Source organism: Bradyrhizobium sp. SZCCHNRI1009, assembly GCF_032487575.1.
Lineage (GTDB): Bacteria > Pseudomonadota > Alphaproteobacteria > Rhizobiales > Xanthobacteraceae > Bradyrhizobium.
The window spans coordinates 1-57,671 of record NZ_JAUEUL010000020.1 but is presented as its reverse complement, the minus strand read 5'-3'; the positions used below and the strand labels follow the sequence as shown (position 1 = coordinate 57,671).

The window sequence follows — 57,671 nt, the reverse complement described above, 5'->3', positions numbered from 1 at the left end:
CGGCGCAAGCGCTTCGAGGACCTGCCGGTCGAGGTGCTCGATTTCATCGACGGCTATGTCTTCCTCTCCGAGGAGACGCCCGCCTTCATCGCCAAGAACCTGATCAGCCGGCTGAAGCAATATGCCGAGACGCTGAAGACGCCGTTCTTCGGCACGCTGGTCGACTATGCCGAGGAAGGCAACCAGCTCTGGACCTGTCCCGGACACAATGGCGGCGTGTTCTACAGCCGCAGCCCGATCGGCCGGATCTTCGTCGAGCATCTCGGCGAAGCCGTATTCCGCGACGACCTTGACAATTCCGTGCTCGATCTCGGTGATCTCCTGACCCATGAGGGACCGGCGCTGCGCGCGCAGAAGGAAGCGGCGCAAATCTTTGGCGCCGAGAAGACCTATTTCGTCCTCAACGGCACCTCGACCTCCAACAAGGTCGTGTTGGGGGCCTTGGTCACCGATGGCGACCTCGTGCTCTTCGATCGCAACAACCACAAGGCCGCCCATCATGGCGCGCTGCTGATTTCGGGCGGCGTCCCGATCTACGTCCCGACAGTCCGCAACCCCTGGGGTCTGATCGGCCCGATGCGCTGGGACCTGCTCGACGAGGAGCACCTGCGGCAACAGATCCGGGACAACCCGCTGGTCAAGGATCCCGACGCCTGGCGCAAGCCGCGCCCGTTCCGTGTCGCAGTGGTCGAGCAGTGCACCTATGACGGGACGATCCACAGCGCCGAGATGATCCTCAAGCGGATCGGGGATCTCTGCGAGTACATCATGTTCGACGAGGCCTGGGCAGGCTTCATGAAGTTCCACCCGCTCTATGCCGGCCGCTTCGCGATGGGCCTGTCCGAACTCGGGCCGGACGCGCCGGGCATCATTGCCACGCAATCGACCCACAAGCAGCTCGCGAGCTTCTCCCAGGCCTCGCAGATCCACGTCAAGGACCGCCACATCAAGGGGCAGCGGCGGCGGATCGAGCATCGGCGCTTCAACGAGAGCTTCATGCAGCACGCCTCGACATCGCCGTTCTATCCGCTGTTCGCCTCGCTGGACGTCGGCGCGCAGATGATGAAGGGCCGCTCCGGCGAGGTGCTGTGGGACGACACGATCCGGCTCGGCATCGAATTGCGCAAGAAGATCCGGGCGATGCGCAGGGAATTCGAGGAGAAGGAGAAGGATCCGGCACGGCGCTGGTTCTTCGAGCCGTTCGTTCCGGATCGCGTCTCGATTCCCGATGCGGCCAATCCCGGAGCCAGCCACGATGTGGCCTGGGAGGCGATCTCGACCGACCAGCTCGCAACCGACGCGTCCCTCTGGCAGCTCGCGCCCGGGGCGGCATGGCACGGCTTTCCGGATCTCGCCGCCGGCTTCACGATGACCGATCCGAACAAGCTGACCCTGCTGACCCCAGGCTTCGATCGCGCCACCGGAGGCTATGCCGACCACGGCATCCCGGCGCCGATCGTCGCGCAATATCTGCGCGAGAACCGCATCGTGGCGGAGAAGAACGACCTCAACTCGCTGCTGTTCCTGCTGACGCCGGGCGTCGAGGCCAGCAAGGCCGGAACCCTGATCAGCGGCCTGGTCGCCTTCAAGCGGCTCCACGACGACAACGTGCTGCTGGAGGACGCCATTCCGGAGTTCACCCGGAAGCGCTTTGCGCGCTACGGCAAGCTGCGGCTGCGCGACCTCTGCGGCGAGATGCATCGGTTCTATCGCGAGGCCGAGGTGAGCGCGCTGCAGGCAAAGCAGTTCCAGCCGCAGCATTTGCCGGAGATCGCGATGTCGCCGCGCGAGGCAGCGCGTGCACTGATGCGCAACGAGGTCGATTACCTGCCGATCGACCAGATCGCCGGGCGCGTTGCGACGACGCCGTTCGTGGTCTATCCGCCGGGCATCGCTACCATCGTTCCGGGCGAGCGGCTCTCCGCGCGCGCCCAGCCGATGATCGATTACCTCAAGATGTTCGAGCGGGCGTTCAACGCCTATCCCGGCTTCGACGTCGAGATCCAGGGGCTGTACAAGGAGCTCGACGAGTCCGGCCGGATCCGGCTCCATACCTATGTCTGCGCAGAGTAATTCGAACCATGGACAGCACGATCACGGCTGGCGATACCGAGCCGCCGGTCCTCGTCAGGCCGTCACGCGACGAGGACGTCGAGGCCATGCTCTCGATCTACCGGCGGCATGTCCGCCGCGGGGTCGAGGACAGCGCCCCCGGTTCCGGCGCGCCGGAGCCGGACGATCTCAAGCAGCGGCGCAAGAATCTGCGCAATCATCGCCTGCCGCATCTGGTTGCGACATTCCGCGGCGAGGTCGTGGGCTATGCCTATGTCGTCCTGTTCAGGAAGCGGCCGGCCTATCGGTTCGCGGTCAAGCATTCGATCTATGTCCACCATGAGCATCTCGGCCGTGGTGTCGGCCGGCTGCTGATGCAGGCGCTGATCGATGCTTCCGCCGCGGCGGGATATCGGCAGATGATCGGCTATATCGACGCCGACAACGTCGCCTCGCTCGGCATTCACGAACGCTTCGGATTCGCCAGAGTGGGGCTGCTGCCGGGCGTCGCCTACCGCTACGGCCGCTGGTGCGACACCGTGATGGTGCAGCGCTCGCTCGGCCCCGGGGCCCGCGATGCACCGGCTGGGCTGAGCCGCTGAGCCGCAGCTCAGGAGGGAAAGTCGGCCGCCTTCACCTCGATGCGGTCGGCGTGCAGCGACCAGTCGCGCAGCTCCTGCTGTTCGCAGAACCTGGACTTTGCGATTTCTGCGGCTTCGCCTTCGCTGTCGGCCTCAACCTCCAGCGTGCTCTGGCAAATCTCGCACTGGCGGCCATTCTCGCCCAGCACGTCCTTCAGGAAATGGATGACGTAGCGCGACATGCAACCTCCTGCCTCTCACGCAGTGATCGAGGAGATGTTAGCGCGCTTCTCCATCCGCTGTTGACCGATATCAAGCGGCCGCCGCAAATATTTGACGCAGCTCGTGGAACCGGCGCTCAGGCTCCGACCGAAGGCAGGCTTGCGGCGGCAATCGCGACGAACTGCGAGACGGCGCGACGGACGCGGCCGTGGGTCGACTTCAGGATGGCGTTCAGCCGGCGCATCGGACCAGTTTCCCTTCCGCGCCGAGCGAAAAAAATGGCCTAAGCTCATGGCGCCTCTGGAAAAATGATCAGCCGCCGCCGGGCTGTCGAGACGGCGCGGAAAATAGCAATGTCCACGTCGCCGCAGCCGCCCGGGAGAGAAGATTCATTACCACCCCGCGGCTTGCGACGCATGAAATCTTCTCCCCGCAACTCCCCCTCTCCCGGCTAGCCCGGCGCCAATCCGAACGCCTCGCGGAAACGGGCGCTGTAGCGCGGCCAGGCCTCGGGATTGATCAGGCGCGGCGGCCGGCCGCCGTCGAGCGCGGCGAGCAGTTGCTCGGCCGCGATCCGGCCCATGTTCTGCCGCGCCTCCCGCGTCACGCCGGCGGTGTGCGGGCTCGCCAGCACGTTGTCGAATTGGAGCAGCGGATGATCCGGCGGCGGCGGCTCCTTGGCCCAGACGTCGAGCCCGGCGCCGGCGATGCGCTTTTCGCTCAGAGCAGCGAACAACGCCTCCTCGTCGTGGATGAAGCCGCGGGCGGTGGTGACGAAATAGGCATGCGGCTGCATCAGCGCAAACTCCCGGGCACCGATCATGCCGCGGCTGTCTCTCGTCAGCGGGCAGTTGATGGAGACGAAATCCGAGCGCCGCATCAGGTCATGGAGGTCCACCTTCTCCGCGCCGCGGGCCGCGATCTCCTCCGACGCCAGATACGGGTCATAGGCCAGCACCGTCATGCCGAGGAGGCCGCGGCACAGCTCGGCAACCCGGCGGCCGACATTGCCAAGTCCGACGATGCCGATCGTCCGCCCCTGCACCTCGTTGCCGATCAGATCGTTGCGGTTGACGTCCGCCTCCCGGCGCAGCCGGCGGTCGGACTGGATGATGCGCTTCGACAGGGTCAGCATCATGCCGAGCGTGTGCTCGGCCACCGAATGCGCGTTGCCGCCGGACTGGTTGACGACGAGGACGCCGGCCGCGGTGCAGGCCTCGACATCGACCGGGTCGTATCCCGCCCCGTTGCTCGACACGACGAGAAGGTTCGGGGCGCGGCGCAGCAGGTTTGCATCGACATGGAAGCGCGGCGCGAGCTCGTCCCGGGCCGCCCCGATCTGGTAGGCGTGGGCCGCCGCGAGGATCGGCGCCGTCTCGGCCTCGGAGCTCTCGTTCTCCAGCCGGTCGAGCCGGACGTCGGGGCGTGCGGCGAGCAGCTCGCTGAAGATCGGGTGCGCGAGATATTTGACGTAGAAGACGCGCTTGGAATTCGCGGCCATGAACAGGCGACCTCCTGGTATCTTGGTTCTTGATTTCCGACTTGAAAGGCGGATGCCTGACCGGCCGGGCCGGCATGTTGACAATCGTCCCGGTGCCGTCAAGCTCGGCACCAAACAGAGCCCCATCAGGGATGACCGGAGGAACAGCAATGGCCGCCGATGCCGACGCGGCGCGATCCGCAGCCGCTGTGCCGAATTGGCACGAGATCGTGCTGCAGACGTTCAAGCGCAACGACGTCGATCTCATCCCCTACGTCCCCGACCGCGTCCTGACGCCGCTGATCCGGAGCCTGCACGACGATCCGTTCTTCACGACGTTTGCGACCGCGCGCGAGGAGGAAGCGGTCGGCATTCTCGCCGGCGCCTGGATGGGCGGGCGGCGCGGCGCGCTCCTGATGCAGACCTCGGGCTTCGCGACCTTGCCCAACGTGCTGGCGTCGCTGGTCGTGCCCTGCCAGATCCCGCTCATCATGCTCGTGTCGGAGCGCGGCACGCTCGGCGAATTCAACTACGGCCAGTCGCTGGTGTGCCGGACCATGCGGCCGGTGCTCGATGCGCTGGCGATGGAGCATCACACCATGACGCGGCTCGACGAGCTCGACTTCATCGTCGACCGCTCGATCAAGCAGGCGGTCGCGACGCAGGCGCCGGTGGCGCTGATCCTCTCCCCGCTGCTCACCGGCGGAAAGGTGTTCGCATGACCGCGCCGATCCTCAACACCAAGATCATGAACCGCCATGACCTTACCTGCCGGCTGGTTGCGAAGCTCAAGCATGAGGAAGCCGTCATCGGCGGCATCGGCAACACCAATTTCGATCTGTGGGCGGCGGGCCCGCGGCCGCAGAACTTCTACATGCTCGGCAGCATGGGGCTGGCCTGCCCGATCGCGCTCGGCGTCGCGCTGGCGCAGCCGCAGCGCCGGGTGTTCGCGCTCGAAGGCGACGGCTCGCTGCTGATGCAGCTCGGCTGCCTCGCCACGATTGCGACGCTGGCGCCGAAAAATTTGGCCATCATCGTCATGGACAACGGCGTCTACCAGATCACCGGCAGCCAGCCGACCTCGGCCCGGCAGGCCGACGTCGCAGCCATTGCCGCAGGATGCGGCATTCGCGCCAGCCATTGGGCCGCAGATGAGGAGGATTTCGAACGCCTCGTCGATCTGGCGCTGGGAACCGCCGGCCCGGTGCTGATCGCGGCCCGCATCGACGACAAGCCCGGCGTCGGCGCCACCCGGCGCGATCCCGCGCAGATTCGCGAGCGCTTCATGCAGGGGTTGGGCGTGCGGCAGCCGATCTGAAAAGCCCGGCGACGGCGCCGCGCGGTAAGATGAGACGCCATGAACCTCGGCCCGCGCCGCGTTAACTACACTAGGGGCTCAAGCCGCTGTGAGCCCGGCCCTCAGCCCGGATCGTGCTAAGCAGAGCTCATGAAGATCGTATTCCGCCTTTCGGCCTGGCTGCTCGCCGCAGCCGTCGCCTTCGCGACGCTGGGCCCGCCGAACTACCGGCCGCATTCCCATCTCGGACAGGACGGCGAGCACGCCCTCGCCTTCGTCCTGATCGGCCTGGCCTTCGGCCTCGCCTATCGCAGCCATCGGCTGCTGACCACAGGGATCGCGGTCGTCCTGATCGGGGCGCTGGAGCTGGCGCAATTCCTGGCGCCCGGGCGTCATGCGCGGCTGGAGGATTTCATCGTCGACGCCACCACCGCCTGCATCGGCTTCGGCCTGGCCGCCGCGCTCGACTGGCTCGCGCGCCAGATCCGCACCCAGACCACCTGAACGCAGAAAGGCCCCGCCACGGTTTGCGGCGGGGCCTTCCGGCGCGATGATGTCAGATCACTCGATGATCTTGATGACGCGGCGGGTGCGCGGATCGACGATCACGCGGCGATCGTTGACGACCGCATAGCGATACTCGGTGTAGCGCGGTACCGGACGCAGTTCGACGGTGGCGGGCAGCGGCTCGCCGACCACGACGCGCTCATGCACCACGACCGAGGGCGCACGCTCGGCATCGATCGACGTGATCACCGCATTCGGGATCTCCACCGCGGCGCCAACGGCCGCACCGACCGTACCGCCGACCATGGCGCCGACCGGACCGGCGACCGCGCCGCCAGCCGCCGCGCCATTGGCGGCGCCTTCGACGGTCGTGGACTGGGCAAACGCGGCGGTCGACGCCAGCAGCGAGGTGGCGATCAGCGTAACAGCAAGACGGGTCCTCATCATTCTCTCCTCCAGTGCGTTCAAGGTGCCCGCTCAACACCGAGAGAACGCCCGCGGTTCCGGTTCCAAATGGCCGAAACTTCATCATTCCCTTGGGAACGGAAACCGAAGCTCCGCACCGGGACATGACAAAGATCGCTCGAGGTCTCTCCACGTTTCAAACAGCGGCGCAGGTTCGCGATCTCGCGGCGGATCACGCCCGAGTCCTGCGATTGATCGCCCTTCGATGAGATCGAGAGGGCGCAGGGAATGCCGGGTGAAGGCCTCACCCATGGCCCGCCTGCTGAAAAAATGCAGGCGGCAGGTACCACAGGCAAAGCCGATCAACCGGCATTCCCTGCGCGGCGGTCTTAACGCTTCCTTCGCGCTCTTGTGTGTTCGAAACCTGCCAGAATGTGCGAACGGGCGGTTCTGACCAACCGCCCGTCGCTGGATCTGAGCCCGATCGTGCTCAAAGGCCCTAGAGCCTGTCGGGGAGCGTGGGACAGGTCCGGTGTCTTCCTTCAACCCGAACAGTTGCACGGGCTTCGAGCCCGCACCTTGCAAGGAAGGGAGCTGGATGATGGCACAGAATGATCTCGTTGTCGCGGGTGTCGATGTCGCCAAGGATAAGGTCGATGCTTGTACCCGAGCGCCCGGGTCCAAGCAGATGTTTGAAAGGACGAAGGAAGGCCAGCGCGACTTCGTGGCGTGGCTGCGCCGGCACGGCGTCACCAAGGTCGTGATGGAGGCCAGCGGCGGCTACGAGCGGGAGTGGGCCAAACTGGTGCGAGCCGCCAAGATCGACGTTCGTATCGTCGATCCAAAGCGGGTGCGGAGCTTCGCTCAATCGGCCGGGCGCCTGGCCAAGAACGACAGTATCGATGCGGACACGATCGCCTGGTTCGCCGAGACCTTCAACGAAGCTGCGGTGCAAGCCTACGATGCCGCCCGAGAGAAGCTTCAGCAGATGGTCAATGTGCGCCAAGCGACGAAAGATATGCTGGTCAGACTGAAGAACCAGGGCGAGCATAAATTGCCTGTAGAAGTACAGCGTCTGCATACGCGCATCGTCAAGGCGATCAGCGCCGAGCTGGCCGAGCTCGAGGCAGAGATCTCCGCCCTGATCGAAAGCACGCCGCATTTTGCGGAGCTCGCCGAGATCATCGAAAGCGTTCCGGGCATCGGCCGCACGACGTGTGCTACGCTGATAGCAACCATGCCGGAGCTCGGCCAGACCAGCGACAAAGCCGTCGCGGCGCTGCTGGGTGTTGCGCCGTACGATGATGACAGTGGCCGGCGTCGCGGGGATCGGCACGTCAAGGGCGGACGCCGCAGAACTCGCAACACATTCTACATGGCCTGCGTGGGCGCCGCGACGCGGTGCAATCCAGTCCTGAAGGCCTTCTACGAGCGCCTGCTCGCCCAAGGTAAGTTGAAGAAGGTCGCGCTGACCGCCTGCATGCGCAAGCTGATCTGCATTCTCAACGTCATGGTCAAACGCCGCCAAAAGTGGAATCCGGCGCTCCACGTTGTGAACGGGTCGAGCGCCTCATAGCCGCTCGGGCTCCGCCCGAGCGCACGCCAAGCCAACAGACCGGCGAGCGGACGGGGTCAAGGCCGTCAGCCGCCGAAGGCGGTGGCGCGCCTTCGCGCCAGCCTTGAGGCCGGCCGATCACCGGTCTACAAAAAAGACAGTTGCTCCTCGGGGACCGGCTGATTGACCCCGTCGCTCGCGCGAGGGCAAGAGCCCTCGTCACGCGCTTGACCTCGGCACCGGGAGGCCAGGACCACACGACTTCGCGTCCGTGATGTGTCGTTCGTCCGCATGCGCAATCACATGCTGCGACATCTCACGGCCACCGCATCCCTGCCCCACGTGTCGTGACGATCGCGCGCAACGCCCCTCTCGGCGGAACAGGATGCGCGCATCATGCATGATTTCTGGAAAAAAGAAAGCGCTTTTTGTCTCTTTGGCGACGCGCGCGACATCGGATTGTTTCGACTAAAGAATTTCGACCTACATCGATGGCATGTTTCGTGCGCCGCGAGCGTCGCGTGCGATGGCGAACGCAAACGATCGTCGGTGATTTGCCCGACGAGCACGTCAACGGCCGCCACGTGGGTGGTCCAAGGCGCGTCGCCAGCGCCAGTGCCATGAAGCACAGACACCACCTGACCATGTTCGGCCCGAGGGGAGATACAAGCAGACAATGCAAAGCCGGGACGCGTGCGCATTGGCAGCTCGATCCACGGACGTTTTCACCCGAGCGGAGATCAGGGATCCTTAGGTCGGATAGCCGATCTCGGCGAGATCGTCGCGGAGCGAAGCGAGACTGCACTTTGGGTTGAGAGAAGCAACGATTCGTTTGGCCCAAAGCCGACGTCTGGGCCCGACCGACGGATCCGGTCCTGACCCTTGGCTGACCGAATACGACCACGACTGACTTGGGCCTGTGGTACGTTATTTTGCGGATGCGATTGTCCTGAGCCGCCTTCGGGCAAACCGAGCCAGAAGGAAAGACGCGCCCGTCGAAGCCAACATCAAGATCGAGATGGCGGCCACCCTTGAGCCGAGATCGGGTACCTCTCGACTAGAGAGGACAACTGCTCAAGCCAGGCTGGCCCCGATGCCACAACAGAAGCCAAACACCGCCAGAACCAACATCGTTCGGTAGCGAAGGGTCGCCGTCATCCGGCAGCTAAGAATTGCTGTCATCTCGTTCTCCAGGACCGCCTCAGCTCGCAGCGTCTTTCATATCAGGCGAGAAACGGAATGTCGGCCAATGACTCAAAGGACCTCGGGGAGCTTTAGGACCGCCCCTGCACAGCCATTCGCCTTTGTGAACTCGCCGAGGGTGGGGGAACATTGCGCGCCGAGACCTGTTCCCCCAAGTTCCCATAGCGCTTGTAACCCTGCAGGCGGTTGCTCTCAGAGGGTCTGCCGATGTCATCGCTCGATCCCGTCAAAAGTGCTCACGATGGTCGTCAACGAAGGTTGCTGATCGTGTTGGCTTTGGGATTCGTTGCGTTTGGCGCCGCCGCGGCGGCCCTCTTCTACGTGTTGCAGCCCGAGACCCTCCGGATCGCCGTTGGACCGGCCGGCAGCGACGACCACCGGGTGGTCCAAGCCATGGCCGACGCTTTCGGCGAGGAAAGCAGGACCGTCAGGCTCTCCCCGATCACGACCGGGGGAGCCGCTGAATCTCTCGCACTCCTGGCCGCCGATAAAACTGACCTCGCGGTCGGCCGCGGCGATCTCAGCATGCCGCCCGATGCGCAGACATTGGCGGTCCTGCGGAAGAACTACGTCGTCCTGTGGTCTCCCTCGGGACGGCGCGGCAGCGATTCCAAGAAGAAGGGTACCGGCACTATCAAAGAGATCGCCGGTCTGGCGGGTCATAAGGTCGGGATTATCGGGAAGACCGGGGCAAATGTCGCAGTCCTCCAGGCCATTCTGGAGGGCTCCGGCGTGCAGCCTGACAAGGTGGCCACGGCGCAATTCGGGACAGATGAGATCCAAAAGCTTGCGCAAGATCCCACCCTCGATGCGTATCTCGCAGTCGGTCCGCTCGACAGCAAGATCACCGCGGACGCAATCACCGCCACCTCCCGAGGGCGCGGAGCTCCCACGTTTCTTCCGATCGATGCATCCGAGGCTATTGCCCTGAAGCACCCGCGCTACGAGGCCGAGGAGATCCCGCCGAGCGTCTTCAGCGCGAGACCGGCCTGGCCGGAGGACAAGATCGACACTGTCAGCGTCAGTCATCTGATCCTGGCAAGAAAGGAACTCTCCGAGGCCAAGGCGGCGGCGTTCTACCGGCAGCTCTTTGCGGTCCGCGACACGATCACGCAAGGCACAGCCGGCGCTTCGCGCATCATGAAGCCCGACACGGAGAAGGAGACCGAACCTTCCGTGCATCGGGGCGCCGCGGCAGTGATCAACGGCACGGAGCGAACCTTTCTGGACAAGTACAGCGACTACTTCTGGTTTGCCTTGCTTGCGCTTTCCGGCATCGGCTCGGCCGCCGCCTGGCTGCGTCGCTATCTGAATCGGGACGAAACGAACGACAGCACCAGTTGCCGCAGCCGCGTTCTCGAGGCCATGTCGGAGGTTCGCAATGCCGGGTCCGAACAGGATCTGCTGACATGGCAACGGGAGGTCGACGCGATCATCGGCGAAACTCTCAAGGGCTATGACGATGGAGCCATCGAGCCAGAAGACTTGTCCGCATTCGGTCTCGCGGTTGAATTGTTCAACCATGCCATTGCAGAACGGCGAACGACGCTGCAGGGCGGTCCCACCGATCAACCACGGACGATGGGTAACCCTCGGCTCTCTTCGATAGGCGCGCCCGGCCAATGAGTCCTCATCGGCGCCTCGGGTTGCAGCGAGCGCTGCAAGTTCCTGCCCCATTGGGCGCCCGATATGTCCGTTCAGGGAGCGAGCGGACGTAAGCGGCCCGACAGCCGAATGGCCGTCACTGCCGTCCATCGTCCCCACTATTCAGCTTCAACATAGCGAATGATGCTCTGGTTCTGAACGTTTGCGACCAGCTCGTCGGCGCGCGACAACAGCCGGCGGAGCAAGGGCGACTGGTTTGACCGATTGTATCCCAGGGCCAAATCGACCGTCGGGGTGCCGCCCTCGAGCGCCCGCGCGACGACGTTGGGGGCGAGCATGTTCTGCGCATAGAGCGGAACGAGGCTAATGCCGCCGGTCGATGCCACCAGCGACATCGCGGAAGATATGTTCTCGCCCGCATACTTTGCCTCCAGGGTGATGCCGACCCGCGAGGCATAGTCCTGGATGACCTCCTGCAACACGGGGGAGGTCCGCGCCGAACTGACATAGATCTCGCGGGCGAGATCCTGCGGCCGGATCTTCTTGCGCGAGGCCAGACGATGATCGGCTGGCAGCACCGCGATCAACGGCTCCTTCGCCAGCACCTTGAAGACGACACCCTCGTTGTCTTTCTCGGGACGAAGGAAGGCGATGTCCAGCTTCCCCCGCATCAATGCCAGCGCGAGCTCCGGCGAGGATTGCGTGCTGAGCGTGACCTCGACGTCCGGGGCTTCCTCGCGCAGGATGCGCAACAGCTGCGGAAGCCACATGACCTCCAGCCCAACGAGGAATCCCATCGAGAGGAGAGGCTTTTGCGGGCGAGCCGTCTGCCGGGCCCCCTCGGTCGCCGCCTCGACCTGAAGCAGCGCCAATCGCGCGTGATCGAGAAACACGCGTCCGGCGGAGGTCAGCGCCACGCCGCGGGCCTGGCGCTCCAACAGCGGAACGCCGACTTCGGATTCGAGATCGCGGATCTGCCGGCTCAGGGAAGGCTGTGAAGTGTTGAGGCGCCGCTGGGCAGCGGTCAAAAAGCTACCTTCCTCCGCAACGGCAACGAAATATCGCAAATGCCGCAGTTCCATTCGCCCTCAATATGCTTCCAAGGCATAGATCGAAGCCTACAAGGTATTTGTAGCTGACGGAAGCAAGAATTACCTTCGCAACGGCAACGCGTTGGCGGACAGGTGTTGCCAACGCAAGGGCCTGCTTGGGACTCGACTCCAAGCTCGGCCAGCGAACCTGAGTAACACGTCGCTCAATGGATCAAATTGATCGGCGTCCTGTGAAAATATCTGACAGCACGGATGGAGCGGCACGATGCCCACGATGACGACTGACGATGGCGTCAACATCTACTACAAGGATTGGGGATCAGGTCAGCCGATCGTCTTCAGCCACGGATGGCCGCTGACCGCGGACGACTGGGATGCCCAGATGACGTTCTTCCTTCATCACGGGTATCGGGTGATCGCCCACGACCGTCGCGGCCACGGCCGGTCCGACCAGCCAAGCACCGGCAACGACATGGACCAGTGGGTTGCCGATCTCGCGGCGCTGACCGAACATCTCCAGCTGCGCGACGCGATCCACATCGGCCATTCCACGGGTGGCGGCGAGGTGGCTCGCTATGTCGCGCGTCACCAGGAGCGCGTTGCGAAGGCAGTGCTGGTCGCTTCACTGACGCCGAACATGTACCGGAGCGAGGACAACCCGTCAGGGCAGCCGCCGGAGTGGTTCGAAGCAATCCGAGCAGGCGTGTTGGGCAACCGGTCGGAGTTCTACCGTTTCGTTCCAGAGAATCCGTTCTACGGATACAACCGCGATGGGGCCAAGCCTTCGGAGGCAGTCATTGCGAACTGGTGGCGCCAAGGGATGGCCGGTGGTGCTCTCGCCCACTACGCGACCGTCGACTCTTGGCTTGAAGATTATACCGAGGACCTCACCAAGATCACCGTGCCGGTGCTTGTGATGCATGGCGAGGCCGATCAAGTCGTTCCGTTCGCAAGTTCAGTGCCGCGTGCGGTCAACCTGCTCAAGAACGGGGCGCTCAAAACTTATCCGGGCTACCCCCATGGCATGCTCACCACGCATGCGGACGTCCTCAACCCCGACCTGCTCTCCTTCATCAGGTCTTGACGGCATATCTCCTTGAATGTCGCCTTCCCCCGCACAAAGGAGATGCCGCTCGCAAGGCGGCCTCTTCTTCCAATTCAAGACAGCCGCTTCCTATCGTTTCGGACTCTCCCATCGTCAACCGCGATGCGTGCTCTCGGGACGAGCCGGAAGAGAGCTGTCGGACCGAGTGGCACCCACGAACCTCAGCCCGCCGGAACGACCGCGTAGTCCGCCAGCCACCCCAGCCCGTCGACGGTCCCTGCCCGCGGCTTGTACTCGCAGCCGATCCAGCCGGAATAGCCGATGGCGTCGAGGTGGCGGAACAGGAAGGGGTAGTTGATCTCGCCGGAGCCCGGCTCGTGGCGGCCGGGATTGTCGGCGAGCTGGATGTGGGCGATGCGGGCGAGATGCTTCTGCATCGTGCGGGCGAGATCACCTTCCATGATCTGCATGTGGTAGATGTCGTACTGCACGAACAGATTGTCGGACTCGACATCTGAGATCAGCTGCAGCGCCTGGGCAGTGCGGTTGAGGAAGAAGCCGGGGATGTCGGGCGTGTTGATCGGCTCGATCAGCAGCTTGATGCCCTGCGCCTTCAGCGCTATCGCGGCAAAGCGCAAATTGCGCACCAGCACCTGGTTGAGCTCGCGCGGATCGGCATCGTCGGGCGCGATGCCGACGAGGCAGTTGAGCTGGCGGCAGTCGAGCGCGCGGGCATACTCGATCGCGCGGCGCACGCCGTCGCGGAAATCGTCGACACGATCGGGCAAGATCGCGATGCCGCGCTCGCCGGCCGCCCAGTTGCCGGCGGGCAGATTGTGCAGCACCTGGGTCAGGCCGTGGCGCGCGAGCTGCTCGCGCAGCTCGGCCTTGTCGAACTCGTAGGGGAACAGATATTCGACGCCGCTGAAGCCGGCGGCCTTGGCGGCGGCGAAGCGCTCCATGAACGGCAGCTCGTTGAACAGCATCGTGAGGTTGGCGGCAAAGCGCGGCATGGCGTGATCCTCGATGATCGGAGTGCGCTGAGATCAAGCCGGCAGCAAAGTGCGCGCCGGCTCCGCCGGCGTCTCGTCGACCGGTAAGTCGAGCACCTCCTCGAACTCCACGACATTGTCGATCTCGGTACCCATCGCGATGTTGGTGACGCGCTCGAGCACGAACTCGACCACGACGGGCACCTGGTACTCCGCCATCCATTCGCGCGCGGTCGCGAACGCCGCCTGGGCGTCGCGCGGATCGGTGACGCGGATCGCCTTGCAGCCGAGGCCCTGCGCGACCGCGACGTGGTCGACACCGTAGCCGCCGACCTCCGGCGCGTTGATGTTCTCGAACGACAGCTGCACCTGGTAGTCCATCGAGAAGCCGCGCTGCGCCTGGCGGATCAGGCCGAGATAGGCGTTGTTCACGACGACGTGGATGTAGGGCAAATTGAACTGGGCGCCGACCGCGAGCTCCTCGATCAGGAACTGGAAGTCGTAGTCGCCCGACAGCGCGACGATCTCGCGCTTGGGATCGGCGGCGCGGACGCCGAGCGCGGCCGGCAGGGTCCAGCCGAGCGGGCCCGCCTGCCCGGCATTGATCCAGTGGCGCGGATGGTTGACGCTGAGGAACTGCGCGCCGCCGATCTGCGACAGGCCGATGACGCTGACATAGCAGGTGTCGCGGCCGAACGCCTTGTTCATCTCGTGATAGACGCGCTGCGGCTTGATTGGCACCTGGTCGAAATCGCTGCGCCGGAGCATGGTGCGCTTGCGATCCTGACATGCGGCCGGCCACGCTTGCCGCTCGCGCAATTTGCCGGCCTTTCGCCACTCGCGTGCGACCGTGATGAACAGCTCCAGCGCGGCCTTGGCATCGGAGACGATGCCGAGGTCGGGATTGAACACGCGGCCGATCTGGGTCGGCTCGATGTCGACATGCACGAAGCTGCGGCCTTTGGTGTAGGTTTCGAGCGAGCCGGTGTGGCGGTTGGCCCAGCGGTTGCCGATGCCGAGGACGAAATCGGACTCCAGGAAATTGGCATTGCCGTAGCGATGGCTGGTCTGCAGGCCGACCATGCCGGCCATCAGCACATGATCGTCGGGAATGGCGCCCCACCCCATCAAGGTCGGCACGACCGGCACGTTGACGGTCTCGGCGAAGGTGACGAGGAGATCGCTGGCGTCGGCGTTGATGACGCCGCCGCCGGCGACGATCAGCGGGCGCTCGGCCGCATTGAGCATCTCCAGCGCCTTCTCGATCTGCTTGCGGCTCGCCGCGGGCTTGTAGACCGGCAGCGGCGTATAGGTCTCGTCGTCGAACTCGATCTCGGCGAGCTGCACGTCGAGCGGCAGGTCGATCAGCACCGGTCCCGGCCGGCCCGAGCGCATGATGTGGAAGGCCTGGCTGAACACGCGCGGCACGAGGCCAGGCTCGCGCACCGTCACCGCCCATTTCGTCACGGGCTTGGCGATCTGCTCGATGTCGACAGCCTGGAAATCCTCCTTGTAGAGCCTGGCGCGCGGCGCCTGGCCGGTGATGCAGAGGATCGGAATCGAATCCGCGATCGCCGAATACAGCCCGGTGATCATGTCGGTGCCGGCCGGCCCCGAGGTGCCGATGCACACGCCGATATTGCCGGCCCTGGCGCGGGTGTAGCCCTCGGCCATGTGCGAGGCGCCCTCGACGTGACGGGCGAGAATGTGGCGGATCGAGCCGCGGCGTTGCAGCGCGGAATACAGCGGATTGATCGCCGCCCCGGGAACGCCGAAGGCGCAGGTGACGCCCTCCTTCTCCAAGATCCGCACCGCAGCATCGATCGCCCGCATCTTCGCCATCTCGCGCCTCCCGCTTGTTTGATGCGCGAGGATCGCTGCTGCGGGCTGCGATCTCAATTCAGTCGTCGATTTTTCCCACGATGCGGCATGCTCGGCAAAACAGCGGCGGCCTCAATTAGTTAGGACAGAACGACACTGACATGTCCTAACAGGATGAGACGCGAGTAGTTATTCGAACAGCGGCGCCAGTTCCATCTGCGGCACGAGCACGAGGCCCTTGTCGGTGATGCGAATTTCCGGAATGACCGATAGAGGAATCAAATTGAAGCCCATGTAGGGAATGGTGCAGCCGGCTTCCGCCCACTCTTTCTTCAACAGCTTTACCTCCTCGGCGACCTCGGTGACGCGCTTGTCCGACAAGAGTCCCGCGATCGGCAAGGGAACCGTCGCCCTCACCTCGCCGTCGGCGACCACGCAGACGCCGCCCTGGTGCTGGCCGATCGCGGCGACCGCGGCCTGCATGTCCGCCTCGTTGGTGCCGGCGACGATGATATTGTGGCTGTCATGGCCGACGCTGGAGGCGACGGCGCCGCGCTTCAGGCCAAAGTCCTTCAACAGGCCATGCGCGACGTTCCCCGCCGACTTGCCGTGGCGCTCGATCACGGCGACGAAGCAGAGACCATGGCGCGCGAACAGCGTCTCCCAATCGTTGGCCGGCTCGATCGCGACCTTGTCGTGGATCAACGTGATGCCCGGCAGCGCCGTCTTGATCGCGTTGACGGTGCAGGCCTTGGTGGGAAGCTGCGGCGTCAGCGTCATCTGCGCCGGCAGCTTCACGGTCGCATAGGCCGCCTTCGGATATTGATAGCGCTGCGACAGCGCCTGATCGAGCCGCGCGGTGATCTTGCCGTTGTCGACGACGAGCTCGCCGCCATACCAGGTCGATTGCGGCTTCAGGCCGTCGTTGAGCAGCACGAGGTCGGCGCGGCGGCCGCCGCCGAGGCCGCCGATCTCGCCGTCCAACGCGAAGCGCGTGGCGCCGTGCAGCGAGCCCATCGACCACGCCTGCTCGGGCGACATCCCGGCCTTGACTGCCTCGCGCACCACCCAGTCGAGGCCGAACAGCATGAGATCGTCGGCATCGCGGTCGTCGGTGCAGACAGCTGTGCGCTTGTGCGACGCGCCGAGCTCGGTGATGGTGCGGATCGCCTGCGGCAGGCTGTGCCACGGCGTCGTGGGCGGACCGCCGCGCAAAAAAATCCAGACGCCGGCATCGAGCAGATCGTCGGCGATGTCGCGGTCGATCGCCTCATGCGTGTCGGTGACGCCGCTCGCGGCATAGGCCGCGACGAACTCGCGGCCATAGACATGGCCCGACACCGGCCGCCCGCGCTGCAGGGCCGCAGCGAGAATGGCATGGCTGCGCTCGTCGCCCATGCAGACCGGCACGAAATCCATCTTCTCGCCGAGCGCCACTGCCTCCGGCCAGCGGTCGAACAGGCCGGCGATCTTGTCCGGCGTGAGGTCGCCGCCGGCGGTCTCCAGCGCGGCCGACGTGGCCGGCACCGTCGAGGGCACGGTGAGGAAGATCGACAGCGGCGCCTGCCGCGCGTCCTCCAGCATCGCCTCGACGCCGGCGACGTCCATCACGTTGCCGATCTCATGGCTGTCGCAGAAGATCGTCGTGGTGCCGTTGAGCAGCGCGGCCTCGGCATAGGCGCAGGCCGTCACCATCGAGGATTCGATGTGGATGTGCGGATCGACCAGCCCCGGCGCGATGATGCCGCCTGCGGCGTCGTAGACCGCAAAGCCGCTGGGAAGTGACTTGTGAGCACCCGCCGGCTTCACAGCCGCGACGCGTCCGCCGGTGATCCAGAGCTCGCGGTTGGGGAGAATGCGCTCCGAATAGGTCGACAGCACCCGCGCGCCGGTGATGACGAGATCGGGCGCGACCCGGCCCGAGGCGACGTCGGCCAGCCGCCGCGTCATGCTGTGCAGGGGGGCGACGGAGAAGCGGGTGAGTTTGGACATGGCACAACTCGCTGGACGTGTTCGGGGGATCCGCCACGATCGTTGCGCGCGATGCGCAAGACGGCAAGCCCAAATAGGTCGGCGCAGCTGACTACGGCTTGGGCAGCGAAGCTGGCTGCCGATCTCCCGCTTCAGCGGCAGCGCGGCGCCACGGTCGCTTTGCAGCCATCCGTCGCAGCGACCGCCTGCGGCAGGTCTGATGACGAGGCGTGCTCGGGCAATCGGACTGCGCGAAAGCTCTCCGCCTGCTGATGCCCATGCAAGCTCGGTCGCCCGCAGGCGCAGGACGATGACAAGGACTGACCTGCAGCGTTCTTCTTCCGGTTGATAGAGATCAAAACCACACTTTGGGATTCTAGTGTTATTTTGTCGAGACCAGAGCGCGTTCGGCGACCGCTCGGACGAGCGCCTGCCGAGGAGGCGTCCATGCGCAACACCATCTTGATCCTGGCCTGTTCCATTCTCGCCGCGAGCGCCACAGGGTCCGCAGCGCGCGCCGGCATGATCGCGCATTACGAATGCACGGTGGTCGGCTTCCCCTTTCCCGAGCCGGTCGGCGATCGACCCGATCACAACCTCCTGACGGTCGAATATTCCTGCCTCGGCACCGACGGCGTGCTGAAGGGCGCTGTGTATACGGCCTCGAACACGGTCGAGTGGGATGGTGCCAAAGGAACGTTCTTGATCGGCGGCGGCGTCCACCGCATCCCCGGCGGGCGCGCGGTGACGCAGGCGACCGAAGGGACCGCATCGCCGGTGATGCGGGACGGCAAGCCGGTGGGCAACGAGACCTCCGGAACAGGCATCATCAAATTCGCATCGGGCTCGCTGGCGGCGTTGGCCGGCAAGACGATCCATTTCGTGACCAAGCCCATCAGCCCGATCCGCTTCACCATCGATTTCACCGACTGACCTGACTCAGTCTCGCTCGGACCACATCGCGATGCGTGGACCGGCCATCCCGCCACAGCGGCTGGTTTCCCCTTGTCGGCTGCTGCGCCGATCTCGCACGCATCTGCCGCTGTTGCTGCATCACTCCGCAAGGTCAGCCGCTGGCTTGGGACCGCCCAGCGCCACCGTCAGCTCCGCCGCAATATCCCGCACCATGCCCCCGACCACAGGCACCCGCTCCTCGGTCAGCCGGCTCGCCAGGCCGGACACCGAAATCGCCGCCAGCGGCTCGCGGCAGGAATCGTGAACGACGGCGGCGATGCAGCGCAGGCCGAGGCGGGCTTCCTCGTCGTCGACGGCGTAGCCCTGGCGGCGGATGGTCTCCAACTCGCGGAACAGGTCGCTGGCGCGGATGATGGATTTCTCGGTCAGGCGCGGCATGCCCTGGCGGTGGATGATGCCGTTGACGTCGTCGTCGGAATAGGTCGCGAGCACCGCCTTGCCCATGCCGGAGGCGACCATCGACAGGCGGCCGCCGACCTTGGTCAGCGAGCGCATGATCTCGCGGCTGTCCAGCCGCAGCAGCACCATCAGCGATTCATCGTCGACGACGGCGAGATTGGCGGTCTCGCGCGACTGGTCACGCAAGCGGCGCAGATAGGGAATGGCGAGCGCGACGAAATTGCGGCGGCGGGTGAAGGTGGCGCCGACCGCGAAGCTCTGCGCGCCGACATGCCATTTCGATTCCATGCGGTCGAACTGGACAAAGCGGCGCTTCTCCAAAGTCGTCAGCAGGCGATGGACGGTGGAGGTGGAGAGCCCGGCACGGATGGCGAGATCGCTCAGGCGATAGCCTTCGTCGTCCTCAGCGAGAATTTCCAGAATTTGGAGAGCGCGGCCGACGGATTGCACGCCGCCGTCGCGGGGCTCGGCCGCGGCATCCGGGCGTGGCTCGATCGTCTTGCGACGGATCACGTGGCGCCTCTCTGCACCGCCATTACAGGCGGCGTCGTTGCAGGACGGACGGATCTTGCTTGGTCACGCTAGCAAAGAAAGTGCCGCCCCGGCGAGACGCCGGAGCGGCATTCGCATCACTATGACTTAGAGCAGGCCCGCGCCGCGCGCCCACTTGTACTTGGCGCCGAGCACCTCGACCGGCAGCTCGGTCGAATAGGCATAGGCCGGGATGCCGTTCTGGTAGAGATATTCGGCGGCTTCCTCGACCTCGACGTCGCCGGCGAGCGAGGCGACGATCGGCTTGACGAAGCCCTTGGCCTCCATCTCCTTCTTCACCTCGACCATGTTGCGCGCGAACACCATCGGCGGCGTCACGATCGTGTGCCAGTAGCCGAGGATCAGCGCGTGGATGCGGTCGTCCGACAGGCCGAGCTTGACCGTGTTCACATAGGTGATCGGCGGCTCGCCGCCGGTGATGTCGACCGGATTGCCGGCGGCACCGAACGGCGGGATGAACTTGCGGAAGGCGGCATCGAGGTCGGCCGGCATGGCCATCAGCGACATGCCATTGTCGACGACGGAGTCGGACAGCAGCACGCCCGAGCCTCCCGCACCGGTGATGATGACGACGTTCTCACCCTTCGGCGTCGGCAGCACCGGCACGCCGCGGGCGAACTCGAGCAGCTGGCGCAGCGAGCGGGCGCGGATCACGCCGGACTGCTTCAGCACGTCCTCATAGATCTTGTCGTTGCCGGCGAGCGCGCCGGTATGCGACGAGGCGGCCTTGGCGCCGGCCGAGGTGCGGCCGGCCTTGAGCACGATGACCGGCTTCTTCTTGGAGACGCGCTTGGCGGCTTCCGCGAAGGCGCGGCCGTCCTTGAGGTCCTCGCAGTGCTGCGCGATCAGGTTCGTGTTCGGATCCTGCTCGAAGAAGGCGAGCAGATCGTCCTCGTCGATGTCCGACTTGTTGCCGAGGCCGACGATCGCCGACACGCCCATCTTGGCCGAGCGCGAGAAGCCGATGATCGCCATGCCGATGCCGCCCGACTGCGACGACAGCGCGGCGTGGCCCTTGACGTCATAGGCGGTGCAGAAGGTCGCGCAAAGATTGGCCGGCGTGTAGTAGAAGCCGTAGATGTTCGGGCCCATCAGGCGGATGTTGTACTTCTTGCCGACCTCGACGATCTCGGCCTGCAGCTCCGGCGCGCCGGCTTCGGCGAACCCCGACGGGATCAGCACCGCGCCCGGAATCTTCTTCTCGCCGCACTCGGTCAGCGCCGCGGCCACGAACTTCGCGGGGATCGCGAACACGGCGGTGTCGATCACGCCGGGCACGTCCTTGACGCTCTTGTAAGCCTTGTAGCCGAGGATCTCGGAGGCCTTCGGGTGGATCGGATAGATCTCGCCCTTGTAGCCGCCGTTGATCAGGTTCTTCATCACGGAGTTGCCGATCTTGCCGTCCTCGGCGGAGGCACCGATCACGGCGACCGCCTGCGGCTTCATGATCCGGTTCATCGCCGTGACGATTGCCTCGTTCGAGCGCGGCGCCGGACGGGGCTTGTAGTCGAAATCGACGACGATGCGGACGTCGGCGGCGATGGCGCCGGTCTTGGTGGCGAACACCGGGTTGAGGTCGAGCTCGACGATCTCAGGGAAATCGCTGACCAGCTGCGACACCTTGACGATGACGTCCGACAGCGCCTCGCGGCTGACCGGATCGCCGCCGCGCACGCCCTTGAGCATCTCATGGGCCTGGATGCCGTCGAGCATCGACAGCGCATCCTCCTTGGTCGCGGGGGCGAGACGGAATGTCACATCCTTGAGAACTTCGACCAGCACGCCGCCCAGGCCGAAGGCCACCAGCTTGCCGAACGAGCCGTCGGTGATCGAACCGACGATCACCTCGGTACCGCCGGTCAGCATCTGCTGGACCTGGATGCCTTCGATCTTGGCGTCGGCCTTGTACTTCTTCGCATTCGCGAGAATGGTCTCATACGCCTTCTGCGCGTCGTCAGCGGTCTTGACGCCGACGATGACGCCACCGGCTTCCGTCTTGTGCAGAATGTCCGGCGAGACGATTTTCATGACGACCGGAAAACCCATATCTCCCGCGAGCTTGGCCGCCTCGGCGGCCGATTTCGCCAATCCCTCCTTCGGCACCGGAATGCCGTAGGCATCGCAGACGATCTTGCCTTCGGGCGCGGTCAGGCTGGTGCGTTTATCCGCCTTCACACGATCGAGAACGTCTCGGATCGTAGCCTTGGCATTCGGGATGGCGTCAGACATCGGGCTTCCTCCTGGGGATTGCTGATCGTTTATGGCATTTGGTATGCCAGAAGCAAACTTTGTCAAGCGCGACGAAGATGTGGAAACGCTGAAAAAGCACGCAGCTTGACAGTCTGGCATCTGGTATGCCAAAAATCTTGGACGCAAAATGCTGTAAACAATGATCTCCCAAGGAGAGGAGATCGGTCTTGTCTACAGAGAAAACAAACAAGGCATTGCCCATCATGGCCGAGGCCGACATCGCGATCGCTCGCATCGCCCCGGAGACCAGCTTCAAGAATAAGGCCTACGAGGCCTTGAAAGAAGCCATTCTGAAGATGGACATCTACGCCTCGCCCGAGCCCGTGATGCTCGACGAGCGCGCGCTCTCCGAGCGCCTCGGTGTCAGCCGCACGCCGATCCGCGAAGCGATCGCGATGCTCGAGCAGGACGGCTTCGTGAAGACCGTGCCGCGCCGTGGCATCGTCGTCGTCCGCAGGACGAAGAGCGAGATCGTCGACATGATCCGCGCCTGGGCGGCGCTGGAGAGCATGGCCGCGCGGCTCATCACCACGATCGCGCGCAAGAAGGACATCAGCGCGCTGCGCGACTACTTCAAGGACTTCGGCAAGGATCGCCCGCCGCAGGAGCACATCGAGGAATATTCCAAGGCGAACATCGCGTTTCATCAGGCGCTGATCTCGCTGTCGGAATCGCCGGTGCTCGTCGACATGACCAACGACATCCTGCTGCACGTGCGCGGCTATCGCCAGCTCACGATCGGGCGCACCGACCGTATCGCGGCCTCCCTGCCCGAGCATCTCGCGATCATCGAGGCGCTGGAGGAACGCAACACCGAGCTCGCCGAGAAGCGCGCGCGGGATCACACGCTGGGCCTTGCGAGCTATGTCGAGACGCACGGCCAGGAACTATTCAGCTGACGGGTTCAAACAGAAGAAGTCGCCGCAAAGCGCCTTCGTAGACGACCAGGGAGAGAGGCGCATGGCGCAGACTGCTGTTAAGACCGAGGCACCGGACACGCACGAGGAGCTCACGGACGGTTTCCATCTCGTCATCGACGCGATGAAGCTGAACGGGATCGACACGATCTACAACGTGCCGGGCATTCCGATCACCGATCTCGGTCGCATGGCGCAGGCTGAAGGCATCCGCGTGCTCTCCTTCCGTCACGAGCAGAACGCCGGCTACGCCGCAGCGATCGCCGGCTTCCTCACCAAGAAGCCGGGCGTCTGCCTCACCGTCTCCGCTCCCGGCTTTCTGAACGGCCTCACCGCGCTGGCGCATGCGACCACGAACTGCTTCCCGATGATCCTGGTCTCGGGCTCCTCGGAGCGCGAGATCGTCGACCTGCAGCAGGGCGACTACGAGGAGATGGATCAGCTCGCGATCGCCAAGCCGCTGTGCAAGGCGGCGTTCCGCGTGCTGCACGCCCAGGACATCGGCATCGGCTTCGCCCGCGCCATCCGCGCCGCGGTCTCCGGGCGTCCCGGCGGCGTCTATCTCGACCTGCCGGCAAAGCTGTTCGGCCAGGTGATGAACGCGCAGGCAGGCAGCGCCTCGCTGGTCAAGGTAATCGATCCGGCGCCGGCGCAGATCCCCTCGCCCGACTCCGTCAAACGCGCGCTCGATCTGTTGAAGAACGCGAAACGTCCGCTGATCATTCTCGGCAAGGGCGCGGCCTATGCGCAAGCCGATGAGGCGATCAAGACTTTCGTCGAGAAGAGCGGCGTGCCGTTCCTGCCGATGAGCATGGCCAAGGGCCTCTTGCCCGACCTGCATCCGCAATGCGCCGGTGCCGCGCGCTCGACCGTGCTGAAGGACTCCGACGTCGTGATGCTGATCGGCGCCCGCCTCAACTGGCTCTTGTCGCACGGCAAGGGCAAGAGCTGGGGCGAACAGCCCAAGAAGTTCATCCAGGTCGACATCGAGCCGAAGGAGATGGACTCCAACGTCGAGATCGCCGCCCCCGTGGTGGGCGACATCGGTTCGGTCGTCACCGCCTTCTCCGACGCGATGGGCAGCAACTGGGCCAAGGCGCCGGCCGAGTGGCTGAGCGCGGTGCAGAAGAAGCGCGAGGACAACGTCGCCAAGATGGCGCCGCGGCTGATGAACAACAACTCGCCGATGGACTATCACGGCGCGCTCGGCGTGCTCCGCACCATCATCAAGGAGCGTCCGGACGCGATCCTCGTCAACGAGGGCGCCAACACGCTCGACCTCGCCCGCGGCGTGATCGACATGTATCAGCCGCGCAAGCGGCTCGACGTCGGCACCTGGGGCGTGATGGGCATCGGCATGGGCTCGGCGATCGCCGCCGCGGTCGAGACCGGTAAGCCGGTGCTGGCGATCGAGGGCGACAGCGCCTTCGGTTTCTCCGGCATGGAGGTCGAGACCATCTGCCGCTACAATCTGCCGATCTGCGTCGTCATCTTCAACAATGACGGCATCTATCGCGGCACCGACCAGAACGCGGCGGGCGACGATCCGGCCACCACCGTGTTCGTCAAGGGCGCGCGCTACGACAAGATGATGGAGGCCTTCGGCGGCGTCGGCGTCAACGCGACCTCGCCGGACGAGCTGAAGCGCGCCGTCAACGCGGCGATGGATTCCGGCAAGCCCACCTTGATCAACGCCGTGATTGATCCCGCGGCCGGATCCGAGAGCGGCCGTATCGGCAACCTCAATCCGCAGAGCGTGCTGACGAAGAAGAAGTAAGGCCACCCGCAAGACATCACCTGCCCGCGCCATGCGGGATGACCAATCGTTACGGAGAGCAAGACATGACCAAGGCGCTCGAGGGCGTTCGCATTCTCGACTTCACCCACGTCCAGTCCGGACCGACCTGCACGCAACTGCTGGCCTGGTTCGGCGCCGACGTGATCAAGGTCGAGCGTCCGGGCGTGGGTGACATCACCCGCGGCCAGCTGCAGGACATTCCGAACGTGGACAGCCTCTATTTCACGATGCTGAACCACAACAAGCGGTCGATCACGCTCGACACCAAGAACCCGAAGGGCAAGGAAGTCCTGACCGAGCTGATCAAGAAGTGCGACGTGCTGGTCGAGAATTTCGGCCCCGGCGTGCTCGACCGCATGGGCTTCCCCTGGGAGAAGATCCAGGCGATCAACCCGAAGATGATCGTCGCCTCGATCAAGGGTTTCGGCCCCGGCCCCTACGAGGACTGCAAGGTCTACGAGAACGTCGCGCAGTGCACCGGCGGCGCCGCTTCGACCACCGGCTTCCGTGACGGCCTGCCGCTGGTCACCGGCGCGCAGATCGGCGATTCCGGCACCGGGCTGCACCTGGCGCTCGGCATCGTCACCGCGCTCTATCAGCGCACCCACACCGGACGCGGCCAGCGCGTCACGGCTGCGATGCAGGACGGCGTGCTCAACCTCTGCCGCGTCAAGCTGCGCGACCAGCAGCGGCTCGAGCATGGTCCGCTCAAGGAATACAGCCAGTTCGGCGAGGGCGTGCCGTTCGGCGACGCCGTGCCGCGCGCGGGCAACGATTCCGGCGGCGGCCAGCCCGGCCGCATCCTGAAGTGCAAGGGCTGGGAGACCGACCCGAACGCCTACATCTACTTCATCACCCAGGCGCCGGTCTGGGAGAAGATCTGCGACGTGATCGGCGAGCCGACCTGGAAGACCGACCCGAACTACGCCAAGCCCGCCGCCCGCCTGCCGCGCCTGAACGAGATCTTCGGCCGCATCGAGCAGTGGACCATGACCAAGACCAAGTTCGAGGCCATGGACATCCTGAACGAGTTCGACATCCCCTGCGGTCCCATTCTCTCGATGAAGGAGATCGCCGAGGACGAGTCGCTGCGCAAGACCGGCACCTTGGTCGAGGTCGACCACCCGACCCGCGGCAAGTATCTCTCGGTCGGCAACCCGATCAAGCTCTCGGACAGCCCGGCCGACGTGACCCGCTCGCCCCTGCTCGGCGAGCACACCGACGAGGTCCTCCGCCAGGTGCTCGGCTTCAGCGACCACCAGGTCGCCGAGATCCACGACTCCGGCGCGCTGGATCCGCCGCGGAAGGAAGCTGCGGAGTAATCGAGCGCCAGAGACGATCGGCGGCGCGACCGCCGAATGTGAAGCTCCTCGACATCAAGCCGCCGGCATCAGCCGGCGGCTTTTTCATTCTCACGTTCCCGTCTATTTCCCGCGCCCAGCGCACATCGACGATGACCTTGGTCCGGCTACGGCCGGCGATCGCACCTGTCGAGAATGTCTGAAATATGGGATGTACGGAGCAGTTGTCGCCGACCCGATTGCTCGTGACCCACAGCCTCGATTGCTACGATCTTTGATGTTTTGTCCCGCGGATGATCGAAAATCACGATATGCAGCCAGAGCGGACGCGAACCGCCCCCGAAGAGCACACTGGCATAGCCCTGCCCACTCGCAGACCTCCGAGAAACATTTCGTTTTGATCCAGAGCAAGGTCCTCTCGCGCTTCGATGTGCATTCTGCGAGGGCTCCCGTGGAGGTGTGCAGCGATGCGTCCCAACTTCACACTGCCGGAGCTTGAGAACGCGTTGGAACGCGGCGTATGGCGATTGTGGTGTGATGGAGGGATGTCTTGGTAAGTCCAATCAGGAAGCCGCCGATCCTGGGGCACCCTCCCGTCCAACTCGAAACGTCCGTGCCGAAGGGCGGAACCAAGACCCCAAACATCGTCCACCCGGACGGCCACGACACCGCGTTCTCGATCCCCGCCGGCAAGACATTCGTGGTAACCGATGTCTCCGTTCAGCGGCTGTCCGTCCTTGGTACGGCGATGTTGTTGGAGGTCTCGCTGACGCAGGATATTCCCTCCAGCGGAGGAACGACAAATCGCTGGAGCTTCGTCGGGGAGACGACAGCCAATGTCGAGCGGACCTTCAGCACCGGAATTGCTTTCTCGACGCCGTTCGTGGTGAGAAACGGCAGCCAGAGCGGCGACACGGTTGTGGTTCGACTTTGGGGGTTCTTCCGATAGCGATCGAGCTGGCGCGCGCCAATTCTGGTCCGGAGGTCGCCTCCAGCAGCTCCTGATCCGGCCCCGCTTCGGCCGGGCTTTCATATCGCCGCCGTCGGCAAGCGCAGGGCGTCGAGAAGACGAAGGCCGCTTCAGCGGGCAGGTCCTACGGTAGAAATTGCCTCGAGCGTCTTCCGACTCTTTGAAGATCTGACGAGCTACCTGCCGAATATTCCGCCCACCACACGGTGCATCGCGCCGCCGATCGCGCCGATGGGACCTCCGACATTCCGCTGATGTCGCGCGCGCCCTGCGCTGCGGCGGGGTTGACGGTCGGGTTTGGCAGCCTCGGTGGCTGCGTCCATCAGGACCTTGTGCTGAGCGGCGTTGAGGAAGCCGGTCGTGGGATAGCCGCGCTCCTCCTGCCAACGGGCGATGACGGCGCGGGTCTGCTCGTCGAACGTCCCGTTGATCCTGGTGCCGAACCCGAGCCTGGTCAGCCCCCGTTGCACGGCCCGACGCTTCGCCTTGGTGAGGCCGATCTGATTCTCGGTCTCCTGATTGGCTTCCTGGGCGGCGATCACCGTATCGGCGGGTGCCGACGCTTCACGCGGTGCGCTGCTCAGACCAGCGTGAGCGACCTGCGCGCTTCCGGCGATCGCCAGGATGGACAGTGCCACGATCAAGGCGCGCATGGCCTTATCCTTCGCCCTCAGGTCTGCCGATGACACGTTTCGAGGAATACAGCGCGACGCACTGAACGATCAACATCCGGCGACGCCACTCCGCTTCGTTGCAGAGTAACTGCGGCCCGGGCAGCACAGTTCCCTCACCTCGGGCCGATCGTTCCGTCGCGTTGCACGCGCGGGATCGGCGCACGGGATGGCAGATGTCGGCAGTCGCCGAGATACCCGGAGTTTGCCGGCTCGGTCCGCCGAGGAGGGATCGAGACCGACCGGCGCCTCGGTTGGGCGGCTCTTTCCATATGAAAATGCCGTTCTCGATAAGAAACCCCAATCGTAACATTCCTGCCGCATCGCAAAATGCTCATGCCGCTATGCAATATCGATCGTTGTATCTGGCATCTGGTATACGTAAATTCTCCTCAGTCAGAACGTCATACCGCCTCACTGAAGGAGACAAACCATGGCCAAGACCGTTGCCCTCCCCCTCGTTCAGCCCGTGTCCCTGTTCGGCCGCTTCCTCGCCGCCCTCGACCGCGTGCTGATGATCAGCGCCCGCGCTGCCAACCGCAACGGCGACCTGCCCTATTTCGGTCTCTGAGGCCGAAGGCGCTTCCGGCGCGCAGCCAGCACCGAAGCCCAACCAAGAGCCCCGGACCTCCGGGGCTTTTGCTTTTCGCGACACCCCACCGCCTGCGACAAATTGGCCTGCCAGGCATCCCACCCAATCTCCTCAATTGCGGTCGGTCACCTCTTCATACCAAAATCAAATCGGTCGATTGGCTGCGGATGCACCTCTTGCTGCCTGATCCCGACTGCCAACACAACTTTTGGCTGCATGGGCATCGCAGGGGAGTCCGGAGCTGACGACGGCCTGAAGCGCGGCACGGCGGAAAACGCCACCGGCCGGGCTCGACGGGTCAGTGGTTCGATTGGGCACAGCGGCCGCAAGAAGCCGTGCGTTCCGGGAATGAAGGGGAGAAAGCGTGATGAAGCGTTCCGTGTGCGTGGCCGTTATGGCCGGCATCGCCCTGATGGCAGGGCATATCCCGGCTCTGGCGGGATGGGAGCCCGTCCGGCCGGTCGAGTTCATCGTTCCGGCTGGCACCGGTGGCGGTGCCGATCAGATGGCCCGGACCATCCAGGGCATCGTCACCAAGCACAATTTGATGAAGCAGCCGCTGGTCGTGATCAACAAGTCCGGTGGCGCCGGCGGCGAAGGCTTCCTCGACGTCAAGGCGTCGGCCGGCAACCCGCACAAGATCATCATCACGCTGTCGAACCTGTTCACGACGCCGCTCGCGACCGGCATTCCTTTCAACTGGAAGGACCTCACTCCCGTCGCCATGCTGGCGCTCGACGAGTTCGTGCTCTGGGTCAACGCCGAGAAGCCCTATGCGACCGCCAAGGACTACATCGATGCGGTCAAGCAAGGCGGCGGCACCTTGAAGATGGGCGGCACCGGCTCGAAGCAGGAAGACCAGATCATCACGGTGGCGATGGAGAAGGCGACCGGCGCGAAGTTCACCTACATCCCCTACAAGGGCGGCGGCGAGGTCGCGGTGCAGCTCGTCGGCAATCACGTCGACTCCACCGTCAACAATCCGATCGAGGCGGTGGCGCAGTGGCGCGGCGGCAAGGTCAGGCCGCTCTGCGTCTTCGACGACAAGCCGATGGGCTATGACGAGCCGATCACCGACGGCAAGGCCTGGAAGGACATCCCGACCTGCAAGTCGCAGGGGCTCGACATCGAATATCTGATGCTGCGCGGCATCTTCATGTCGCCACGGGCCACCAAGGACCAGATCGAATACTACGTCGACCTGTTCAAGAAGGTGCGGGAGACGCCGGAGTGGCAGGAGTTCATGAAGACCGGCGCCTTCAACACCACCTTCATGACCGGCGCCGATTATGCCAAATGGGTAGAGACCGAAGAGAAGCGGCACGAGCTCCTGATGAAGGAAGCCGGCTTCCTGGCCTCGAACTGAGCGCCCTCGCATGAGCCGTCAAGGTGGATCCGCCGGCCCGAGCCACAAGGCGGTCGAGGTCGGCGTCACGCTCGCGATCGCGCTGTTCGGGATCATCGTAATCCTCGGCAGCGTGAAGGCCGGGATCAACTGGGGAGCCGAAGGACCGCGGGCGGGATTCTTCCCATTCTACGTCGGACTTTTCATCGTGGCGGCCAGCGCGATGAACTTCCGCAGCACGCTGCGCGAGGATGACGGCCGTATCTTCGCTGAATGGGGGCAGCTGCGCCAGGTCATGAGCATGGTGGTGCCGACGGCGATCTATGTCGGCGCCCTGCCTTTCACCGGCCTGTACGTCGCCTCCATGATCTTCATCGCATGGTTCATGCGGTGGCTCGGCAAATATGGCTGGCTCACGGTGGCAGTGGTCGCGATCGGCATGCCGGTCGTGACCTATCTGATCTTCGAGCGCTGGTTCATGGTTCCCCTGCCCAAGGGGCCGGTCGAGGAATGGCTCGGACTCTAACAAGAAAACTCATCCGCTGAGGGTTGCAGGACCAAGCCGGCATGGAAGAACTCGCCAATCTGTTTCACGGCTTCGCCGTCGCCCTCCAACCCTTCAACATCATGGTGATGATCCTCGGGATCGTCCTCGGGGTGATCATCGGCGTGCTGCCGGGATTGGGCGGCGCCAACGGCGTCGCGATCCTGCTGCCGCTGACCTTCAGCATGCCGCCGACCTCGGCGATCATCATGCTGTCCTGCATCTACTGGGGCGCGCTGTTCGGCGGCGCCATCACCTCGATCCTGTTCAACATACCCGGCGAGCCATGGTCGGTCGCGACCACCTTCGACGGCTATCCGATGGCGCAGCAGGGCAAGGCCGGCGAGGCGCTCACGGCAGCATTCACCTCGTCCTTCGTCGGCGCGCTGTTCGCGGTCATCATGATCACGCTGATCGCGCCGCTGGTGGCCGGCTTCGCGCTTCAGTTCGGCCCCGCCGAGAAGTTCGCCGTCTACTTCCTCGCCTTTTGCAGCTTCGTCGGCCTGAGCAAGGAGCCGCCGTTCAAGACGATCGCGGCGATGATGATCGGCTTCGCGCTTGCCGCCGTCGGCCTGGATTCCATCACCGGCCAGCTCCGGCTCACCTTCGGCATCACCGAACTGCTCAACGGCTTCGACTTCCTGATCGCCGTGATCGGCCTGTTCGGCATCGGCGAGATCCTGCTGACGATGGAGGAAGGACTAAGCTTCCGCGGCGGCAACGCGCAGATCAATCTGCGCGTGGTGCTGCACACCTGGAAGGAGATGCCGGCACACTGGCTCACCGCGCTGCGCTCATGCCTGATCGGCTGCTGGATGGGCATCACCCCCGCCGGCGCCACGCCGGCCTCGTTCATGAGCTACGGCATCGCCAAGCGCCTCTCCAAGCGCGGCAAGAAGTTCGGCCATGGCGAGATCGAGGGCGTCGTCGCGCCGGAGACGGCAGCCCATGCGGCGGGCACGGCGGCGCTGCTGCCGATGCTGTCGCTCGGCGTGCCCGGCTCCCCCACGGCGGCGGTGCTGCTCGGCGGTCTCTTGATCTGGGGCCTGCAACCGGGGCCGATGCTGTTCGTCGAGCAGAAGGAGTTCGTCTGGGGCCTGATCGCCTCGATGTATCTCGGCAACCTCGCCGGCCTGCTCGTCGTGCTGACCTGCGTCCCGGTGTTCGCGGCGATCCTGCGCATTCCCTTCAGCATCATCGCGCCGCTCATCCTCGTGCTGTGTGCCATCGGCGCCTATTCGGTGCACAGCAGCACGTTCGATGTGGTGCTGATGCTGGTGTTCGGCGTGCTCGGCTATCTGTTCAAGAAGTGCGGCTATCCGCTCGCGCCGCTGGTGCTCGCCATCGTGCTCGGCGACAAGGCCGAGGAGGCCTTCCGACAGTCGCTGCTGGGATCCCAGGGATCGCTCGCGATCTTCTTCTCCAACGGGCTGGTCGGCACCATCATGGCGCTCGGGTTGATCGCGCTGTTCTGGTCGGCGATCCAGCAGGGCTACAACCGGTTGCGGGCGTTCGCCGCATGAGCCCGTTCTTACTTCGATAGTTGAGCTACAAATATCCTCTGCTGCGTCGTATTGTCGCTGCAGCGATTTGCCTTGCTTCTGCAGGCTTTTTTCGTCGATCGCAGGTCTACCAGCGCCCGCCTGCTCGATGAATCCGCTTGTCTATTGGCATATCATATACCAAACTCCCGCATAGCTGTTAGGACAAAAATAGACAGCAAATAGACAGCCTGGAGGAAACATGACGGACTTGGCTCACGCGGGGGCGCCCGCATCTGCAAGAGTAAGCGATGCCTATCGCTGGACGCAGCTCGCGGTTGGCGTCCTGGCGATGGTGATGATCGCCAACTATCAATATGGCTGGACCTTCTTCGTCCCGGATATCGCCAAGACCTTCGGCTGGGATCGCGCCTCGATCCAGTGGGCCTTCACGCTGTTCGTGCTGTTCGAGACCTGGCTCGTGCCGGTCGAAGGCTGGTTCGTCGACAAATACGGTCCGCGCATCGTCGTGCTCGTCGGCGGCGTGCTGTGTGCGATCGGCTGGATGATCAACGCCTACGCCACCTCGCTCAACGGCTACTATCTCGGCATGATCATCGCGGGCATCGGCGCCGGCGGCGTCTATGGCACCTGCGTCGGCAACGCGCTGAAGTGGTTTCCCGACAAGCGCGGCCTCGCGGCCGGCATCACCGCGGCCGGCTTCGGCGCCGGCTCGGCGCTCACCGTCGCACCGATCCAGGCCATGATCCGCGACTCCGGCTTCCAGACCACCTTCCTGTATTTCGGTCTCGGCCAGGGCATCATCATCGTCATCCTCGCCTTCTTCCTGTTCGCGCCTAAGGAAGGCCAGGTGCCCGCGGTCACTCAGAACACCAACCTCGTCCAGAGCCGCCGCAACTACAACCCGACCGAAGTGATCCGTCAGCCGATCTTCTGGCTGATGTACTTCATGTTCGTGATCGTCGGCGCCGGCGGCCTGATGGTAACGGCCAACCTCAAGCCGATCGCCGGCGACTGGAAGGTCGACAACATTCCGGTGACGCTGATCGGCATGACCATGACGGCGGTGACGTTCGCAGCCACCATCGACCGCGTTCTGAACGGCCTGACACGTCCGTTTTTCGGCTGGATCTCTGACATGATCGGCCGCGAGAATACGATGTTCATCGCCTTCGGCATGGAAGGCATCGGCATCTGGGCGCTGTACATGCTGGGGCACGATCCGGTGTGGTTCGTGATCCTCTCGGGCTTCGTGTTCTTCGCCTGGGGTGAGATCTACTCGCTCTTCCCCTCGACCTGCACCGACACGTTCGGCACCAAGTTCGCCACCACCAATGCCGGCCTGCTCTACACCGCCAAGGGCACGGCAGCGCTGCTGGTGCCGATCGCGAACTACATGCAGCAGTCCTCCGGCAATTGGGACCGCGTCTTCATCATCGCGGCCGGCGCCAACATCCTGGCGTCGATCCTCGCGATCGCGGTGCTCAAGCCCTGGCGGCGGGTCGTGGTGCAGAAATCAACGCTCTGACGCGCCCTTCGCGCTGCAGCAAAAATAAAAAAGAACGCTTCCAGATTGACGACGCTCGGCATTTTGCCGAGCGTTTTCTTTTGCTTGGCGGACGATTTCGGTGTCGCTGCAAAGCAGCATGTCGCACCCTGTGTCGCAGGCCATATTGCAGACTGGAATATGTTATACCAGAATGCCTCGATGCGCAGATGAGGAGCGCGCTCGCAGCGGCATCCTCCAACAGAGCGCGTTTGGGAGGACACATGGTTTCCAGCACAGAGGCAACACCGCCTGTCCAGGCACAGTCCAGCGGCTTCCGCTGGCTCCAGCTCGCGATGGGCATCATCTGCATGGCGATGATCGCCAACCTGCAATATGGCTGGACATTGTTCGTCGATCCGATCGACGCGAAGTTTCACTGGGGTCGCACGGCGATCCAGCTGGCCTTCACGATCTTCGTCGTCACCGAAACCTGGCTCGTGCCGGTCGAGGCGTGGTTCGTCGACAAATACGGCCCGCGCCTCGTCATCATGTTCGGCGCCGTCATGATCTCGCTGGCGTGGGTGCTGAACTCCTACGCCGACTCGCTCACCCTGCTCTACGCCGGCGCCGTCATCGGCGGCATCGGTGCCGGTGCGGTGTACGGCACCTGCGTCGGCAATGCGCTGAAATGGTTTCCCGACCGCCGCGGCCTCGCCGCCGGTGCCACCGCCGCGGGCTTCGGCGCCGGTGCGGCGCTGACCGTGGTGCCGATCGCCAGCATGATCGCCTCGAGCGGTTATCAGAGCGCCTTCTTCACCTTCGGCATCGGCCAAGGGCTGGTCGTGTTCGTGCTTGCGATCTTCCTGCGGCCGCCGACGGTCGCGGGGCCGGCCCGCAAGAAGCAGCTCAACCTGCCGCAGAGCAAGATCGACTACACGCCGCCGCAGGTGCTGCGCACGCCGATCTTCTGGATCATGTATCTGGTGTTTGTCATGGTGGCCTCCGGCGGCCTGATGACCGCCGCCCAGATCGCCCCGATCGCCCACGATTTCAAGATCGCCAACGAGCCGGTGTCGCTCGCCGGCTTCCAGATGGCGGCGCTGACGTTCGCGATCTCGCTCGATCGCATTTTCGACGGCTTCGGCCGCCCCGTGTTCGGCTGGATCTCCGACACGATCGGTCGTGAGCACACCATGTTCATCGCCTTCGGCACGGCCGCCTTGATGCTGCTGACGCTGTCGAGCTACGGGCACAATCCGATCGTGTTCGTGCTCGCCACCGCCGTCTATTTCGGCGTCTTCGGCGAAATCTACAGCCTGTTTCCGGCGACCTCGGGCGATACGTTCGGCAGCAAATACGCCGCGACCAACAACGGCATGCTCTACACTGCGAAGGGCACCGCCTCGCTCTTGGTCCCGCTCGCCAGCATCGTCTCCGCAAAATATGGCTGGCAGGCCGTGTTCGTGATCGGCGTCGCGCTGAACGCGACGGCCGCCTTGATGGCGCTGTTCGTGATCAAGCCGCTGCGCCGGGCCTTCATCCTCGGCAAGGAGCCGGTCACCGAGCCGGTGACGCAGGACGCCAGGATGGCGTGACGCCACGGTTTCTTCCCGCGACTTCAGGAGGCGCACCAGCGGTGCGCCTCTTTTTTTTGCGCCAGGGCGGGATGCCCCGGTCATATCCGGCAGTGTCGCTGACGTGTTTTTTCGGTGGCCTCGCGCACGAAAAGCCATCAAACCCGATTGACTTCTGGCATAACGTATACCAGACTTCCTCCCGTTCACTACCAACCAAACGGGAGGGTGCCATGAAGGTCGGAGACATCCTGCGCAACAAGAAGGCGCGCGTGATCACGGTGCGAATGAACGAGACCGTCGGCGTCGCGGCGCAGCTGATGCGCGCCAGCAATGTCAGCGCCCTCGTCGTCAAGGATGTCGTCCGCACCGAGGGCAACACCGCGGCCGGCATGTTCACCGAGCGCGATGTCGTGCGCGCCATCGCCGAGCATGGCGCCGCCGGCGTCAACCTGAAGGTCTCGCAATTGATCTCGCCGCAGCGGCTGATCTCCTGCAGCACCGAGGATACGCTCGAACACGTGCGGCACCTGATGAACGTGCACCACATCCGCCACCTCCCGGTCATTGTCGACTTCGCGCTGGCCGGCGTCATCAGCATGCGCGACGTCTCCTCGGCCTTCGACGAAGCGGAAGCTCCAGTCGCCGCCTGACGCATCCAGCCCGGTCAGCGGAACCGGTTCAATCCTGAGAGAACCTTGTCGGAGCTGCGCGCCGCCTGTTAGGCGGTGCGCAGAGAGGAGCGGCACAGTAAGGTCGCCGTTCATGCTGACCCGACAGGATTCCTTGCGATGAAAGCCTATGTCTACGGCGCCCAGGGCGCCGCGATCACCGATATCGCCAAGCCCGCGCCGAAGGGCACGCAGGTGCTGGTGCGCGTGCGCGCCTGCGGCCTCAATCGCGCCGATCTCGGCATGACCAAGGGGCATGTGCATGGCGCCGCCGGCGGCGTCGGCACCGTCCTCGGCATGGAATGGGCCGGCGAGGTCGCCGAGCTCGGGCCCGACGCCAGGGGCGTGAAGATCGGCGACAAGGTCATGGGCTCGGGCAGCGCGGCGTTCGCCGAATACACCCTTGCCGACCATGGCCGGCTGTTCCACGCGCCGTCGAACATGAACTTCGACGAGGCCGCCACGCTGCCGATCGCGCTGACCACGATGCACAACGCCGTCGTCACCAACGGCGCTTTGCAGCCGGGCCAGCGCATGCTGGTGCAGGGTGCGAGCTCCGGCGTCGGGCTGATGGCGATGCAGATCGCCAAGCTCAAGGGCGCCCGGCTCGTGATCGGCTCCTCGACCGATGCGATGCGCCGCGGACGGCTCAAGGAGTTCGGCGCCGATCTCGCCATCGACTCCAGCGATCCTGCCTGGGTCGACCAGGTGCTGCAGGCGACCGACGGCGAGGGCGTCGATCTGATCATCGACCAGGTGTCCGGCAAGGTCGCCAATCAGAACCTCGCCGCAACCAAGGTCCTCGGCCGCATCGTCAATGTCGGCCGGCTCGGCGGCACCCATGCCGACTTCAACTTCGACCTGCACGCGGCGCGCCGCATCACCTATGTCGGCGTCACCTTCCGCACCCGCTCGATCGAGGAGATCCGCGCGATCTTCGACGAGGTGAAGAAGGACATCTGGGGTGCGGTCGAGCAGCGCACGCTGCGGCTGCCGATCGACCGCGTCTTCGCCTTCGACGACATTGGCGCGGCGTTCGCGCACATGGAGGCGAACAAGCATCTCGGCAAGATCGTGGTGACCTTGTGAACGCAACCTTCTGAGATTTAGAAGCACTCGAAACAGCGCGCGGTCCACGCACATGGACCGCGCGATCCCGGCTTTCATGGTGCGGCCTCGGCTGCTACATCCGCCGCCATGAGAGACGCCGCCTCCCATGTCGATTCCGGGAAAACCCGTGTCGCCGCGATCTCGATCGCGGCGAGCGCCAGCATGGCCGCGGCGAAGTTCATCGTCGGCATCCTGATCGGCAGCCTCGCGCTCGTCTCCGAGGCCCTGCACAGCGCCGTCGACGTCGTCGCCACCGTCATCACGTGGATGGTGGTTCGGGTATCGGACCGGCCGGCCGACGACGAGCATCATTACGGCCACGGCAAGCTGGAGAGCCTGTCGGCGCTTGGCGTCATCGCCCTGCTCTACGTGCTGGCCGGCGGCGTGCTGGTCGAGTCCGTCAGCCGGCTGCGCGAGGCGGCGGCACCGCCGTCGCTGTCGGCGATTCCGTTCGTGGTGCTGCTGATCGACATCGCCGTCAATTTCTGGCGCGCCCGCGCGCTGCACCGGGCCGCGCACGAGACCCACAGCCAGGCGCTCGCCGCCGACGCTCTGCATTTTGCCTCCGACGTGCTCGGCTCGATCGCCGTCATCGCCGGCCTGGTCCTCACCGCGTTCGGGTTCTGGTGGGGGGATTCCGCCGCCGCGGTCGCCGTCGCCCTGATGATCTCGATGCTCGGCCTGCGGCTGGCGCGCTCCACCGTAGAAACACTGCTCGACCGCGCGCCGGAGGGCGCGGCCGAAAAGGCGCGCGCCGCGATCCGTTCGATCAATGGCGTCGTCGATGTCGAGCGGCTGCGGGTGCGGCTCGTCGGCGCGACGCATTTCGTCGACGCCACGGTGCAGGTGCCGCGCACCTATCCGATCGACCGCGTGCACGAGATCAAGCGCGATGCGCAGGCCGCGGTCGATGCCAGCCTGTCCGGCGCCGACGTCACCTTCACGACGGTGCCGGTCGCGCTCAGCAATGAGAGCGTGCGCGAGCGCATCATGGTGATCGCGCGCAATTCCGGCCTCGCGATCCATCACGTCACCGTCCATGATGTCGGCGGGCGCCTGATCGTCGCGATCGACCTCGAGGTCGACGGCGACATGAGCCTGTTCGCGGCACATGCGATCGCGCACGAGCTGGAACGCTCGATCCGCGACGAATTCGGCGCCGATGTCGAGGTCGACACCCATATCGAGCCGCTCGAGCCCGAGCTGCCGTTCGGCGTCGACGCGCCGGCGCAGCGGATCGCCGAGATCGCCGCGGCCCTGCAGCGCCTCGCAGCCGAGACCGACATGTACGACGTGCACAATGTCCGCGTCCGCAACACCGAGGCCGGCGAGATCGTCAACTTCCACTGCCGCGCAGCGCCGTCGATGAGCGTGCTGAAGGTGCACGACAATGTCGACCACATCGAGCGCGGAGTGCGTCGCGCCTTCCCGAGCGTCAAGCGCGTCATCAGTCACGCCGAGCCGCCGCACGGTTGAGGCCTGAACGTCACGCTGCGTTCCCGCTTCGGACTCACTCTGCCGGCTTTTCGCCATGGCAAATCCGCATTGGATAAGATTTATTAGCTTTTGCCAAATCGTTGACTCTCGACAGCCCGAGAAATCTGGATTCAAATCAACTTGATTCGGAAGCGGCTGGGGCTCTTTCGAAATTCGGGTATCCAAGAAGTTTCGGGGGTCTACAGCATGACGCGTGCGCATGCCGCGAACGCGTGCGTCCAATCTTCTGATTCCATCAAGGGGTTGGCGCAATCGATCGCGAAACCGGCCTATCAAAGGCTGCTGACTGCTGAGCCGGTATTGCGTCGTGCTGTCCCTACTTTGATCATCGCCTTTCTCGTCACCATCTGCCTCGGCGCTTTCGTCCAGGTGCTCGACCAGAGCCGTCAGAAGCGCGGCGCGACCAAGCGCGACCTGGCCGCGATCTCCGACCTGCTCGCCGACCGCATCGGCAATCTGGCGATGCGCCCGGACCGCATCGCCCATATCGAGCACCTGCAGAGCCTGCTGCCCGACCTGATCCCCGCCTGGGGCGCAGCGCCCGGCCGCCACGTGATCGTGACCGGCGCCGACCACCGCATTCTCGCCCGGGTTCCGGTCGACACCGGACTCGGCGAGAACGACCGTATCCTCGATTTGATCTCCACCGCGCAGCTCCTGGCGACGCCGGGCCTGCAGGGCGCGGTCACCGAGATCACGCTACCGAACGGCCGTCCGGCCTTCGCGGTGTCGCAGTTGATCAAGGCGCTGCCTGGCCGCGTCGTGGTGATCCAGGAGAAGCTCGAGCCGATCTGGGGCTCGGACGCCGCACTCTCGGTCACGCTGTCGGCGACGACGGGCTTCGTCGTGCTGATCCTCGGCTTCGCCTTCCACTGGCAGTCGACCCGCGCCCGCGAGGGCGACCTGATCAACGACGCGGTGCGCGGGCGCATCGACACCGCGCTCAATCGCGGCCGCTGCGGGCTGTGGGACTGGGACCTGTCGCGCGGCCGCATCTTCTGGTCGAACTCGATGTTCGCGATGCTCGGCCTCGAGAACCGCACCGACCTCCTCACCTTCGGCGAGGTCAACGCGCTGGTGAACTCCGATGACATCGACCTGTTCGAGATCGCCGACCAGCTCGTCGCCGGCGACATCCACCAGATCGACCAGAGCTTCCGGATGCGCCACACCGAGGGCCACTGGATCTGGCTTCGCGTGCGCTGCGAGCTCAGCCAGGGCACCTCCGATTCCGGCCTGCACCTGATCGGCATCGCGGTCGACGTCACCGAGCAGAAGAGCCTGGTCGAGAAGACCGTCGAGGCCGACCTTCGCCTGCGCGACGCGATCGAGACGATCTCGGAAGCCTTCGTGCTGTGGGACGCCAACAACCGGCTGGTGCTGTGCAACTCGCATTTCCAGAAGCTGCACAAGCTGCCGGACTCTGCCGTGATCCCCGGCACCTCCTATGAGACCGTCATCGAGGTCGGCAAGATGCCGGAGATCCGCACCCGGCTGCACGACCACAGCCAGCAGGCGCCCGGCGGGCGCACCTTCGAGGCGCAGCTCGACGACGGCAGCTGGCTGCACATCAGCGAGCGCCGCACCAAGGACGGCGGCTACGTCTCGGTCGGCACCGACATCACCCGCATCAAGGAGCACGAGCAGAAGCTCGTCGACAACGACCTGCGCCTGCGCGCCACCGTGATCGACCTGCAGCGCTCGCAGAGCGCGCTGGAGCGCCAGGCGATCGAGCTCGCCGACCTCGCGGAGAAGTACTCGCAGGAAAAGACCCGCGCCGAGGAAGCCAACCAGACCAAGTCGAAATTCCTCGCCAATATGAGCCACGAGCTGCGCACGCCGCTCAACGCCATCATCGGCTTCTCCGAGATCATGGGCAGCGGCATGTTCGGCTCGCTCGGCTCCGAGAAGTACCAGGAATACTGCCACGACATCCTGACCTCCGGTCAGTATCTGCTCGAGGTGATCAACGACATCCTCGACATGTCGAAGATCGAGGCCGGCCGCATGAAGCTCGACATGGAGCCGCTCGACCTCGCCAAGACGCTGGCGGAATCGCTGCGCGTCGTCTCCGGTCGCGCCCTGGACAAGAGCCTCGTCCTCGACGCCGACATCGGAGGCAGCATCCCCGTCGTCGCCGACCGTCGCGCCACCAAGCAGATCATGGTCAACCTGCTGTCGAACGCGGTGAAGTTCACCCCCGAAGGCGGCCGTGTCACGATGCGGAGCCGCGTGTTCGAGGACAAGGTCGTGCTCATCATCGCCGACACCGGCATCGGCATCCCCGCGCAGTCGCTGGCGCGGCTCGGCCGCCCGTTCGAGCAGGTCGAGAGCCAGATGACCAAGACCTATCACGGCTCCGGCCTCGGCCTCGCCATCGCCCGCTCGCTGGCCCAGTTGCACGGCGGCTCGATGCGGCTGCGCTCGCGGCTGGAGTGCGGCACCGTCGTCCGCGTCACCCTGCCCCGCGACGCGTACAAGGCGACGGCGAGCATCTCGGTCGCGGCCTGAGCGCGGCGGCCCCGGACTGCCGTAGCGTGGGCAAGGTGCACCCAGCTCGTTGTAGTGAACACGGCCTCCGCGCGGCGGATGATGCCCAGGGGATGCGATCGGCTTGCCCTTCAGAAGGGCAGCGCGGGCTCCATGACGCAGGGGGATGACGGCATCACGACATCGCTTCGTACTTGGTAAGCAACATTGGCGGAACATGGTATTGACGCACCTACGCATGGGCAACTAAGGCAATCGCTCCGAAAACTGGAGTACCGCGTGTGATCATCGCCTTTATCGTTGCCGCCTTCGCCTATCGCTTTGCCATGCTCGGCATCTCGATCCGCAACGAAAAACGGCTGCGCACCGACGGCGCCGTCGAATACGGCGCATCCGTGTCGCGCTGGCTGGCCATCGCGCATGTCGCTTTCTATCTCGCCGCGACGGCCGAGGGCCTCGTCCGGGATGCACCGCTCGACGCCGTCAGCATCATCGGTTTCGTGATCTATCTGTTCGGCGCGGTGATGCTGCTCGTGGTGTCGCAGTTGCTCGGTCGCCTCTGGACCGTCAAGCTGATGCTCGCGCGCGACCACGCGCTGGTGACCCATCCGCTGTTCCGGATCGTGCGCCACCCGAACTACTTCCTCAACATCCTGCCTGAGCTGATCGGCTACGCGCTGACGCTGCACGCCTATGTCACGCTCGTGGCCGGCCTGATCATCTATGCCGTGCCGCTGACCTTGCGGATCCGGCAGGAGGAGAAGATCATGCGGGAGCAATTTGCGGCCTACTGAGCGGAGGCAGCCGCTCCGCGAGTTCGCAGCGCGGACCGCAACTTTCACCAAGTCCGGCGCCCGACGCCCGTGCAAGGGTTCGGTGACCATCATCGGACCCAAGGGAGCATCGCGATGCTGAAGCGGATTTGGCACGGCTGGACCAGGGCGGTGGATGCCGATGCCTATGAGGAGCTGCTGCGGTTGACGATCTTTCCAGCCATCGTCGATCGGGCAATCGAAGGATTTCTAGGCATCGAGCTGCTGCGCAGACCGCTGGAGGCCGAGGTCGAATTCGTGACGATCATGACCTTCGCCGATCAGGCGGCGGTGGTTCGCTTTGCGGGTCCAGCCCATGACGCGGCGGTGGTTCCGCCCGCGGCGCGGAAGCTGCTCAGCCGCTACGACGGCCATGCTGCGCATTACGAGCTCCGGGCCACGCGCCACGCGCAAGGCCGGAGCTCCGCGACCGCATGAGAGCCCGAAGTCCGCCGATGACGCCGGCGAGGTCGGGTGACGGTGCCGACATGCGCCTCACGCCTGCAGGCTGGGCGCGACCTCGCGCGCCACCTGCACCAGGGCCGCGATCAGCGGCGTCATCGGGTCGCGCTGCGGGATGACGAGGCCGATCTGGTAGTTGATCACGGGATCGACGATCGGGATCGAGCGCACCTTGTCGGCGAGGCCGAGCGTCTCGGCAAGCTTGGCCGGCATCACGCTGGCCCAGCGGCCGGTCTTTACATGGGTGTAGAGCACGAGCAGCGAGTTCGAGGTGAGCGTCGGCGTGACGTCGTTGCCGGCGGCGCGCAGCGCGCGGTCGATGATGCGGCGGTTCTGCATATCGGGCGTCAAGAGGCACAGCGGCACCTGCCCGACATCCTTCCAGGTCACCTGCTCGCGATCGCCGAACATGGCGTCGGGCGCCGTCAGCAGGCGGTAGCTCTCGTTGTAGAGCGGGATGGTTCTGACACGGCCGATCGGCTCGTTCTCGATGTAGGTCAGTCCGGCGTCGACCTCGAGGTTCTCCAGCAGTCCCAGCACGTCGGCAGAGGTGCACGACATGATGCGGAACCGGACCTCCGGATGCTTGGCGCGGAACGGCGTCGTCAGCGACGCAACCATGCCGAGCACGGTCGGCACCGCCGCGATGCGGATCTCGCCGGACAGCTTGTCCCTGAGGCCATTGATCTCCTGGCGCATCGCCCGGAAGTCGCCGACGATCCGGCGCGCCCAATCCAGTGTTCGCTCGCCTTCGGGCGTGAACCCCTGGAACCGCGAGCCCCGCTGCACCAGCATCACCCCGAGGATCTCCTCGAGCTGCTTGATGCTGGTCGACATGGTCGGCTGGGTAACGCCGCACGCCTCCGCCGCCCGGCCGAAATGACGCTCCTTGGCCAGCGCCAGCAGCAGTTCGAGCTTGTCGATCAAGAGGTCGGCCTTCCAGCGGTTGAACGGCCCGGTTCCACGCGTTTTCGGCGGCTGCCGGCCAGGGTGAAACCTATCACGACGAGGGTGTCGCCGACACGGTAAAACGCGGCCGCAAGCCGGTCGCGCGAAGGCCCGTTTTTCGTCAACTTCTAGCTATCTCTCGATTGCGTTTCGCTATCGCAGCACGGGACTGCTTTATTGATATCTTGAGCAATTCCAATTTGGATGTGCGAAACGCTTGCAACGCAGAATCGGGATCAGGATGACGCCGGTGTACGAAAGTTGGGACGCGGCGCGCGGCGCCGAGATCATCGCCGAACATAGCAAGATGGAGGGAGCAACCTTGCCCATCCTCCATGCGTTGCAGGAGACGTTCGGCCACGTGCCGGAGGATGCCATTCCGATGATCGCATCCGCTTTGAACCTCTCGCGCGCCGAGGTTTACGGCGTGTTCACGTTCTACCATGATTTCCGGGCCAAGAAGGCCGGTCGTCACGTGCTCAAGCTGTGCCGCGCCGAGGCCTGCCAGGCCGCTGGCGGCGACGCCCTCGCGGCCCGCGCCGAAGCCAAGCTCGGCATTGCCATGGGCAACACGACGGCCGATGAGCGCGTCACGCTCGAGCCGATCTACTGCCTCGGCCTGTGCGCCACCGCGCCATCGGCGATGCTCGACGGCCGGCTGGTCGGCCGGCTCGACGAAGCCCGGATCGATGCCCTCGTCTCGGAGGCCCAGCGATGAGCGTGCGTCTTTTTGTCCCGTGTGATGCCGGCGCACTCGCCGTCGGCGCCGATGAGGTCGCCCACGCGCTGCACAAGGCGGCGCTGGAGCGGAAGGTCGATATCGAGATCGTGCGCAACGGCTCGCGTGGGTTGTACTGGCTGGAGCCGCTGGTCGAATTGGAGACGGCGCAGGGCCGGTTCGGCTTCGGACCGGTGACAGCAGACGACGTTCCGTCCCTGCTCGACGCTGTTATCGCCGACAAGTCGCACAAGCTCTCGCTCGGCCTGACCGAGGAGATCCCGTGGCTGAAGCGGCAGACCCGCCTCACCTTCGCCCGCTGCGGCATCATCGATCCGCTGTCGCTCGACGACTACCGCGCCCATGGCGGCTACAAGGGCCTGACGCGCGCCCTGTCGCTGACGCCTGACGCCGTGATTGCCGAGGTCACCACCTCCGGCCTGCGCGGCCGCGGCGGCGCCGGCTTTCCGACCGGCATCAAGTGGAAGACGGTGGCGCAGACCGCAGCCGACCGCAAATACGTCATCTGCAACGCCGACGAGGGCGACAGCGGCACCTTCGCCGACCGCATGCTGATGGAAGGCGATCCCTTCGTGCTGATCGAAGGCATGACCATCTGCGGCATCGCGGTGGGCGCCACCAAGGGCTACATCTACACGCGTTCGGAATATCCGCACGCGATCGCGACCATGACCAAGGCGATCGACATCGCCAGGAAGGCCGGTCTGCTCGGCGACAAGATCGCCGGCTCGAACTATACGTTCGAGCTCGAGGTCCGCACCGGCGCCGGGGCCTATGTCTGCGGCGAAGAGACCGCGCTGATGGAGAGCCTCGAGGGCAAGCGCGGCATCGTGCGCGCCAAGCCGCCGCTGCCCGCCCATCATGGTTTGTTCGGCAAGCCGACCGTGGTCAACAACCTGCTGTCGTTCGCCGCGATCCCGTTCATCCTCGACGAGGGCGCCAAGGCCTATGCCGATTTCGGCATGGGACGCTCGCGCGGCACGATGCCGATCCAGATCGCCGGCAACGTCAAGTTCGGCGGCCTGTTCGAGGCCGCGTTCGGCATCACGCTGGGCGAACTGGTCGACGACATCGGCGGCGGCACCTTCACCGGCCGTCCCGTTCGTGCGGTGCAGGTCGGCGGTCCGCTCGGCGCCTACTTCCCACGCGCCCTGTTCGACACGCCGTTCGACTACGAGGCGTTCACCGCCAAGGACGGCCTGATCGGCCATGGCGGCATCGTCGTGTTCGACGACACCGTCGACATGTCGAAGCAGGCGCGCTTCGCGATGGAGTTCTGCGCCATCGAATCCTGCGGCAAGTGCACGCCCTGCCGCATCGGCTCGACGCGCGGCGCCGAGACCATCGACAAGATCCGCCGCGGCGAGCGCGTCGCCGAGAACATCGCCCTGGTCGAGGACCTCTGCGGCACTATGAAGCTCGGATCGCTCTGTGCACTCGGCGGCTTCACGCCCTACCCTGTGCTCTCGGCGCTGAAGCACTTCCGCGAAGATTTCGGCCCCCAGCAGCCGCGCCTGCAGGCTGCGGAATAAGATATCGGGAACAAGGACACCGACCATGTCGCTCATCCACGAAACCGATTACGGCACGCCGCTCTCCAAGTCCGAAAAGATGGTCACGCTCACCATCGACGGCCAGAGCATCACCGTTCCCGAGGGCACCTCGATCATGCGCGCGGCCATGGAGGCCGGCACGCAGATCCCGAAGCTGTGCGCGACCGACATGGTCGACGCGTTCGGCTCGTGCCGCCTCTGCCTCGTCGAGGTCGAGGGCCGCGCCGGCACGCCGGCCTCGTGCACCACGCCGGTGGCCGCGGGCCTCGTCGTGCACACCCAGACCGAGCGGCTGAAGAAGCTGCGCAAGGGCGTGATGGAGCTTTACATCTCCGACCATCCGCTCGACTGTCTGACCTGCGCCGCCAATGGCGATTGTGAGCTGCAGGACATGGCCGGCGCGGTCGGCCTGCGTGACGTGCGCTACGGCAACCAGGGTGAGAACCACGTGTTCGCCGACGCCTGCGGCGAGGCCAATCCGGCCTGGCTGCCGAAGGACGAGTCCAACCCCTATTTCACCTACGATCCCTCCAAGTGCATCGTCTGCTCGCGCTGCGTCCGCGCCTGCGAGGAGGTCCAGGGCACGTTCGCGCTGACCATCTCCGGCCGCGGCTTCGACAGCCGGGTCTCGCCGGGCATGAGCGAGAGCTTCCTCGGCTCGGAATGCGTCTCCTGCGGCGCCTGCGTGCAGGCCTGCCCGACCGCGACCCTGACCGAGAAGAGCGTGATCGAGATCGGCCAGCCCGAGCACTCGGCCGTCACCACCTGCGCCTATTGCGGCGTCGGCTGCACCTTCAAGGCCGAGATGCGCGGGGAGGAAGTGGTGCGCATGATGCCGTACAAGGACGGCAAGGCCAATCGCGGCCATTCCTGCGTCAAGGGCCGCTTCGCCTGGGGCTATGCGACCCACAAGGAGCGCATCCTCAAGCCGATGATCCGCGAGAGCATCGACCAGCCCTGGCGCGAGGTCTCCTATGACGAGGCGTTCAAATTCGCCGCCGACAAGATGCGTGGCATCCAGGCGAAGTATGGCCGCGACTCGATCGGCGGCATCACCTCGTCACGCTGCACCAACGAAGAGACCTATCTGGTGCAGAAGCTGATCCGCGCCGGCTTCGGCAACAACAACGTCGACACCTGCGCCCGCGTCTGCCATTCGCCGACCGGCTACGGCCTTGCCACCACCTTCGGCACCTCAGCCGGCACGCAGGACTTCGACTCGGTCGAGGACAGCGACGTCATCATGGTGATCGGCGCCAACCCGACCGACGCGCATCCGGTATTCGGCTCGCGCATGAAGAAGCGGCTGCGCCAGGGCGCCAAGCTGATCGTTGTCGATCCGCGCAAGATCGATCTCGTGAAGTCGGCGCATGTCGCGGCGGACTACCATCTGCCGCTGCTGCCCGGCACCAACGTCGCGATCCTGACCGCGATGGCGCATGTCATCGTCACCGAGGGCCTCGTCAACGAGACCTTCGTGCGCGAGCGCTGCGATTGGAGCGAATTCCAGGATTGGGCCGAGTTCGTCGCGCTGGAGAAGAACAGCCCCGAAGCGGTCGCAAAGATCTCCGGTGTCGATGCGGAAGCGATCCGCGGCGCCGCCCGGCTCTACGCCACCGGCGGCAACGGCGCGATCTACTACGGCCTGGGCGTCACCGAGCACAGCCAGGGCTCGACCACGGTGATCGCGATCGCCAACCTCGCAATGGCGACCGGCAATATCGGCCGCCGCGGCGTCGGCGTGAACCCGCTGCGCGGCCAGAACAACGTGCAGGGCTCCTGCGACATGGGCTCGTTCCCGCACGAGCTGCCGGGCTACCGGCATATTGCGGGCGACGCGGTGCGCGAGCAGTTCGAGGCGATGTGGAACGTCAAGCTCAACCCCGAGCCGGGCCTGCGCATCCCCAACATGTTCGACTCGGCGATCGAAGGCACCTTCATGGGCCTCTACGTGCAGGGCGAGGACATCCTGCAGTCCGATCCGAACACCACGCATGTGGTGCAGGCGCTGTCGTCGATGGAATGCGTCATCGTGCAGGACCTGTTCCTGAACGAGACCGCCAACTACGCCCACGTGTTCCTGCCCGGCTCGACCTTCCTGGAGAAGGACGGCACCTTCACCAATGCCGAGCGCCGCATCCAGCGCGTGCGCAAGGTGATGACGCCGCGCAATGGCATGGCCGACTGGGAGGTCACGATCGGTCTGGCCAAGGCGATGGGCTTCGAGATGACGTACAACCACCCATCCGAGATCATGGACGAGATCGCGGCGCTGACGCCGACCTTCACCGGCGTCTCCTACCAGAAGCTCGAGGAGATGGGCTCGGTGCAGTGGCCCTGCAACGAGAAGTATCCCGAGGGCTCGCCGATCATGCATGTCGACGGCTTCGTCCGCGGCAAGGGCAAGTTCGTGGTCACCGAATATGTCGCGACCGACGAGCGCACCGGCCCGCGCTTCCCGCTGCTACTCACCACGGGGCGCATCCTGTCGCAGTACAATGTCGGCGCCCAGACGCGGCGCACCGACAACGTGGTGTGGCATGGCGAGGACGTGCTGGAGATCCATCCGCATGACGCCGAGCAGCGCGGCATCCGCGACGGCGACTGGGTGCGGCTGACGAGCCGCGCCGGCGAGACCACCTTGCATGCGCTGATCTCGGAGCGCGTGGCGCCGGGCGTGGTCTACACCACGTTCCACCATCCGCTGACCCAGGCCAACGTCATCACCACCGATTACTCCGACTGGGCGACCAATTGTCCGGAGTACAAGGTCACGGCGGTGCAGGTGTCGCAGTCCAACGGTCCATCGGACTGGCAAAAGGCTTATGACGAGCAGGCCCGCAACTCGCGCCGCATCGCCCCGGTCGTGGAGGCGGCGGAGTAGCATGACCGATGCAGTGCGCATCGCGGATCGTCTGGTCTGGCGCGACGGAGCCCTCACCGAGGGCCACCGCCGCGTGCCGGAGGAGACCGCGGTCGCGCTGACCTACAATGGCGGCACCCAGGCCGTCATGATGGCGACGCCGCAGGACCTCCGCGACTTCGCCATCGGCTTCAGCCTGAACGAAGGTCTTGTCACGAGCCGCGACGACATCATCTCGCTGGACGTCGTCGAGCTGGATGACGGCATCGAACTCAGGATGTGGCTGCCCGACGCTCTCGCCGAACGCCTGGCCGAGCGCCGCCGCAACATCGCCGGCCCCACCGGCTGCGGCCTGTGCGGCATCGATTCCATCAGCGAAGCGGTCCGGCCGGCAGCGCATGTCCCCGACGGCCGGCGTTTCACGCCGCGCGACGTCATGGCGGCCCTGGCGGCGATCGAGCCGCTGCAGAAGCTCAACCACGAGACCCGCGCGGTGCACGCCGCCGCCTTCTGGACGCCAGCGCGCGGCATCGTCGCGCTCCGCGAGGATGTCGGCCGCCACAACGCCCTCGACAAGCTCGCCGGCCACCTCGCGCAAGCGCGCTGTGCGGCGAGCGAGGGCCTCGTGATCCTGACGAGCCGCGTCTCGGTCGAGCTGGTGCAGAAGGCGGCTGCCATGGGCGCACCCATCATGATCGCGGTGTCAGCGCCGACCGCGCTCGCCATTCGCATGGCGGACGCCGCGGGCATCACGCTCATTGCCGTGGCCCGCAACGACGGCTTCGAAATCTTCACCCATCCCGACCGGATCGTCGCGGGCGCCGAGACCGGCGCGCGACCAACACAGACGGACAACACCCATGTCGCATAACCCCTCCGAGCGCCTCGTCTACATGGCCAACCAGATCGGCAAGTTCTTCCAGAGCCAGGGGCAGGAGAAAGAGGTCGCCGGCGTCGCCGAGCACATCAAGAAGTTCTGGGACCCGCGCATGCTCAAGACGATCTATGCGCACCACGATGCCGGCGGCGCCGGCCTCGACCCGGCGGTGAAGGAAGCGATCGGCCGGCTGAAGCAGGCGGCGGTCGCCAAGGAAAAGGCATAGGCGGCCGTCCGACCGCGCTCCCGGTCAGGTCATCCCTCCACGAGGGCGGTGAACACGCGCCGCACCTCGGTCTGCGTCTCGCGCAGCCGCGCCTCGAGCGCCGAGAAATCCGGCGCGTCGCCTGCGCGAGCCATCACCCGCAGCAGGTCCTCGCCGGCCTGATCCGGCTTGAACTTGTCGCTGACGCACAGCCGCACGATCTGCGTCAGATCGTGATACAGCCGCGCGGCCTGGCGCAGGATCACGGCTTCGGCCCGCGGCAGAACGCCGAGCCGCTCGGCATTGTCGAGCACCGCAAGCGTGCTGACGTCGAGGATCTCCGGCGTCGTCGCCGCATGCACGAGCTGCAGATATTGCGCGACGAAGTCGATGTCGACCATGCCGCCGGCGGCGTGCTTGAGATCCCACAGATCCGCCTCGCCCTTCTCGGCCGCGATCGCGCGGCGCATGTCGGCGACATCGCGCGCGATCGCACTCCTGTCGCGCACCCGCCGCAGCGCAGCCTGGATGATTTCCTCGATCCGAACCCGAAACGCCGGCGAAGCCGAGATCACCCGCGCCCGCGTCAGCGCCATGTGCTCCCAGGTCCACGCCTCCTGCTCCTGGTAGTGCGCAAAGGAATCGATGTGCGAGGCGAGCGGGCCGGCGCGGCCCGAAGGCCGCAGCCGCATGTCGATGTCGTACAGCACGCCGTAATTGGTGCGCGACGTGAACGCCGAGATCAGCCGCTGCGTGAAGCGCGCGAAGTAATGCGCGCCCTGCAGCGAGCGCTCGCCGTCGGAATCCGGGGCATCGCCGTCGAAGTCATACAGCAGGATCAGGTCGAGATCGGACGAGGCCGTCATCTCGCGCGCGCCGAGCCGTCCCATCGCGACGATCGCGGTCTCCTGGCCCTTGATGCGGCCGTGCTGGGCGGCGAAGCGCTCCGTCACGAGCCCATGCACGGTGTGCACGATGCCCTCGGCCACGTCGGCGAACGCGGTGCCGGCCTGCTGCGCCGACACCGTGCCGGAGAGGATGCGCGTGCCGATCAGGAACAGGCTCTCCTGGCCGAACAGCCGGAGGCGATCGAGAAACTCCTCGTAGGTCCCGGCATCCTGTAGCGTCGATGCCAGCCGCTCCGACAATTCGCGCCGGTCCGGGATGGCGCCGAAGAAGCGCGGATCGATCAGGCCGTCCATCAGCCGCGGCTGCCGCGCCAGCATGTCGCCGAGCCGCGGCGCAGCGCCTAGCACGAGCGCGACGAGCGCAACGAGATCACGGTTCTGCCCGAGCAGCGTGATCAGGCGGCCGCCGAGCTGCAGCGCCTGCAGGAAGCGGTCGAAGGCCACGACGGCGCGATCCGGCTCGTCGGCATGGGCGAGACCATCGATCAGCGCGGGCAGGAAATCGGTGAACGCGGTGCGCGTCGCATCAGCACGGAACACGCGGTACTCGCCCGCCAGCCATTGCTGCAGGGTCTTGGCGACCATCACCGGATCGCGGAAGCCCAATCCGGCAAGATGCTCCATCAGGCGCGGCTCGTCAGGCCCGGCGCCATAGTTCACCGCGGGCAGGCTGACGGTGCCGGTCGGATCGCCCTCGAACAGCCGCGCGTAATGTCCCTGCACGATGTCGAGATGGAACAGCAGATCAGCCGCGAACCGCTCGCGGCTCTCATAGCCGAAGAAGCATGCGAAGCGGCTCACGCCCTCGACATCGTCGGGCAGGCTGTGGATCTGCTCGTCCGCCATCATCTGCAGGCGGTGCTCGACCCGGCGCAGGAACTCATAGGCCGTGGTGAGCTCGTCGCGCGCCTGCTCCGTGATCCAGTTGCTGGCCGTGAGCACGTCGAGCGCCTGGAGCGTCGGGCGCACGCGCAGCTCGGGATGACGGCCGCCGGCGATCAGCTGCTGGGTCTGGGCGAAGAACTCGATCTCGCGGATGCCGCCGCGGCCGACCTTGACGTTGTGGCCTTCGACCGCGATCTCGCTGTGGCCGCGATAGACCTGCATCTGCCGCTTCATGTCGTGGACGTCGGTCAGCGCCTGGAAGTCGAGATGCTTGCGCCACACGAACGGCGACAGCTCGGCCAGCATCGCCTCGCCCGCGACGACGTCGCCGGCACAGACCCGCGCCTTGATCATCGCGGCGCGCTCCCAGGTGCGGCCCTCGCGCTCGTAGTAGTGCAGCGCCGCCTCGGTCGACATCGCCACCTGCGTCGAGGCCGGATCCGGCCGCAGCCGCAGATCGACGCGGAACACGTAGCCGTCGGCGGTGCGGCTCTGCAGCAGCCGCGCCATCGCCTGGGTCACGCGGACGAAGAAGGGCTGCGGCTCGATGTCGCGCGCCAGCGAATTGACCTCGGGATCGAAGAACACGATCAGGTCGATGTCGCTCGAATAGTTGAGCTCGCCCGCCCCCATCTTGCCCATCGCGAGCACGAACAGGCCGCTGCCCCGCTCCGGATCGTCGGCGTCGACGGGCGCGAGCCGGCCGCGCACCGTCTCCAGGCGCAACAGGTACCGCAGCGCCATCTGCACCGAGGACACCGCGACGTCGGTCAGCCCCGCCGTCACCTGCATCACCGGCCAGACGCCGCCGATGTCGCACAGCGCGATCAAGAGCGCCGCCTCGGATTTCAGCCGGCGCAAAAGGCTCATCACCTCGGCTTCATTGGAAGCGGCAAACACCTCGCGCCCGGTGCGGGCGATCAGCTCGGCGAGATGCGCCTGCGGCTCGCAGCGCAAGAGACGGTCGAGGCGATGGCCGTCGGCGCGGACGAGATCGAACAGATAGGGCGAGCTGTCGGCAATCCCGAGCAGGATGGTGCGGGCCCAGCCGCCAGCGAGCAGCGGGCGGAGCGAGGCGGCCAAGGACGGCTCGAGCTCGGCGAGCCACTCGTTGAGGCGGAGTTCGGCTTTGTCGGGCGCACGGACATGTGGGCCGGCAACGAAACGTTCGGCCAGCATCTGCCCGTCCGCGTTTCCCGGCGCGGATGAGGTCATGCGGCCTTCTGTGGCACATCCTGCGCCGGCGCCGCAAGCTTGGCGGGCTGGCCTGCGCCGGCCGGCAGCACCAGGGTCGCGACCAGGCCCGGCCTGGCATCGCCGAGCCGGAGCTCGCCGCCATGCAGGGTCGCCACCGCGGCGGCGAGGCTGAGGCCGAGGCCGGACCCCGGCAAGGTGCGGGACGCCTCCAGCCGCACGAAACGCTCGACGGCGTGCTTGCGCTCGGCCTCGGGAATGCCCTCGCCATGATCGGTGACGCTGAGCAGCACCTGCCCGCCCTCGCGCCGCGCCTCGATCAGGATCTCGCGGCTGTCAGCCGCGGCGGCGGCATCGAGCGGCAGCGCCGCCGGCTTGCCGTATTTGATCGCGTTCTCGACGAGATTGGCGAGCGCCTGGCTGATCAGCTCGCGATTGCCATGCACCGGCGCGGCCGCCGCCTTGACCCGCAAGGTCATCTCATTGTCCTCGGCCAGCGGCTCGTACAATTCGTGGATGCCGCCGGCGACCTCGGCCGCATCGAACTCGACCATGTCGCCGCGCGCCTGCCCGGACTCCGCCCGCGCGATCATCAGGAGCGCGTTGAAGGTGCGGATCAGGCCGTCGGATTCCTCGATCGTGCGCTCCAGCGCGGCGCGGTATTCGTCCTCGGAGCGCGACTTCGCCAGCGCCTCCTCGGCGCGGTTGCGCAACCGCGTCAGCGGCGTCTTGAGATCATGGGCGATGTTGTCGGAGACCTCCTTGAGGCCGGTCATCAGCGCCTCGATGCGCTCCAGCATCGCGTTGAGATTTTCCGCCAGGCGATCGAGCTCGTCGCCGCTGCGGCCGACCGGCAGCCGGCCGGAGAGATCGCCATCCATGATCCGCCGCGTCGTGCCGGTCATGGCGTCGATCCGGTACAGCACGCGCCGCGCGACGAAGATGCCGCCGCCGATGCCGAGCACCACCACGACCAGCACCGACCATTGCGCCGCCTTGGCGACGATGCCGAACAGGCGGCGGCGCTCCTCGAGATCGCGGCCGATCAAAAGCCGAAAACCGCTGGAGAGCTGGGTGACATAGACCAGCGCGCGGTGGCTGTGCTCGGTGCTGTCGTCGAGCCGCCGGTAGAACGTCTCCGACCAGCCGGACGAGCCCATCACGCCCGGCGCCAGCGAGCCGACATTGCCGGCGATCGCCTGCCCGCTCGGCGTGGTGATGAGATAGAGATTGGCGCCCGGCCGCAGCGCGCGGCTCTCGATCGCACCGACGATGCCGCGCAGGCCCCAGCGGGCGAAGATGTCGGTCATCTCGCTGATCTCGGAGGTGACCGTGGTCGAGATCTGCTCGGTGATGAGGCGGCGGGTGTTCCAGGCGAAATAGCCGAGCAGCGAGGCGGCGAACAGCGCAAACAACAGCAGATAGACCAGCGTCAGCCGGAATGCCGTGGTGCGGATCAGCTTACCGAAGGCCGTCACGGATCATGTACCCCGCGCCGCGGATGGTGTGGAGCAGCGGGCGATCGAACCCCTTGTCGATCTTGGAGCGCAGCCGCGAGATGTGGACGTCGATCACGTTGGTCTGCGGATCGAAGTGATAATCCCAGACGTTCTCCAGCAGCATCGTGCGCGTCACCACCTGGCCCGCATGCTTCATCAGATATTCGAGCAGGCGGAACTCGCGCGGCTGCAGGGTCAGCTCGTCCTTGCCGCGGGCGACGCGATGCGACAGCCGGTCGAGCTCGAGGTCGCCGACCTTATAGGTGGTCTCCTCGGCCGGGCCGCCATGGCGGCGCGACAGCACCTCGACGCGGGCCAGCAGCTCGGCAAAGGCGTAGGGTTTCGGCAGATAATCGTCGCCGCCGGCGCGCAGGCCCTTGATGCGGTCGTCGACCTGGCCGAGCGCCGACAGGATCAGCACCGGCGTCCGGTTGCCCTTGTCGCGCAGCGCGCCGATCAGCGACAGGCCATCGCGCTTGGGCAGCATGCGGTCGACCACCAGCACGTCGTAATCCCCGCTCTCGGCCATGGCGAGCCCCTCCTCGCCGTCGCTGGCGAGGTCTGCGACATGTCCGACCTCGCGGAACGCCTTGACCAGATAGTCGGCGGACTCGCGGTCGTCTTCGATGATCAGGAGGCGCATTGCGGAAACGGGGGCGGCGGTCACGGTTGGATGTCCATCTACATGGACCGGCCGCCGTTTCCGTGCAAGGCGGCATGGGCCCGGGGTTGATCGGCAGCAAAGTGGGCGGTGAGGCTGGGGGACCTCACCGCCCGAGTTCCTTCCGACGGAGGGGGGCATTATCCAACGGAAGGTTTGCGGGAGCGGAACTTGAAGCCCGCCCCCAGGAAGAGCCGCCGGTGCGGGGGCACATGCCGGCGGTCTCCCATCTCGTGAGGGCCTTAGCCCTCCCTTAGCCCTTGGCCAGCGGCACCGCGACGAAGCGCGACTGGCCGCCGCTCTTCACACGCATCAGCACGCTGTTCTTGTTGTCGGCCTTGGCGGCGTTGATGGCTTCGCGCACGTCACCGGCCGAGGTCACCGACTTGCCGGCCACCTCGAGGATGACGTCGCCTTCCTTGAAGCCGCGATCGGCGGCGGCGCTCTTCGGATCGACCTCGGTGACGACGACGCCTTCCTTGCCGGCGCCGGCGACGCTCGACGCGGGCGCGACGGTCATGCCAAGCTTCGGCACGTCGGCGCCGCGGGTCGGGCTCGCATTGTCGCCGCCGGTGTCGGCCTTGGCCTCGATGGTGTTCGGCAGCTTGCCGAGCGTCAGGTTGATGGTCTTGTCCTCGCCCTTGTGCAGGACGTTGAGCTTGACCGAGGCGCCCGGCGCGATGCCGCCGATGGTGCGGGCGAGCTCACGCGCGTCCTTCACCGGCTCGCCGTTGACAGCGGTGATGACGTCGCCGGACTGGATGCCCGCCTTCGCCGCCGGACCGTTGGCCTGGGGCTCGGCGACCAGCGCGCCCTCGGCCTTCTTCATGCCGAGGCTGTCGGCGATGTCCTGCGTCACCGGCTGGATCTGCACGCCGATCCAGCCGCGGCTGACCGAGCCGTTGTCCTTGAGCTGCGCCACCACGCTCTTCACCGTCGAGGCGGGGATCGAGAACGCGATGCCGACGCTGCCGCCGGACGGCGAGTAGATCGCGGTGTTGACGCCGACGACATTGCCGTCGACATCGAACGCCGGACCGCCGGAATTGCCCTTGTTCACGGGCGCGTCGATCTGGATGAAATCATCATAGGGGCCGTTGCCGATGTCGCGGCCGACCGCCGAGACGATGCCGGCCGTCACCGTGCCGCCGAGGCCGAACGGGTTGCCGACCGCCAGCACCCAGTCGCCGATGCGCGGCTTGCCGTCGGCGAGCTTGGCGAACGAGAAGTTCGAGCCGCCCTCGACCTTGATCAGCGCCAGATCCGTGCGCGGATCGGTCCCGATCACCTTGGCGCTGTAGGTCTTGCCGTCGTCGGTCGTCACCTCGACCTTGTTGGCGCTGTCGACCACGTGGTTGTTGGTCACGGCATAGCCGTCGGCGGAGATGAAGAAGCCGGAGCCCTGCCCGGTCACGGCGCGACCGCCACCACGGCCGCCGCGGCCCGGCATGCCGGGAATGCCGTTCTCACCGCCGAAGCGGCGGAAGAAGCGCTCCATCGGCGAGCCCGGCTGGAACGGCAGATCCTCGTCGCTGTCGTCCTTCGACACCTTCTCGGCGATATTGACCTTGACCGAAATCACCGACGGCTTCACCCGCTCCACGATGTCGGCAAAGCCGATCGGGCGCGCGACCTTGCTGACCTCGTTCGCCACCTGCGCATGCGCCGAGGTCGAGAACAGGTCGAGCGGCGCCCCCTGCGGCGACAGGCCGTAGGCGGCAACACCCAGGCCCGCGACCACGGAGGCCATCAGCGCGAACTTGCGCGCCGAGAACAGCCCGCGCCGGGACTGGCGATAGGATGGAAGCGAGGACAGGTCGGTCGGACGGTCGGTCATACGGTTTTCTCCGCAAGTGATTTTGGTCAAGGTCTAAACGTGTGTCCCGGGCTGTGCGCCCCGTTCGCAAGTGAAGATGGGACTTGCCGCCTTACGGCGTGCTGGCTGCGGCGTTAAACTTCTGTAATGGATGGACACGATCACTGCGGCGGAATGGCGCGGGTGGTGGAGCGAGGCGGAAAAGCCTTGCGAGACCAGGGGTTTGCCAGCGTCCCGGCCGCCCCGTAGCGGCCATCATTTTGGCCGGTCCGACCAAAGTCGTAACCCCCGTAGGGCGGGTTGGCCGCAGGCGTAACCCGCCACCTTCCAACAGCTCCCCCGATCCAGCCGCCGCACATCCGCCCGCACTGGAGCCAGCCCCCGGCGGATGACGCTTTCGCTCATCCGCCCTACCCGTCCGGTGCGCTCGCAATGACGCCCGGAGCAACTATCCTGATCCACACTATCAAACAGCATGTGGAGAAAACGAGCCGCGCGTCGTGCCTCCACATCCTCGCGACGCATCCCGCGCCCGAGCTATGCCCTTGAACTCGCACCCTCGCAGCGAGGGCACAGGGAAGGCCGGGCGCTGGCCGCGCCCGTGGCCCGCCTGCGTCAAAAAATGCAGGCGGCAGGTACCACAGGTCTGGCCGAACACGCCCGGCCCTCCCTGCGCGATGGTTTTAACATTTATACGTGATCTCCCCGGGGACCGGCTCATTGACCCCGTCGCCGGCGGATCATCACCACCGGCTTGGCCTCGGCACCGGGAGGCCAGGACGACACGATTTCCTGTCCGCAGTCCGCCGTTCGTCGGCGAGGCCAAAACCCCGCTGCGGCAGCCCGCGTCCATCGCATTCCATCCCGACGCCGTGACGATCGCGATACGCCCCCTCGGTGAAACGGAACGGGCGGAGGATACGGGTGATTTGGGGTGGGAGGCAAGAGGATTTTTGATTTTCGGAATAGATCGACTGGTTTTTAGAAGGTGAGGTGATTTGGGCGTCGACTGACCTTCGTCGCAGCCGGATGCTTTCTTTCCAATCGTATGCGACCATTCTGATTGTAGACAGCCGATGTTCGGGAATTCCTCCGATTCCGTTTTGCTCATCTCGGGACGAGCTTCGATTTTTCGCGAGATTCACTTATGGTTGTGTCTACGTGACGCGTCGGCGGCGGGACTGATTCGCGAATGGCAACAATTGTTGAGAAGCTCCAACAGGCAGCGCTAGACCCCAAAACTCCCGTCAGCGACCTGCTTCGGAGAGTAAAGTACGTCGCCGCAAAGCTCGGCTTGGGAAACATCGAGGACTGGGTAGATCACGAGCTAAACGGTTACCCGACACCACCCCCTGATTATCGGCGAGTGCACGGCAGACCCATGGGGCGCAGCCCTTACCGGGGCTGGATGCCCTTGGGCGGAACTACTGAGCCGCTTTCGACGATACCAGTGAGCCAGCCGGTTTCAGCCTTAGAGGCGCTATCCGCTTCAGCAGCAACTAGCGGCACTTTGCAGATCCCTTATCCCGATCAGATTTGCGCACTTCTCGACCAACAGAACCGCGTGCGCGGCTGGAACTACTGCCTTGAGGTTCCTCCAAGCGAACCTAAACGAATACTGGATCGCGTGCGGACGCTAGTGCTGGAATGGGCTTTGAACTTGGAGAGGACAGGAATCATGGGGTCCGAAGAAGGGTTCGACCAAACTGACAAGAAGAAGGCGCGGGCGGCTGCGACGATCGTGTCCCATAGAGTGGTGTAGCTGGCATGGTGGGTCACCGGGCGATTCCGGTGCGGGCCGAGCTGGTCAGCCC

Annotated in this window: 47 protein-coding genes (1 of these 47 running past the window's edge); 31 read left to right on the top strand and 16 right to left on the bottom strand. The window is 65.4% G+C overall.

Annotation, left to right across the window (positions count from 1 at the left end; genetic code table 11):
- A protein-coding gene (locus QX010_RS26100) for an Orn/Lys/Arg decarboxylase N-terminal domain-containing protein (RefSeq protein ID WP_316182760.1) crosses the window boundary here: on the top strand, positions 1-2,073 show its 3' portion. 285 nt of this gene lie to the left of the window's left edge; the window shows 2,073 of its 2,358 coding nt (coding positions 286-2,358); its start codon lies beyond the left edge, outside the window; the stop codon is at positions 2,071-2,073.
- 8 nt (positions 2,074-2,081) lie between these two features.
- Complete coding sequence (locus tag QX010_RS26095) at positions 2,082-2,654, top strand: N-acetyltransferase family protein (RefSeq protein WP_316182759.1); 573 nt, start codon at positions 2,082-2,084, stop codon at positions 2,652-2,654.
- Between the two features lie 8 nt (positions 2,655-2,662).
- Here the strand turns inward: QX010_RS26095 and QX010_RS26090 are convergent, their stop codons facing one another.
- Positions 2,663-2,875 (bottom strand): hypothetical protein, encoded by a 213-nt coding sequence (locus QX010_RS26090; protein ID WP_315805115.1) that lies wholly within the window; start codon positions 2,873-2,875, stop codon positions 2,663-2,665.
- A gap of 431 nt (positions 2,876-3,306) precedes the next feature.
- The gene (locus tag QX010_RS26085; protein ID WP_316182758.1) at positions 3,307-4,356 is read right to left on the bottom strand and encodes a hydroxyacid dehydrogenase; all 1,050 of its coding nucleotides are present in this window, start codon (positions 4,354-4,356) and stop codon (positions 3,307-3,309) included.
- Between the two features lie 149 nt (positions 4,357-4,505).
- On the opposite strand from QX010_RS26085, the gene QX010_RS26080 reads away from it, so the two are divergent.
- The 3 genes from QX010_RS26080 to QX010_RS26070 all read left to right on the top strand — a co-directional run bounded on the left by QX010_RS26080 (position 4,506) and on the right by QX010_RS26070 (position 6,136).
- Positions 4,506-5,057 carry a thiamine pyrophosphate-binding protein gene (locus tag QX010_RS26080; protein ID WP_315805113.1) on the top strand — a complete coding sequence of 184 codons (552 nt, stop codon included), beginning with the start codon at positions 4,506-4,508 and terminating at the stop codon, positions 5,055-5,057.
- Positions 5,054-5,653, top strand: a complete 600-nt coding sequence (locus QX010_RS26075) for a thiamine pyrophosphate-dependent enzyme (protein WP_315805112.1) — start codon at positions 5,054-5,056, stop codon at positions 5,651-5,653. The genes QX010_RS26080 and QX010_RS26075 overlap by 4 nt, the downstream gene beginning before the upstream one ends.
- Before the next feature lie 129 nt (positions 5,654-5,782).
- Entirely contained in the window at positions 5,783-6,136 is a 354-nt protein-coding gene (locus QX010_RS26070) for a VanZ family protein (RefSeq protein ID WP_315805111.1), read from the top strand.
- A 57-nt stretch (positions 6,137-6,193) separates the two neighbouring features.
- Here QX010_RS26070 and QX010_RS26065 read toward each other — a convergent pair whose 3' ends face one another.
- Positions 6,194-6,583 (bottom strand): DUF1236 domain-containing protein, encoded by a 390-nt coding sequence (locus tag QX010_RS26065; protein WP_316182757.1) that lies wholly within the window; start codon positions 6,581-6,583, stop codon positions 6,194-6,196.
- 562 nt (positions 6,584-7,145) lie between these two features.
- Between QX010_RS26065 and QX010_RS26060 the strand changes: the two genes are divergently transcribed.
- Together QX010_RS26060 and QX010_RS26055 are read left to right on the top strand one after the other, a co-directional pair.
- A complete protein-coding gene (locus QX010_RS26060; RefSeq protein WP_316179866.1) occupies positions 7,146-8,120 on the top strand; it encodes an IS110 family transposase in 975 nt (324 codons plus the stop codon).
- A gap of 1,389 nt (positions 8,121-9,509) precedes the next feature.
- Positions 9,510-10,928: an ABC transporter substrate-binding protein gene (locus QX010_RS26055; RefSeq protein ID WP_316182756.1), complete on the top strand. Its 1,419-nt coding sequence runs from the start codon at positions 9,510-9,512 to the stop codon at positions 10,926-10,928.
- Positions 10,929-11,065: 137 nt separating this feature from the next.
- Here the strand turns inward: QX010_RS26055 and QX010_RS26050 are convergent, their stop codons facing one another.
- On the bottom strand, positions 11,066-11,989 hold the full coding sequence (locus tag QX010_RS26050) for a LysR substrate-binding domain-containing protein (protein WP_316182755.1): 924 nt from the start codon (positions 11,987-11,989) through the stop codon (positions 11,066-11,068).
- Positions 11,990-12,224: 235 nt separating this feature from the next.
- Between QX010_RS26050 and QX010_RS26045 the strand changes: the two genes are divergently transcribed.
- The gene (locus tag QX010_RS26045) at positions 12,225-13,043 is read left to right on the top strand and encodes an alpha/beta hydrolase (protein ID WP_316182754.1); all 819 of its coding nucleotides are present in this window, start codon (positions 12,225-12,227) and stop codon (positions 13,041-13,043) included.
- Between the two features lie 182 nt (positions 13,044-13,225).
- On the opposite strand, the gene hyi is transcribed toward QX010_RS26045, so the two are convergent.
- The 3 genes from hyi to QX010_RS26030 form a co-directional block, all read right to left on the bottom strand.
- On the bottom strand, positions 13,226-14,017 hold the full coding sequence (gene hyi / locus QX010_RS26040; RefSeq protein ID WP_316182753.1) for a hydroxypyruvate isomerase: 792 nt from the start codon (positions 14,015-14,017) through the stop codon (positions 13,226-13,228).
- Positions 14,018-14,050: 33 nt separating this feature from the next.
- On the bottom strand, positions 14,051-15,838 hold the full coding sequence (gene gcl / locus QX010_RS26035; protein WP_316182752.1) for a glyoxylate carboligase: 1,788 nt from the start codon (positions 15,836-15,838) through the stop codon (positions 14,051-14,053).
- A gap of 168 nt (positions 15,839-16,006) precedes the next feature.
- The gene (locus QX010_RS26030; protein ID WP_316182751.1) at positions 16,007-17,809 is read right to left on the bottom strand and encodes an adenine deaminase; all 1,803 of its coding nucleotides are present in this window, start codon (positions 17,807-17,809) and stop codon (positions 16,007-16,009) included.
- Between the two features lie 426 nt (positions 17,810-18,235).
- On the opposite strand from QX010_RS26030, the gene QX010_RS26025 reads away from it, so the two are divergent.
- On the top strand, positions 18,236-18,721 hold the full coding sequence (locus tag QX010_RS26025) for a hypothetical protein (RefSeq protein ID WP_316182750.1): 486 nt from the start codon (positions 18,236-18,238) through the stop codon (positions 18,719-18,721).
- A gap of 120 nt (positions 18,722-18,841) precedes the next feature.
- On the opposite strand, the gene QX010_RS26020 is transcribed toward QX010_RS26025, so the two are convergent.
- Both QX010_RS26020 and QX010_RS26015 read right to left on the bottom strand, forming a co-directional pair.
- Positions 18,842-19,675 carry an IclR family transcriptional regulator gene (locus QX010_RS26020; RefSeq protein WP_316182749.1) on the bottom strand — a complete coding sequence of 278 codons (834 nt, stop codon included), beginning with the start codon at positions 19,673-19,675 and terminating at the stop codon, positions 18,842-18,844.
- Between the two features lie 126 nt (positions 19,676-19,801).
- Positions 19,802-21,943 carry an acetate--CoA ligase family protein gene (locus tag QX010_RS26015; protein WP_316182748.1) on the bottom strand — a complete coding sequence of 714 codons (2,142 nt, stop codon included), beginning with the start codon at positions 21,941-21,943 and terminating at the stop codon, positions 19,802-19,804.
- A 224-nt stretch (positions 21,944-22,167) separates the two neighbouring features.
- Between QX010_RS26015 and QX010_RS26010 the strand changes: the two genes are divergently transcribed.
- The 4 genes from QX010_RS26010 to QX010_RS25995 all read left to right on the top strand — a co-directional run bounded on the left by QX010_RS26010 (position 22,168) and on the right by QX010_RS25995 (position 26,929).
- Complete coding sequence (locus QX010_RS26010) at positions 22,168-22,863, top strand: GntR family transcriptional regulator (RefSeq protein ID WP_409997984.1); 696 nt, start codon at positions 22,168-22,170, stop codon at positions 22,861-22,863.
- 61 nt (positions 22,864-22,924) lie between these two features.
- Positions 22,925-24,658, top strand: coding sequence for an oxalyl-CoA decarboxylase (gene oxc, locus QX010_RS26005; protein WP_316182747.1), 1,734 nt, complete (start codon positions 22,925-22,927; stop codon positions 24,656-24,658).
- A gap of 65 nt (positions 24,659-24,723) precedes the next feature.
- Entirely contained in the window at positions 24,724-26,001 is a 1,278-nt protein-coding gene (gene frc / locus QX010_RS26000) for a formyl-CoA transferase (RefSeq protein ID WP_316182746.1), read from the top strand.
- 592 nt (positions 26,002-26,593) lie between these two features.
- A complete protein-coding gene (locus QX010_RS25995) occupies positions 26,594-26,929 on the top strand; it encodes a hypothetical protein (protein ID WP_315805095.1) in 336 nt (111 codons plus the stop codon).
- A 197-nt stretch (positions 26,930-27,126) separates the two neighbouring features.
- Here QX010_RS25995 and QX010_RS25990 read toward each other — a convergent pair whose 3' ends face one another.
- The gene (locus QX010_RS25990) at positions 27,127-27,603 is read right to left on the bottom strand and encodes a peptidoglycan-binding domain-containing protein (protein ID WP_315805094.1); all 477 of its coding nucleotides are present in this window, start codon (positions 27,601-27,603) and stop codon (positions 27,127-27,129) included.
- A 451-nt stretch (positions 27,604-28,054) separates the two neighbouring features.
- Here QX010_RS25990 and QX010_RS25985 point away from each other — a divergent pair, with 451 nt between their 5' ends.
- From QX010_RS25985 to QX010_RS25950, 8 genes are all read left to right on the top strand, one after another.
- Positions 28,055-28,192 carry a hypothetical protein gene (locus QX010_RS25985; protein WP_315805093.1) on the top strand — a complete coding sequence of 46 codons (138 nt, stop codon included), beginning with the start codon at positions 28,055-28,057 and terminating at the stop codon, positions 28,190-28,192.
- A 388-nt stretch (positions 28,193-28,580) separates the two neighbouring features.
- Positions 28,581-29,579 (top strand): tripartite tricarboxylate transporter substrate binding protein, encoded by a 999-nt coding sequence (locus tag QX010_RS25980; RefSeq protein WP_316182745.1) that lies wholly within the window; start codon positions 28,581-28,583, stop codon positions 29,577-29,579.
- A gap of 10 nt (positions 29,580-29,589) precedes the next feature.
- The gene (locus tag QX010_RS25975) at positions 29,590-30,084 is read left to right on the top strand and encodes a tripartite tricarboxylate transporter TctB family protein (protein ID WP_316182744.1); all 495 of its coding nucleotides are present in this window, start codon (positions 29,590-29,592) and stop codon (positions 30,082-30,084) included.
- Between the two features lie 41 nt (positions 30,085-30,125).
- Positions 30,126-31,625: a tripartite tricarboxylate transporter permease gene (locus QX010_RS25970; protein WP_315805090.1), complete on the top strand. Its 1,500-nt coding sequence runs from the start codon at positions 30,126-30,128 to the stop codon at positions 31,623-31,625.
- Positions 31,626-31,845: 220 nt separating this feature from the next.
- Positions 31,846-33,132: an oxalate/formate MFS antiporter gene (oxlT, locus tag QX010_RS25965; RefSeq protein WP_315716169.1), complete on the top strand. Its 1,287-nt coding sequence runs from the start codon at positions 31,846-31,848 to the stop codon at positions 33,130-33,132.
- A 242-nt stretch (positions 33,133-33,374) separates the two neighbouring features.
- A complete protein-coding gene (gene oxlT, locus QX010_RS25960) occupies positions 33,375-34,688 on the top strand; it encodes an oxalate/formate MFS antiporter (protein ID WP_316182743.1) in 1,314 nt (437 codons plus the stop codon).
- Positions 34,689-34,900: 212 nt separating this feature from the next.
- The gene (locus tag QX010_RS25955) at positions 34,901-35,320 is read left to right on the top strand and encodes a CBS domain-containing protein (RefSeq protein ID WP_316182742.1); all 420 of its coding nucleotides are present in this window, start codon (positions 34,901-34,903) and stop codon (positions 35,318-35,320) included.
- A 138-nt stretch (positions 35,321-35,458) separates the two neighbouring features.
- Entirely contained in the window at positions 35,459-36,427 is a 969-nt protein-coding gene (locus QX010_RS25950) for a zinc-binding dehydrogenase (RefSeq protein ID WP_316182741.1), read from the top strand.
- A 74-nt stretch (positions 36,428-36,501) separates the two neighbouring features.
- On the opposite strand, the gene QX010_RS25945 is transcribed toward QX010_RS25950, so the two are convergent.
- Complete coding sequence (locus tag QX010_RS25945) at positions 36,502-36,630, bottom strand: hypothetical protein (protein WP_315716165.1); 129 nt, start codon at positions 36,628-36,630, stop codon at positions 36,502-36,504.
- Here QX010_RS25945 and QX010_RS25940 point away from each other — a divergent pair.
- The 4 genes from QX010_RS25940 (at position 36,611) to QX010_RS25925 (ending at position 41,685) form a co-directional block, all read left to right on the top strand.
- Positions 36,611-37,924, top strand: a complete 1,314-nt coding sequence (locus tag QX010_RS25940; protein ID WP_315805086.1) for a cation diffusion facilitator family transporter — start codon at positions 36,611-36,613, stop codon at positions 37,922-37,924. The two genes, QX010_RS25945 and QX010_RS25940, sit on opposite strands and share 20 nt — an antisense overlap.
- A gap of 207 nt (positions 37,925-38,131) precedes the next feature.
- Entirely contained in the window at positions 38,132-40,456 is a 2,325-nt protein-coding gene (locus QX010_RS25935) for a PAS domain-containing sensor histidine kinase (RefSeq protein WP_315805085.1), read from the top strand.
- A gap of 260 nt (positions 40,457-40,716) precedes the next feature.
- On the top strand, positions 40,717-41,229 hold the full coding sequence (locus tag QX010_RS25930) for an isoprenylcysteine carboxyl methyltransferase family protein (protein WP_316182740.1): 513 nt from the start codon (positions 40,717-40,719) through the stop codon (positions 41,227-41,229).
- A gap of 114 nt (positions 41,230-41,343) precedes the next feature.
- Positions 41,344-41,685 (top strand): antibiotic biosynthesis monooxygenase, encoded by a 342-nt coding sequence (locus QX010_RS25925; protein ID WP_316182739.1) that lies wholly within the window; start codon positions 41,344-41,346, stop codon positions 41,683-41,685.
- A gap of 57 nt (positions 41,686-41,742) precedes the next feature.
- Here QX010_RS25925 and QX010_RS25920 read toward each other — a convergent pair whose 3' ends face one another.
- Positions 41,743-42,636 (bottom strand): LysR family transcriptional regulator, encoded by an 894-nt coding sequence (locus QX010_RS25920; protein ID WP_315805080.1) that lies wholly within the window; start codon positions 42,634-42,636, stop codon positions 41,743-41,745.
- Between the two features lie 262 nt (positions 42,637-42,898).
- Between QX010_RS25920 and QX010_RS25915 the strand changes: the two genes are divergently transcribed.
- Genes QX010_RS25915 through QX010_RS25895 form a run of 5 tightly spaced genes read left to right on the top strand, consistent with a single transcriptional unit; the run spans position 42,899 to position 48,915 of the window.
- Complete coding sequence (locus tag QX010_RS25915) at positions 42,899-43,375, top strand: formate dehydrogenase subunit gamma (RefSeq protein ID WP_316182799.1); 477 nt, start codon at positions 42,899-42,901, stop codon at positions 43,373-43,375.
- A complete protein-coding gene (locus QX010_RS25910; RefSeq protein ID WP_316182738.1) occupies positions 43,372-44,928 on the top strand; it encodes an NADH-quinone oxidoreductase subunit NuoF in 1,557 nt (518 codons plus the stop codon). Before QX010_RS25915 ends, QX010_RS25910 begins: the two co-directional genes overlap by 4 nt.
- Before the next feature lie 25 nt (positions 44,929-44,953).
- Entirely contained in the window at positions 44,954-47,833 is a 2,880-nt protein-coding gene (fdhF, locus tag QX010_RS25905) for a formate dehydrogenase subunit alpha (RefSeq protein ID WP_316182737.1), read from the top strand.
- A gap of 1 nt (position 47,834) precedes the next feature.
- Positions 47,835-48,683: a formate dehydrogenase accessory sulfurtransferase FdhD gene (gene fdhD / locus QX010_RS25900; protein WP_316182736.1), complete on the top strand. Its 849-nt coding sequence runs from the start codon at positions 47,835-47,837 to the stop codon at positions 48,681-48,683.
- Entirely contained in the window at positions 48,673-48,915 is a 243-nt protein-coding gene (locus tag QX010_RS25895; RefSeq protein ID WP_315777578.1) for a formate dehydrogenase subunit delta, read from the top strand. The genes fdhD and QX010_RS25895 overlap by 11 nt, the downstream gene beginning before the upstream one ends.
- 29 nt (positions 48,916-48,944) lie before the next feature.
- Here QX010_RS25895 and QX010_RS25890 read toward each other — a convergent pair whose 3' ends face one another.
- From QX010_RS25890 to QX010_RS25875, 4 genes are all read right to left on the bottom strand, one after another.
- Positions 48,945-51,902, bottom strand: a complete 2,958-nt coding sequence (locus QX010_RS25890; RefSeq protein WP_316182735.1) for a bifunctional [glutamine synthetase] adenylyltransferase/[glutamine synthetase]-adenylyl-L-tyrosine phosphorylase — start codon at positions 51,900-51,902, stop codon at positions 48,945-48,947.
- Positions 51,899-53,359 carry a sensor histidine kinase gene (locus QX010_RS25885; protein ID WP_316182734.1) on the bottom strand — a complete coding sequence of 487 codons (1,461 nt, stop codon included), beginning with the start codon at positions 53,357-53,359 and terminating at the stop codon, positions 51,899-51,901. Before QX010_RS25885 ends, QX010_RS25890 begins: the two co-directional genes overlap by 4 nt.
- Positions 53,343-54,023 (bottom strand): response regulator transcription factor, encoded by a 681-nt coding sequence (locus QX010_RS25880; protein ID WP_315726077.1) that lies wholly within the window; start codon positions 54,021-54,023, stop codon positions 53,343-53,345. Before QX010_RS25880 ends, QX010_RS25885 begins: the two co-directional genes overlap by 17 nt.
- 271 nt (positions 54,024-54,294) lie before the next feature.
- Entirely contained in the window at positions 54,295-55,878 is a 1,584-nt protein-coding gene (locus tag QX010_RS25875) for a Do family serine endopeptidase (RefSeq protein ID WP_316182733.1), read from the bottom strand.
- A gap of 1,171 nt (positions 55,879-57,049) precedes the next feature.
- Here QX010_RS25875 and QX010_RS33110 point away from each other — a divergent pair.
- The gene (locus QX010_RS33110; RefSeq protein WP_410051984.1) at positions 57,050-57,619 is read left to right on the top strand and encodes a hypothetical protein; all 570 of its coding nucleotides are present in this window, start codon (positions 57,050-57,052) and stop codon (positions 57,617-57,619) included.
- The last annotated feature ends 52 nt before the right edge of the window (positions 57,620-57,671 follow it).

Bases quoted from the DNA above. Each gene is read 5' to 3' on its own strand.
- QX010_RS26095 (WP_316182759.1), top strand. From the start codon at position 2,082: ATGGACAGCACGATCACGGCTGGCGATACCGAGCCGCCGGTCCTCGTC.
- QX010_RS26090 (WP_315805115.1), bottom strand. From the start codon at position 2,875: ATGTCGCGCTACGTCATCCATTTCCTGAAGGACGTGCTGGGCGAGAAT.
- QX010_RS26085 (WP_316182758.1), bottom strand. From the start codon at position 4,356: ATGGCCGCGAATTCCAAGCGCGTCTTCTACGTCAAATATCTCGCGCAC.
- QX010_RS26080 (WP_315805113.1), top strand. From the start codon at position 4,506: ATGGCCGCCGATGCCGACGCGGCGCGATCCGCAGCCGCTGTGCCGAAT.
- QX010_RS26075 (WP_315805112.1), top strand. From the start codon at position 5,054: ATGACCGCGCCGATCCTCAACACCAAGATCATGAACCGCCATGACCTT.
- QX010_RS26070 (WP_315805111.1), top strand. From the start codon at position 5,783: ATGAAGATCGTATTCCGCCTTTCGGCCTGGCTGCTCGCCGCAGCCGTC.
- QX010_RS26065 (WP_316182757.1), bottom strand. From the start codon at position 6,583: ATGAGGACCCGTCTTGCTGTTACGCTGATCGCCACCTCGCTGCTGGCG.
- QX010_RS26060 (WP_316179866.1), top strand. From the start codon at position 7,146: ATGGCACAGAATGATCTCGTTGTCGCGGGTGTCGATGTCGCCAAGGAT.
- QX010_RS26055 (WP_316182756.1), top strand. From the start codon at position 9,510: ATGTCATCGCTCGATCCCGTCAAAAGTGCTCACGATGGTCGTCAACGA.
- QX010_RS26050 (WP_316182755.1), bottom strand. From the start codon at position 11,989: ATGGAACTGCGGCATTTGCGATATTTCGTTGCCGTTGCGGAGGAAGGT.
- QX010_RS26045 (WP_316182754.1), top strand. From the start codon at position 12,225: ATGCCCACGATGACGACTGACGATGGCGTCAACATCTACTACAAGGAT.
- hyi (WP_316182753.1), bottom strand. From the start codon at position 14,017: ATGCCGCGCTTTGCCGCCAACCTCACGATGCTGTTCAACGAGCTGCCG.
- gcl (WP_316182752.1), bottom strand. From the start codon at position 15,838: ATGGCGAAGATGCGGGCGATCGATGCTGCGGTGCGGATCTTGGAGAAG.
- QX010_RS26030 (WP_316182751.1), bottom strand. From the start codon at position 17,809: ATGTCCAAACTCACCCGCTTCTCCGTCGCCCCCCTGCACAGCATGACG.
- QX010_RS26025 (WP_316182750.1), top strand. From the start codon at position 18,236: ATGCGCAACACCATCTTGATCCTGGCCTGTTCCATTCTCGCCGCGAGC.
- QX010_RS26015 (WP_316182748.1), bottom strand. From the start codon at position 21,943: ATGTCTGACGCCATCCCGAATGCCAAGGCTACGATCCGAGACGTTCTC.
- QX010_RS26010 (WP_409997984.1), top strand. From the start codon at position 22,168: ATGGCCGAGGCCGACATCGCGATCGCTCGCATCGCCCCGGAGACCAGC.
- oxc (WP_316182747.1), top strand. From the start codon at position 22,925: ATGGCGCAGACTGCTGTTAAGACCGAGGCACCGGACACGCACGAGGAG.
- frc (WP_316182746.1), top strand. From the start codon at position 24,724: ATGACCAAGGCGCTCGAGGGCGTTCGCATTCTCGACTTCACCCACGTC.
- QX010_RS25990 (WP_315805094.1), bottom strand. From the start codon at position 27,603: ATGCGCGCCTTGATCGTGGCACTGTCCATCCTGGCGATCGCCGGAAGC.
- QX010_RS25985 (WP_315805093.1), top strand. From the start codon at position 28,055: ATGGCCAAGACCGTTGCCCTCCCCCTCGTTCAGCCCGTGTCCCTGTTC.
- QX010_RS25980 (WP_316182745.1), top strand. From the start codon at position 28,581: ATGAAGCGTTCCGTGTGCGTGGCCGTTATGGCCGGCATCGCCCTGATG.
- QX010_RS25975 (WP_316182744.1), top strand. From the start codon at position 29,590: ATGAGCCGTCAAGGTGGATCCGCCGGCCCGAGCCACAAGGCGGTCGAG.
- QX010_RS25970 (WP_315805090.1), top strand. From the start codon at position 30,126: ATGGAAGAACTCGCCAATCTGTTTCACGGCTTCGCCGTCGCCCTCCAA.
- oxlT (WP_315716169.1), top strand. From the start codon at position 31,846: ATGACGGACTTGGCTCACGCGGGGGCGCCCGCATCTGCAAGAGTAAGC.
- oxlT (WP_316182743.1), top strand. From the start codon at position 33,375: ATGGTTTCCAGCACAGAGGCAACACCGCCTGTCCAGGCACAGTCCAGC.
- QX010_RS25955 (WP_316182742.1), top strand. From the start codon at position 34,901: ATGAAGGTCGGAGACATCCTGCGCAACAAGAAGGCGCGCGTGATCACG.
- QX010_RS25950 (WP_316182741.1), top strand. From the start codon at position 35,459: ATGAAAGCCTATGTCTACGGCGCCCAGGGCGCCGCGATCACCGATATC.
- QX010_RS25940 (WP_315805086.1), top strand. From the start codon at position 36,611: ATGGCCGCGGCGAAGTTCATCGTCGGCATCCTGATCGGCAGCCTCGCG.
- QX010_RS25945 (WP_315716165.1), bottom strand. From the start codon at position 36,630: ATGAACTTCGCCGCGGCCATGCTGGCGCTCGCCGCGATCGAGATCGCG.
- QX010_RS25935 (WP_315805085.1), top strand. From the start codon at position 38,132: ATGACGCGTGCGCATGCCGCGAACGCGTGCGTCCAATCTTCTGATTCC.
- QX010_RS25925 (WP_316182739.1), top strand. From the start codon at position 41,344: ATGCTGAAGCGGATTTGGCACGGCTGGACCAGGGCGGTGGATGCCGAT.
- QX010_RS25915 (WP_316182799.1), top strand. From the start codon at position 42,899: ATGACGCCGGTGTACGAAAGTTGGGACGCGGCGCGCGGCGCCGAGATC.
- QX010_RS25910 (WP_316182738.1), top strand. From the start codon at position 43,372: ATGAGCGTGCGTCTTTTTGTCCCGTGTGATGCCGGCGCACTCGCCGTC.
- fdhF (WP_316182737.1), top strand. From the start codon at position 44,954: ATGTCGCTCATCCACGAAACCGATTACGGCACGCCGCTCTCCAAGTCC.
- fdhD (WP_316182736.1), top strand. From the start codon at position 47,835: ATGACCGATGCAGTGCGCATCGCGGATCGTCTGGTCTGGCGCGACGGA.
- QX010_RS25895 (WP_315777578.1), top strand. From the start codon at position 48,673: ATGTCGCATAACCCCTCCGAGCGCCTCGTCTACATGGCCAACCAGATC.
- QX010_RS25890 (WP_316182735.1), bottom strand. From the start codon at position 51,902: ATGACCTCATCCGCGCCGGGAAACGCGGACGGGCAGATGCTGGCCGAA.
- QX010_RS25880 (WP_315726077.1), bottom strand. From the start codon at position 54,023: ATGCGCCTCCTGATCATCGAAGACGACCGCGAGTCCGCCGACTATCTG.
- QX010_RS25875 (WP_316182733.1), bottom strand. From the start codon at position 55,878: ATGACCGACCGTCCGACCGACCTGTCCTCGCTTCCATCCTATCGCCAG.
- QX010_RS33110 (WP_410051984.1), top strand. From the start codon at position 57,050: ATGGCAACAATTGTTGAGAAGCTCCAACAGGCAGCGCTAGACCCCAAA.